This window comes from uncultured Methanobrevibacter sp., from assembly GCF_902764455.1.
Classification (GTDB): Archaea; Methanobacteriota; Methanobacteria; order Methanobacteriales; family Methanobacteriaceae; genus Methanocatella.
This window is the reverse complement of record NZ_CACWVY010000007.1, coordinates 1-57,671: the sequence shown is the minus strand read 5'-3', so window position 1 is coordinate 57,671 and position 57,671 is coordinate 1. Positions and strand designations below refer to the sequence as shown.

52 protein-coding genes and 1 riboswitch are annotated in these 57,671 nt (G+C 32.3%); of the genes, 24 read left to right on the top strand and 28 right to left on the bottom strand.

Features of this window, described 5'->3' with window-relative positions:
* Nucleotides 1-39 precede the first annotated feature (39 nt).
* The 5 genes from mmp11 to hacA all read right to left on the bottom strand — a co-directional run bounded on the left by mmp11 (nt 40) and on the right by hacA (nt 4,265).
* A complete protein-coding gene (gene mmp11 / locus QZU75_RS02885; protein ID WP_296881446.1) occupies nt 40-978 on the bottom strand; it encodes a methanogenesis marker protein 11 in 939 nt (312 codons plus the stop codon).
* A gap of 8 nt (nt 979-986) precedes the next feature.
* Nucleotides 987-1,403 carry a 6,7-dimethyl-8-ribityllumazine synthase gene (ribH, locus tag QZU75_RS02880; protein ID WP_296881445.1) on the bottom strand — a complete coding sequence of 139 codons (417 nt, stop codon included), beginning with the start codon at nt 1,401-1,403 and terminating at the stop codon, nt 987-989.
* 151 nt (nt 1,404-1,554) lie between these two features.
* Nucleotides 1,555-2,562, bottom strand: coding sequence for an isocitrate/isopropylmalate family dehydrogenase (locus tag QZU75_RS02875; protein ID WP_296881444.1), 1,008 nt, complete (start codon nt 2,560-2,562; stop codon nt 1,555-1,557).
* Complete coding sequence (locus tag QZU75_RS02870; RefSeq protein ID WP_296881443.1) at nt 2,537-3,016, bottom strand: 3-isopropylmalate dehydratase small subunit; 480 nt, start codon at nt 3,014-3,016, stop codon at nt 2,537-2,539. The genes QZU75_RS02875 and QZU75_RS02870 overlap by 26 nt, the downstream gene beginning before the upstream one ends.
* A gap of 4 nt (nt 3,017-3,020) precedes the next feature.
* Nucleotides 3,021-4,265 (bottom strand): homoaconitase large subunit, encoded by a 1,245-nt coding sequence (gene hacA / locus QZU75_RS02865; RefSeq protein WP_296881442.1) that lies wholly within the window; start codon nt 4,263-4,265, stop codon nt 3,021-3,023.
* Between the two features lie 125 nt (nt 4,266-4,390).
* Here hacA and QZU75_RS02860 point away from each other — a divergent pair, with 125 nt between their 5' ends.
* The gene (locus QZU75_RS02860; RefSeq protein WP_296881441.1) at nt 4,391-5,596 is read left to right on the top strand and encodes a DUF2264 domain-containing protein; all 1,206 of its coding nucleotides are present in this window, start codon (nt 4,391-4,393) and stop codon (nt 5,594-5,596) included.
* A 573-nt stretch (nt 5,597-6,169) separates the two neighbouring features.
* Here the strand turns inward: QZU75_RS02860 and amrS are convergent.
* From amrS to QZU75_RS02835, 5 genes are all read right to left on the bottom strand, one after another.
* On the bottom strand, nt 6,170-7,042 hold the full coding sequence (gene amrS, locus QZU75_RS02855) for an AmmeMemoRadiSam system radical SAM enzyme (RefSeq protein WP_363139634.1): 873 nt from the start codon (nt 7,040-7,042) through the stop codon (nt 6,170-6,172).
* Entirely contained in the window at nt 7,029-7,952 is a 924-nt protein-coding gene (gene thiL, locus QZU75_RS02850) for a thiamine-phosphate kinase (RefSeq protein ID WP_296881439.1), read from the bottom strand. Before thiL ends, amrS begins: the two co-directional genes overlap by 14 nt.
* A 114-nt stretch (nt 7,953-8,066) precedes the next feature.
* Nucleotides 8,067-8,549, bottom strand: a complete 483-nt coding sequence (gene cfbA / locus QZU75_RS02845; RefSeq protein ID WP_296881438.1) for a sirohydrochlorin nickelochelatase — start codon at nt 8,547-8,549, stop codon at nt 8,067-8,069.
* A gap of 82 nt (nt 8,550-8,631) precedes the next feature.
* On the bottom strand, nt 8,632-9,546 hold the full coding sequence (gene cfbA / locus QZU75_RS02840; RefSeq protein ID WP_296881437.1) for a sirohydrochlorin nickelochelatase: 915 nt from the start codon (nt 9,544-9,546) through the stop codon (nt 8,632-8,634).
* Complete coding sequence (locus QZU75_RS02835; RefSeq protein WP_296881436.1) at nt 9,518-9,916, bottom strand: Zn-ribbon domain-containing OB-fold protein; 399 nt, start codon at nt 9,914-9,916, stop codon at nt 9,518-9,520. The genes cfbA (QZU75_RS02840) and QZU75_RS02835 overlap by 29 nt, the downstream gene beginning before the upstream one ends.
* Before the next feature lie 171 nt (nt 9,917-10,087).
* Between QZU75_RS02835 and QZU75_RS02830 the strand changes: the two genes are divergently transcribed.
* Together QZU75_RS02830 and QZU75_RS02825 are read left to right on the top strand one after the other, a co-directional pair.
* The gene (locus QZU75_RS02830) at nt 10,088-11,035 is read left to right on the top strand and encodes a hypothetical protein (RefSeq protein WP_296881435.1); all 948 of its coding nucleotides are present in this window, start codon (nt 10,088-10,090) and stop codon (nt 11,033-11,035) included.
* Complete coding sequence (locus QZU75_RS02825) at nt 11,028-11,894, top strand: hypothetical protein (RefSeq protein ID WP_296881434.1); 867 nt, start codon at nt 11,028-11,030, stop codon at nt 11,892-11,894. The genes QZU75_RS02830 and QZU75_RS02825 overlap by 8 nt, the downstream gene beginning before the upstream one ends.
* On the opposite strand, the gene QZU75_RS02820 is transcribed toward QZU75_RS02825, so the two are convergent.
* From QZU75_RS02820 to QZU75_RS02805, 4 genes are read right to left on the bottom strand one after another with little or no spacing between them, the layout of a single operon-like run.
* The gene (locus QZU75_RS02820; RefSeq protein WP_296881433.1) at nt 11,891-13,153 is read right to left on the bottom strand and encodes a magnesium transporter; all 1,263 of its coding nucleotides are present in this window, start codon (nt 13,151-13,153) and stop codon (nt 11,891-11,893) included. The genes QZU75_RS02825 and QZU75_RS02820 overlap by 4 nt on opposite strands.
* 33 nt (nt 13,154-13,186) lie before the next feature.
* Nucleotides 13,187-13,786, bottom strand: a complete 600-nt coding sequence (locus QZU75_RS02815; protein ID WP_296881432.1) for a potassium channel family protein — start codon at nt 13,784-13,786, stop codon at nt 13,187-13,189.
* A gap of 10 nt (nt 13,787-13,796) precedes the next feature.
* On the bottom strand, nt 13,797-14,870 hold the full coding sequence (cobJ, locus tag QZU75_RS02810; RefSeq protein ID WP_296881431.1) for a precorrin-3B C(17)-methyltransferase: 1,074 nt from the start codon (nt 14,868-14,870) through the stop codon (nt 13,797-13,799).
* Nucleotides 14,871-14,878: 8 nt separating this feature from the next.
* The gene (locus QZU75_RS02805) at nt 14,879-15,376 is read right to left on the bottom strand and encodes a hypothetical protein (protein ID WP_296881430.1); all 498 of its coding nucleotides are present in this window, start codon (nt 15,374-15,376) and stop codon (nt 14,879-14,881) included.
* A gap of 169 nt (nt 15,377-15,545) precedes the next feature.
* On the opposite strand from QZU75_RS02805, the gene QZU75_RS02800 reads away from it, so the two are divergent.
* Both QZU75_RS02800 and QZU75_RS02795 read left to right on the top strand, forming a co-directional pair.
* Entirely contained in the window at nt 15,546-17,306 is a 1,761-nt protein-coding gene (locus QZU75_RS02800) for a DNA-directed DNA polymerase II small subunit (RefSeq protein WP_296881429.1), read from the top strand.
* 9 nt (nt 17,307-17,315) lie between these two features.
* The gene (locus QZU75_RS02795; RefSeq protein ID WP_296881428.1) at nt 17,316-17,900 is read left to right on the top strand and encodes a class II aldolase/adducin family protein; all 585 of its coding nucleotides are present in this window, start codon (nt 17,316-17,318) and stop codon (nt 17,898-17,900) included.
* Here the strand turns inward: QZU75_RS02795 and QZU75_RS02790 are convergent.
* On the bottom strand, nt 17,897-18,067 hold the full coding sequence (locus tag QZU75_RS02790) for a Met repressor (RefSeq protein WP_296881427.1): 171 nt from the start codon (nt 18,065-18,067) through the stop codon (nt 17,897-17,899). The genes QZU75_RS02795 and QZU75_RS02790 overlap by 4 nt on opposite strands.
* Before the next feature lie 145 nt (nt 18,068-18,212).
* On the opposite strand from QZU75_RS02790, the gene QZU75_RS02785 reads away from it, so the two are divergent.
* Nucleotides 18,213-18,458 carry a UPF0147 family protein gene (locus tag QZU75_RS02785; RefSeq protein ID WP_296881449.1) on the top strand — a complete coding sequence of 82 codons (246 nt, stop codon included), beginning with the start codon at nt 18,213-18,215 and terminating at the stop codon, nt 18,456-18,458.
* A gap of 27 nt (nt 18,459-18,485) precedes the next feature.
* On the opposite strand, the gene QZU75_RS02780 is transcribed toward QZU75_RS02785, so the two are convergent.
* On the bottom strand, nt 18,486-19,499 hold the full coding sequence (locus tag QZU75_RS02780) for a cobalt-precorrin 5A hydrolase (RefSeq protein WP_296881426.1): 1,014 nt from the start codon (nt 19,497-19,499) through the stop codon (nt 18,486-18,488).
* A 25-nt stretch (nt 19,500-19,524) separates the two neighbouring features.
* A complete protein-coding gene (locus tag QZU75_RS02775) occupies nt 19,525-20,559 on the bottom strand; it encodes a cobalamin biosynthesis protein (protein ID WP_296881425.1) in 1,035 nt (344 codons plus the stop codon).
* 64 nt (nt 20,560-20,623) lie between these two features.
* Here QZU75_RS02775 and QZU75_RS02770 point away from each other — a divergent pair, with 64 nt between their 5' ends.
* Together QZU75_RS02770 and QZU75_RS02765 are read left to right on the top strand one after the other, a co-directional pair.
* A complete protein-coding gene (locus tag QZU75_RS02770; protein ID WP_296881424.1) occupies nt 20,624-21,106 on the top strand; it encodes a DUF2299 domain-containing protein in 483 nt (160 codons plus the stop codon).
* A gap of 634 nt (nt 21,107-21,740) precedes the next feature.
* Nucleotides 21,741-22,910 carry a Cdc6/Cdc18 family protein gene (locus QZU75_RS02765; protein ID WP_296881423.1) on the top strand — a complete coding sequence of 390 codons (1,170 nt, stop codon included), beginning with the start codon at nt 21,741-21,743 and terminating at the stop codon, nt 22,908-22,910.
* Here QZU75_RS02765 and pyrB read toward each other — a convergent pair.
* A complete protein-coding gene (gene pyrB, locus QZU75_RS02760) occupies nt 22,903-23,838 on the bottom strand; it encodes an aspartate carbamoyltransferase (RefSeq protein WP_296881422.1) in 936 nt (311 codons plus the stop codon). The two genes, QZU75_RS02765 and pyrB, sit on opposite strands and share 8 nt — an antisense overlap.
* A 12-nt stretch (nt 23,839-23,850) precedes the next feature.
* Entirely contained in the window at nt 23,851-24,711 is an 861-nt protein-coding gene (gene hisG / locus QZU75_RS02755; protein ID WP_296881421.1) for an ATP phosphoribosyltransferase, read from the bottom strand.
* Nucleotides 24,712-24,910: 199 nt separating this feature from the next.
* Between hisG and QZU75_RS02750 the strand changes: the two genes are divergently transcribed.
* Together QZU75_RS02750 and QZU75_RS02745 are read left to right on the top strand one after the other, a co-directional pair.
* The gene (locus QZU75_RS02750; RefSeq protein ID WP_296881420.1) at nt 24,911-25,117 is read left to right on the top strand and encodes a histone family protein; all 207 of its coding nucleotides are present in this window, start codon (nt 24,911-24,913) and stop codon (nt 25,115-25,117) included.
* A 41-nt stretch (nt 25,118-25,158) separates the two neighbouring features.
* Nucleotides 25,159-26,463, top strand: coding sequence for an amidohydrolase family protein (locus tag QZU75_RS02745; protein WP_296881419.1), 1,305 nt, complete (start codon nt 25,159-25,161; stop codon nt 26,461-26,463).
* On the opposite strand, the gene tfrA is transcribed toward QZU75_RS02745, so the two are convergent.
* Nucleotides 26,456-28,099 (bottom strand): fumarate reductase (CoM/CoB) subunit TfrA, encoded by a 1,644-nt coding sequence (gene tfrA, locus QZU75_RS02740; protein ID WP_296881418.1) that lies wholly within the window; start codon nt 28,097-28,099, stop codon nt 26,456-26,458. The two genes, QZU75_RS02745 and tfrA, sit on opposite strands and share 8 nt — an antisense overlap.
* A gap of 225 nt (nt 28,100-28,324) precedes the next feature.
* Between tfrA and QZU75_RS02735 the strand changes: the two genes are divergently transcribed.
* Nucleotides 28,325-28,699 carry a DUF120 domain-containing protein gene (locus QZU75_RS02735; protein ID WP_296881417.1) on the top strand — a complete coding sequence of 125 codons (375 nt, stop codon included), beginning with the start codon at nt 28,325-28,327 and terminating at the stop codon, nt 28,697-28,699.
* Between the two features lie 55 nt (nt 28,700-28,754).
* Nucleotides 28,755-28,886: riboswitch (FMN riboswitch) on the top strand.
* Nucleotides 28,887-28,937: 51 nt separating this feature from the next.
* Entirely contained in the window at nt 28,938-29,621 is a 684-nt protein-coding gene (ribB, locus tag QZU75_RS02730; protein WP_296881416.1) for a 3,4-dihydroxy-2-butanone-4-phosphate synthase, read from the top strand.
* On the opposite strand, the gene QZU75_RS02725 is transcribed toward ribB, so the two are convergent.
* The 4 genes from QZU75_RS02725 to QZU75_RS02710 all read right to left on the bottom strand — a co-directional run bounded on the left by QZU75_RS02725 (nt 29,622) and on the right by QZU75_RS02710 (nt 34,755).
* Complete coding sequence (locus QZU75_RS02725; RefSeq protein WP_296881415.1) at nt 29,622-30,035, bottom strand: hypothetical protein; 414 nt, start codon at nt 30,033-30,035, stop codon at nt 29,622-29,624.
* On the bottom strand, nt 30,035-31,528 hold the full coding sequence (locus tag QZU75_RS02720) for a DJ-1/PfpI family protein (protein WP_296881414.1): 1,494 nt from the start codon (nt 31,526-31,528) through the stop codon (nt 30,035-30,037). Before QZU75_RS02720 ends, QZU75_RS02725 begins: the two co-directional genes overlap by 1 nt.
* Before the next feature lie 91 nt (nt 31,529-31,619).
* A complete protein-coding gene (gene gatA, locus QZU75_RS02715; RefSeq protein ID WP_296881413.1) occupies nt 31,620-32,990 on the bottom strand; it encodes an Asp-tRNA(Asn)/Glu-tRNA(Gln) amidotransferase subunit GatA in 1,371 nt (456 codons plus the stop codon).
* Between the two features lie 91 nt (nt 32,991-33,081).
* Nucleotides 33,082-34,755 carry a hypothetical protein gene (locus tag QZU75_RS02710; RefSeq protein WP_296881412.1) on the bottom strand — a complete coding sequence of 558 codons (1,674 nt, stop codon included), beginning with the start codon at nt 34,753-34,755 and terminating at the stop codon, nt 33,082-33,084.
* A 140-nt stretch (nt 34,756-34,895) separates the two neighbouring features.
* Between QZU75_RS02710 and QZU75_RS02705 the strand changes: the two genes are divergently transcribed.
* Nucleotides 34,896-35,690 carry an HAD family hydrolase gene (locus QZU75_RS02705; RefSeq protein ID WP_296881411.1) on the top strand — a complete coding sequence of 265 codons (795 nt, stop codon included), beginning with the start codon at nt 34,896-34,898 and terminating at the stop codon, nt 35,688-35,690.
* Between the two features lie 74 nt (nt 35,691-35,764).
* Here QZU75_RS02705 and QZU75_RS02700 read toward each other — a convergent pair whose 3' ends face one another.
* Complete coding sequence (locus tag QZU75_RS02700) at nt 35,765-36,445, bottom strand: sugar phosphate isomerase/epimerase family protein (protein ID WP_296881410.1); 681 nt, start codon at nt 36,443-36,445, stop codon at nt 35,765-35,767.
* A gap of 101 nt (nt 36,446-36,546) precedes the next feature.
* On the opposite strand from QZU75_RS02700, the gene QZU75_RS02695 reads away from it, so the two are divergent.
* The 6 genes from QZU75_RS02695 to albA all read left to right on the top strand — a co-directional run bounded on the left by QZU75_RS02695 (nt 36,547) and on the right by albA (nt 42,522).
* Nucleotides 36,547-36,942: a PadR family transcriptional regulator gene (locus tag QZU75_RS02695; protein WP_296881409.1), complete on the top strand. Its 396-nt coding sequence runs from the start codon at nt 36,547-36,549 to the stop codon at nt 36,940-36,942.
* Nucleotides 36,943-36,944: 2 nt separating this feature from the next.
* Entirely contained in the window at nt 36,945-37,994 is a 1,050-nt protein-coding gene (locus QZU75_RS02690) for an ATP-binding cassette domain-containing protein (RefSeq protein ID WP_296881408.1), read from the top strand.
* Nucleotides 37,981-39,135: an ABC transporter permease gene (locus tag QZU75_RS02685; RefSeq protein ID WP_296881407.1), complete on the top strand. Its 1,155-nt coding sequence runs from the start codon at nt 37,981-37,983 to the stop codon at nt 39,133-39,135. The genes QZU75_RS02690 and QZU75_RS02685 overlap by 14 nt, the downstream gene beginning before the upstream one ends.
* Before the next feature lie 10 nt (nt 39,136-39,145).
* Nucleotides 39,146-40,351, top strand: a complete 1,206-nt coding sequence (locus QZU75_RS02680) for a PQQ-binding-like beta-propeller repeat protein (protein WP_296881406.1) — start codon at nt 39,146-39,148, stop codon at nt 40,349-40,351.
* Between the two features lie 59 nt (nt 40,352-40,410).
* On the top strand, nt 40,411-41,943 hold the full coding sequence (locus tag QZU75_RS02675; protein WP_296881405.1) for a 2-isopropylmalate synthase: 1,533 nt from the start codon (nt 40,411-40,413) through the stop codon (nt 41,941-41,943).
* A 303-nt stretch (nt 41,944-42,246) separates the two neighbouring features.
* Nucleotides 42,247-42,522 (top strand): DNA-binding protein Alba, encoded by a 276-nt coding sequence (gene albA, locus QZU75_RS02670; RefSeq protein WP_296881404.1) that lies wholly within the window; start codon nt 42,247-42,249, stop codon nt 42,520-42,522.
* 6 nt (nt 42,523-42,528) lie between these two features.
* Here albA and QZU75_RS02665 read toward each other — a convergent pair whose 3' ends face one another.
* Both QZU75_RS02665 and QZU75_RS02660 read right to left on the bottom strand, forming a co-directional pair.
* Nucleotides 42,529-43,188 (bottom strand): PHP domain-containing protein, encoded by a 660-nt coding sequence (locus tag QZU75_RS02665; protein ID WP_296881403.1) that lies wholly within the window; start codon nt 43,186-43,188, stop codon nt 42,529-42,531.
* Between the two features lie 5 nt (nt 43,189-43,193).
* Complete coding sequence (locus QZU75_RS02660; RefSeq protein ID WP_296881402.1) at nt 43,194-44,222, bottom strand: DUF1786 domain-containing protein; 1,029 nt, start codon at nt 44,220-44,222, stop codon at nt 43,194-43,196.
* Between the two features lie 90 nt (nt 44,223-44,312).
* On the opposite strand from QZU75_RS02660, the gene QZU75_RS02655 reads away from it, so the two are divergent.
* The 3 genes from QZU75_RS02655 to QZU75_RS02645 all read left to right on the top strand — a co-directional run bounded on the left by QZU75_RS02655 (nt 44,313) and on the right by QZU75_RS02645 (nt 47,429).
* A complete protein-coding gene (locus QZU75_RS02655) occupies nt 44,313-45,614 on the top strand; it encodes a TrpB-like pyridoxal phosphate-dependent enzyme (RefSeq protein WP_296881401.1) in 1,302 nt (433 codons plus the stop codon).
* A gap of 418 nt (nt 45,615-46,032) precedes the next feature.
* Nucleotides 46,033-46,812 carry a ParA family protein gene (locus tag QZU75_RS02650; RefSeq protein WP_296881400.1) on the top strand — a complete coding sequence of 260 codons (780 nt, stop codon included), beginning with the start codon at nt 46,033-46,035 and terminating at the stop codon, nt 46,810-46,812.
* Entirely contained in the window at nt 46,812-47,429 is a 618-nt protein-coding gene (locus QZU75_RS02645; protein WP_296881399.1) for an AAA family ATPase, read from the top strand. Before QZU75_RS02650 ends, QZU75_RS02645 begins: the two co-directional genes overlap by 1 nt.
* Nucleotides 47,430-47,589: 160 nt before the next feature.
* Here the strand turns inward: QZU75_RS02645 and QZU75_RS02640 are convergent, their stop codons facing one another.
* Nucleotides 47,590-48,702 carry a radical SAM protein gene (locus QZU75_RS02640; RefSeq protein WP_296881398.1) on the bottom strand — a complete coding sequence of 371 codons (1,113 nt, stop codon included), beginning with the start codon at nt 48,700-48,702 and terminating at the stop codon, nt 47,590-47,592.
* Between the two features lie 394 nt (nt 48,703-49,096).
* On the opposite strand from QZU75_RS02640, the gene QZU75_RS02635 reads away from it, so the two are divergent.
* Nucleotides 49,097-50,185: a hypothetical protein gene (locus tag QZU75_RS02635; protein ID WP_296881397.1), complete on the top strand. Its 1,089-nt coding sequence runs from the start codon at nt 49,097-49,099 to the stop codon at nt 50,183-50,185.
* A gap of 452 nt (nt 50,186-50,637) precedes the next feature.
* Nucleotides 50,638-57,671, top strand: a 7,034-nt coding sequence (locus QZU75_RS02630) for a hypothetical protein (protein ID WP_296881396.1), incomplete at its 3' end; no start/stop codon positions are given.

The window sequence follows — 57,671 nt, the reverse complement described above, 5'->3', positions numbered from 1 at the left end:
TAAAAAAAATAGTAAAAAATCTAAGAATAATATCTTAGATTATTTTTTATCATATGCTTTTACTGCTTCTTCAACATCATCATAAAGACCAAGTGCAGCCAAAGCACCGACTTTACCCTGTTCACCAGTAACAGCAATTAATGGAATATCTAATTCTTTTGCAACTTTTTCTGCAGTTTCAACATCCATCATTCCGGATTTGGTATCAATTGAGTATTCTCTTAATTTTTGAGGAATATCTAAACCTTCTAAAACAGCTATTGCTGTTTTATCAGATAATGTATCTCTTTTAAGAATTTCAATAACTCTATTGATTAAATCTTCCTTTTTGGATTCTTCAACTGCAAATGTCAATGCAATAGAAACACAATTTTGAGTTTTGTGAGGATTATGCGGATAAAGTTGCACAATGATATGATCCAAGTATTCAAAACCTTCACTTGCAAGTTCAACACCTAAATTATGGGCCATTGTCCATGTAGCTCCAGCATCTTTAGTATCAGTATCATCAACACCAATAACAACTTTTTCAAGTTTAGGAGTTACAACAGTAGCTTTACCTTCTTTTGAGCCTCCGCCAACTTCAATAAGCTCAACGTATTTTACTCCTTCACCCATTCCTCTGCACATTCCAGCTCCAACGCCAGCACCTGCAAGACCTGCGTGAGTAACTTTAACTTCATCGCCGTCAATGACAATTTCATCGATTCCCGCAGCATTAAAACTAGCTTTTAAGTCCAATGGTGCACTTCCAACATGACATGAGTAAACATGCTTGTTTCCATCACGATAAGCTGAATCTATTAACTCGGAATTGTTTCTGTATTGATTTAACAACCAATGAGACCCTGAAATGCATGGATGGTACTCTACAAGTTCCACTTTATCCCCATCAACCATAGTCAATACCTTTTCGTATGGTGCAATCCAAGGGTCCTGAAATTTTTCCCTTAATTCATTTGGTTTTAAAATTTCCATATAACCATCTAAATTTCTTTTAATCTGTCGCACATTTTAATAGCTGCTTCAACAGCGCTTTTTGCGTTTTTAACACGTCTGTGAGCATCCATTCTAGTCATTCCCGGACCAGTAATTCCAAGTGCAACTGGAGTATCATATTCAAGTGCTAAATCAGCGATTTTACGGGAAGCATGTTGTGCTACAATTTGATCGTGGTCTGTTGCACCTTCAATAACAGCGCCTAAAGTAATTAATGCATCATATTCGCCTTTTTGTAATAATTTTTTAATTACAAGAGGCATATCAAATACGCCAGGTACAGCTACTACTTTTGTAATTTCACAATCTCTATTTTTAGCTTCAGCTTTAGCTAATTCTAACATCATCTGAGTTATATCATAATTAAATTCTGCAACAACTGCTGCAATTTCATATTTTACCATTTTATCTACCTCTTAATTTTATGCTCCACCACTAAATATAATGAGAAGGAATCCTGCGACCCCACTAACTACCATAATGAATATGATAAAAAGTGCTGCCAATTGCATTCTAGTTAATTTTTTGAAATTCATATTTTTTCTCCTTTAATTTTTATAAATTATTTTTAACCGCTTGAGCTACTTCCATAGTGGAAGCATTACCTCCCAAATCACCGGTTAAAACATTAGCATCATTTAATACTTTTAAAATAGCTGCATCAAATTTGTCTGCAGCTTCAATTTCACCAATGTATCTAAGCATCATTACAGATGACAACATCATTGCAATCGGATTTGCAATGCCTTTTCCTGCAATATCCGGTGCTGAACCGTGTACAGGTTCAAACAATGCTGCATCCTCACCAATATTTGCAGAAGGAATTAAACCAAGCCCTCCTACAAGACCTGCACCTTCATCTGACAATATGTCACCAAAGAGATTTGTGGTTACAATGACTTCAAAGCTTTCAGGTTGTGTAATGAGATACATTGCTGTTGCATCTACATAAAAGTCCTCTGTTGCAATATCCGGATAGTTTTGAGCAACTTCATAGAAAATTTCCTTAAACAAACCGTCACTTTTCTTTAATACATTAGCTTTATGAACAGCTGTAACTTTGGATTTATTGTTTTCAACTGCATAATTAAACGCATAATCAATAATGCGCTCTTCAGCATTTCTTGTAATTATACGTCTTGCAACAGCCCCTTCATCAGTGAATTCCTCTTCATCTGCTATATACATACCCTCAGTATTTTCACGGACAATCATAAAATCAATGTCATCAGACAATGAATCTGTATTTGGATATGCTTTTACAGGCCTTAAATTTGCAAACATTTTCATTTCCTGACGTATTTTTACAATAACATCAGCTGCAGTCTCTCCAGCTGCACCAAATAAACAGGCATCAGCATTGCGAATAATGTCTAAAGTTTCACCTGGAAGAGCTGTTCCAGTTTTTTCAAGACATTCATCGCCTGCATCACCATAAACATAATCAAAATCAATACCTAAACTATCAAGAACAAAGATTGTAGCTTCCATTACTTCCTTTCCTATTCCATCACCTGGAACAATGGCAATCTGATATTTATCTTTTGTTTTTGAGGTATTCAATTAAACCACCTTGCTCTAATATTTCTAACATGAATGGAGGCAATTTTTTAAATGTTATTGATTCTCCATTTGCATTAGTTATTATTCCTTTTTCCATATCAACTTCAATTTCTTCAGCGTTTTCAACAAGTTCTGTAATTCCTGGAGCTTCCAAAAGCGGAACACCAACATTTGTAGCATTTCTATAGAATATTCTGGCAAAAGATTCTGCTATTACTGCTGAAATGCCAACGCCTTTAAGTGCAATAGGTGCATGCTCACGAGATGAACCGCAACCAAAATTCCTTCCGGCTACAATGAAATCCCCTTTTTTGCATTTATTATTGAAATCAGCGTCCAAACCTTCCATACAGTGTTCGGCCAATCTTTCTTCATCTGTATAAATCAAATATCTTCCAGGAACAATAATATCCGTATCAATATCGTTTCCAAATTTCCATGCAGTTCCTTTCACAATATCACTCCGGCGCTACAATTTTTCCTTCAATGGCTGAAGCTGCCGCAACAGCTGCTGAGGATAAGTATACTTTTCCGTCAGGTGAACCTTGTCTTCCTTTAAAGTTTCTATTTGAAGTAGAAAGGCTTACTTCTCCAGGACCTATTATACCAGTATGTCCTCCAAGACACGGACCGCAGCAAGGAGCAGATACAAGTGCTCCTGCATCAACAAATATTCTAATTAAACCTTCATCAAGAGCTTTTGAGTAAACTTCCCTGGATGCAGGAATAACCAGCATTCTAGTGCCTTTAGCTACTTTATTGCCTTTAAGTATTTTTGCAGCATCCCTTAAATCGCTTAGCCTTCCATTTGTACAGGACCCCAAAAATACCTGGTCTAACTCTTGGTCAACTTCACTTACAGGCTTTACATTATCAACATTATGCGGACAAGCCACTTGGGGCTCCAAGTCACTAACATCAACATCAATTATATTAAGAGATGGTGAATCCAAATCTGTTTTATAGATTTTATATGGCTTATCCGAGCGGCTTTCAACATAATCAATGGTTTTTTGATCCACTTCTACCAATCCTGTTTTTCCACCCATTTCAATGGCCATATTACATAAAACCATTCTGTCAGAAATGCTCATGTCACTAACAGTATCTCCAGCGAATTCACATGCCTTGTATGTTGAACCATCGGCTCCCATCCGGCCAATTATATGTAGGATAACATCTTTTGCATAAACATTTTCCTTCAAATTGCCTGTGATTTCAAACCTGTTTGTTTCAGGTACTTTAAACCACAAATTACCTTCAGCAAATACCATGGCCATATCTGTTGAACCAATACCTGTAGAAAATGCACCTAAAGCTCCATGAGTACAAGTATGTGAATCAGCACCCACAATTACTTCTCCAGGCACGACATGACCTAATTCCGGAAGTATCTGATGGCAAACACCAGCATTAACATCATAAAAGTTCTCAATATTATGTTTTTCAACAAAATCTCTCATAATAATATGATTATTCGCCGAATCAATTGAATCTGCTGGAACCTGATGATCAAATGGAATTACTATTTTTGACGAATCCCAAACTTTTTCAGCTCCAATTTTTTCAAAGGATTCTACTGAAAGAGGTCCGGTTAAATCATGTGTCATCGCTACATCAATATTTGCTATAACTATGTCTCCAGCTTCAACTGTATCTTTACCAGATGCTCTAGCTAATATTTTCTCTGACATTGTTGGCATATTATCAACCTCTTAATAATGATAATTATATGTATTTTATAAAATATATAAGTTCGTTTTATTTTAAAAAAAATTCATTTTTCAAATATCTTAAATTTATATATTATGTATTCTAAATTATTATTATGGCATCATTTTTGAATAAACTAAGAAAAAAAGAAGAACCTGTTATTGAAGAACAAGAGTTTTCTTTAAGTGACAGGGTTTTCTGGGTTTCAACTTTACAAAAAATAGCATATCCTGTTTTGAATAACCTTGCAAAAAGTTCATTAAGGAAGAATATGCCTTATGAGTCCCCTAGTCTCGAAGGTCAAAAATTTTCATATCTTGAAGCTTTTGCACGTGTGTTTAATGGAATTGCACCATGGTTAGAGTTAGGAGCCGATAACTCTGAAGAAGGAATCGTCCGTGAAAAATACATTCGCATGACAAAAAGAGCTATCTCCAATGCAGTTAATCCTAACAATAACGACTATATATTTGTAGTTGAACCAAAACAATCTTTAGTTGATGTCGCTTTATTTGCTCAAGGATTATTAAGAGCCAAAAATCAAATTTGGCTTAATTTACAAATGGATGATCAGGCAAGAATTATCCGTGAACTCAAAAATACAAGAGTTATTGCACCATACGAAAATCACTGGTTGTTATTTACATCCATGATTGAAGCTGCTCTTTTGGAATTTACAGGAGAATGTGATAAAGAGCGTTTAAGTTATGGTATTAGCAGATTCAGAGATGATTTCTATAGGGGAGATGGAATTTACTCTGACGGAGAAGTTTTTACTTCTGATTACTTCAACAGTATGGTAATTCATCCTATGTTAAACGATATTTTAAAAGTAATGAGAAAATATGGAATTGCAGAAGGCGAATTTCTTGACGTTCAATTGATGAGATCATCAAGATTATCATCACAGCTGGAAAGAACAATCGCACCTGATGCTACTTATCCTCTGATAGGAAGTTGTCTATCATATCGTTGCGGTGTTTTCCATTTACTATCACAAGCAGCTTTATTAAAAATATTACCAAGAAATATTAATCCTGCACAGGTTAGATGCGCTCTAACAGCCGTTTTGAAAAAACAATTCAGTGAAAACCAAAACTTTTCAAACAACGGATGGTTGCTTCTTGGATTAAATGGTTCACAAACTGATATTTCAGAAAGTGATATCAACACAGGCAGTCTTTATTTCTGCTGTACAGTGTTCCTACCATTAGGTTTAGATGCCAGCGATGCATTTTGGACTTCCGAACCTGCAGAATGGACCAGTGTGCAAGCATGGAATGGACACCAAATAAAAAGAGATCAATCTATTGATTTTTAAATTTTTTTCTTTTTTTATATTCTGTTTTTAAAATTTAAAATACATTAATACAATGAATTTTCTTCTAAAAAAAGCTATTTTAATAAAAGTAGGGTTAAAAAAACCCTAACAATTATTAATATTGGAAAACTAAATTTGAATTCCAATAAATTCCAATAGTTAATTCTTATTTTTCATAATATTTAAATATTAATAATTAAATAAAAAGTAATACTTTATATAAAAAAGTAATAAATAATGAGTACTGGAACTCATAAAAATTTTTAAAAAAATTGGAGAAATTAATTTGAAACCCTTTAAATTCCTATTCAAGTTTCCTCCTATGAGGCGGATGATGGTTGAAATGCTTTTAGACTCCATTATTTTTTAGCAGTCACTTATAACAAGCAATTAATAAGCTTATTATAAGATAATAGCATTTTTGATAATATTGAATATGAATCAAAAATATGTTATAGTTTTCAAGGCGAGGAGTTAATGAAAACGATTTCAGTGAACTGGAATTTTAATTTGTGACATTTTTTGAAAATAGACAATATTTATCTGGGTGAAATTCAATCACCTAACCATCACCTAAATATTGCCCAAATAAACATTCTCAATTCCTTTTTCTAAAGCAATTTCACGTGCTTTAAACAGAATTTCTGGCCGTGTTGGGGATATGTCATCCATTTTATAGTAAGGAAATGCCCTTGAAAAATGAAGTGGAACTTCAGGACCTAATTCACCAACAACAAAATCACACAATTCAGTAATTTCATCAATTGAATCGTTATAATCATTAATAATCAGATTTGTTATCTCCAAGTGTTTTCCTTCAAGATAAATTCTTCTAAGATTATCCAAAACAATGTCCAAATCAGCTCCACAGACCTTTTTGTAAAAATCCTTGGACATGGATTTCAAGTCTATGTTGAATGCATCCACAAAAGTCAAAACCTCTTCAATGGATTTGTCTGAATAGTAACCGTTACTGACATATATTACATTCAAGTTTTCACGCTTTGCAAGAAGCGAAGTTTTTTTGCTGAAAGGCAAGTGTATAGTAGGTTCATTATAGGTCCAAGCAATTGACTTACAATTATATTTAATTGCATTTTCCACAATAGCTTCCGGCGTTATTTTAATACCTCTTGAATTTTTATCATATTCGTGAGATATCATATAGTTCTGGCAGTGCAAACATGTCATGTTACACCCAAAACCGCCAATGGAGTATGTAAATGTGCCTGGTAAAAATTTATTTAAAGGCTTCTTTTCAACCGGATCAGGACTTAATGATGAAACAATACCATATGATTCATCAAATAGCTCACCGTTAATGTTTTTATACTGTTTGCATATTCCGACATTACCATCAGCTATTTTACAATAGTTTGCACAGATTTCACATCTGATTTTTTGTGTCTTGGAACTTTTTTTGTATAATTCTCTACTCACTAACATAATGCTCATAGCCCTTATTTTCAATTCTTTCTACAAATCCATTTTCAAGCGTTAATTCAATGACATCCGAATCTGTAACCTCTCCAATCACCTTATAATCAATAGGCAATTTTTCTAAATCATCTCCGGATATTGTAAACAATAGCTCAAAGTCTTCACCGACATGCAAAACCAAATCCAGATAATTTAAATTAAATTTTTCAGCTAAGGATTTATATTCATCAGAAATTCCCAAAAGCTCCTCATGAATCATGAATCCAAAACCATCTTTTTTAATCTCATACAATTCACTGGCAAGCCCGTCTGTAATGTCTGTGGCTGATGTGGCAAAATCCCTTAAAATCAAACCTTCTTTTATGCGGGCTTCTGGCTTTAAAGCCTGTTTTATATAAATATTATCAAAAGAATCCAATTCAAAACCCAATGCCGCCAGTCCAATATCGCCCGTAACAGCTATTAAATCACCGATATTGTAGGTGTCTTTCATCAATGGCTTATCAGTAATTCCCAAAGCAGTCCCCGAAATAATAATTTCAGATGCTTCATTGGTATCCCCACCTATAAGAGGAATTTGATAGTAATTACAGGCATTCAATACACCTTCAATAATTTCTTTAAATGAATCCAATTTTAAATCTTTAGGAAGTGCAATAGCCAGAAGAAATCCTAAAGGTTCGGCCCCCATTGCTGCAAGATCACTTACATTAACAGTAACAGCTTTAAAACCCATATTAAAATAAGACATGTTTTCGGGAAAATGTCTGGATTGAATTAGCATATCACAGGTTGAAATCAGATTTGTAGAATTTAATTTGGTAATGGCAGTATCATCAGGAGTAATACTCCTAGAATTAGCAATGATATATCTAATTAATTCTTTTTCACCAATATCAGAGACTTTTAAGCTCATGAATATTACTATTGATTTTAAAATAAATATAGTTATTTGAAAATTATTTATTTAGAGTTTGAAAAAGAAAATGCCAATCGTTAATGTTAAAAAAATAGTAAAAAGGTTTCAGAATTATAATGCATCTGAAACTCTGTCTTTAATAATTTCGTATAAACGTGTATCAATTCCTAAAGGATCAGTCAATACGATTTCACCATCAAATTCAAATTCTTCATCATCATGGTCGTGATGATGGTGATGATGATGTCCGTGATCGTGGCCATGGTCGTGATGATGGTGATGATGATGACCTGAAACTGCTTCTTCATCAAAATCACTTTCAATACCAAGTAGTTCAGGTATGTCTCTTTTTGTGTGAAGACCATGAGCTACAAACACCGGTACAACAATAATCTTATCCAAATCATTTTCTGAAGTTAATTTATTGATTGTTTCTGGAATTCCCGGTTTTCTAATTTCCATAAATCCATATTCTACAGGCATTTCCGGAAACTCTTCAGTATACATTTCTTTATAAGCTTTAATTACTTCCTCTCCATCGTCCAATCTTGATCCGTGGCTTAAAAGTAAAATTCCAGTTTTTTTATCAGACATATTTTATCATCCATTATAAGTTTTAAGTTAAAATCGTTTAAGTTATCTTGAAAAAAAAATTTTTCAAAAAAATATACGAAGCTTATTGTGCTTCGTTTATCATTGCAATCAGAATATCTATTAATATATCATCCGCTTTAATAGGTTCCTGATATAATATTTCTCCGTCAAACTCCACAGGAGTCAGGTCATGAGTGTGGTCATGACCGTGGCCATGTCCGTGAGAATGTTCATGTTTATGTTCATGCTCTTCTAAAAGCCCTAGAATATGCGGAATGTCATGAGTTGTATGCATTCCCGGAGCAATAAATACCGGAATGACAACCAGTCTTTCCAAATCATTTTCTTCAACTAATTTATTAATAGATTCAGGTATGCTAGGTCCGCACAGTTCCATGAATCCGAAACTTGATGGCAAATCACAAGTCTTTTCAAATTTATTGTATAATGCGGTAGCAAATTCCTTATTGTAATTTAGTCTTGAACCATGAGTCACAAGTAGAATTCCGGTTTTAGCACTGTCATCCAATTTGGATTGTGCTAAAGCTTCATTAATTCTTTTATCAATAATATCCAATAGCTCATCTCTAGGTCCAATAGAACCTAAAAGCTGAATTTCACCGTCGAAATCAACATCGTCGGCTATTGATAAATAATGTTCCGGAGGGTAATTTCCATCAGGACATCTTGGATCAACTTCCAAAGGCTCTAAACCCAATAACTGAGGAATATCAATGTTAGTGTGAATTCCTGGAGCTAAAAATACTGGAAGTGCAATAATTTTGTCTAAATCTTCAACTTCACCCTTTAATATTTCTACAGCTCCTGCAATTGTTGGCTCTGACACTTTCATATAACCTATTTCAGTTGCAATATCTGTTTTTTTGATAAATTTTTGTTTTATTTCTGTAAATACCTCTTCAGCATATGGTAAAGTACTACCATGGCTTACAAGAATTACAGCAGTATTATTTGATAACTTTGAATTTGTATCCATAAGAGATAACTCCGTCTTTTCCATCCTCTCTAATTCTTCTGAATACCATTTCCACATCGTCACCGATTTCTAAAGATTCTACATCACAATCTACAAGTTGTGTAGTTAATTTAGCACCTTCTTCAAGTTCAATAATTGCCACAGCATAAGGAGCTGATTTTTTAAAGTCATCAGGTGCTGATCTGATTATTGAATAAGTATATATTTTTCCTTTTCCTGAAAATTGGAAAGGTTCGAGTTTTCCTTTTCTTCTACAATTAGGACAAACAACACGGGCTGGGAAGAAAACTTCACCACAAGTGTTACATTTAGAACCTATAAGATTGTATCTTTGTTGTATATGACGCCATGTTCTTACAGTATCTGACATGTAAATCCTCCATATATTTTCTAATATGTATAATTTATCTTAAATAATATAAATAGGTATTTTTTTTATTACTTATTTTCATCAATTTCAAAAAAAGTAATACATAATTGTGCAAAATCATATGGTCGCACTTCAATAATAAATTTATAAATTTAAGCCATATTTTTAATAATGAAAATCGATTCAAATGGAAATTTAATACTGGGTTCAACAGTTATATTGATAACAACATTGCTCCTACTTGCTATTTTTGTTTTTACTACCTTAAATTATATTGATGACCATAATATTGATTCTCAGGAGAACGATAATTTCAAATATATTATTGATGACTACTCCAACAATATAGAAATTTTAGGCAGAGATTCAATAGCTGATGCGTGCAATAAAGTCTATCACACCTACAAACTGTTAAACAGTGAAGACCAGATAAAAAAGAATTTAAACAAAAAACTGGAATCTAAAAACAAGGAATTTGAGCAGAAATATGATATTATAATAAATTCTGAAGTGATATCAGTTGAAAGTACCGACAGTCCCTGGAAAGTACTGTTTAAAGTCAAACTGAATATAAAAAAGAACAGCAATCACTACAATAAAATTGTAGAAAAACACGTTTCTATAGAAGGCTTAAGAGACCCGCTGCCTCCGGCAATTTTATCTGCAGCATCAGGAATATATGTCAGGGGAGATTTTATTCACTACAAGAATGCCCTTGCAAGATATCTGAAAGTCAGAAACCTTGATTCACCATTTTCATATTTATTTGCAAAATCACCTGCAACAATTAAGAAATGCCCATATGACCCCTACACTCATCATGGAGATCCGGGAGTTTTGAAAAACTGTCTTGAAAAAGGCTATTTTCATGAAAGCGCTGACGGAAGCTGTTATCTGTGCAGACTGGAAGGCAAGGGAAAATGTCCTCATTACGGTATGGAAGTCTTTATCCAAACCCGTACACCTCTGACAAACGATTCGATTTCATGTTCTGACCATGTTGTATTTCATGACCACTATACAGGACAGAAATTACATAAAACCGACATTAACAGCCTGATTTTAGACAGCTCCCATAGAAAAAAATATGGATTAAGTGGAGGTGATGATGATGGATAATAGAGGAAACGTTGTTGTTGAAATAGCAATTGTTTTGATTGTAATTTTAATGATAAGCGGAATTGTATTAAATATGTCCGAAAATATTACAAACAAAGCCGTTACCTCATCGGAAATGGAACACACTGAAATTATAATTTCAGAAGTCATCGACAATTTGATAAATAATCCGGGAGTTCCTGAAAACTGGTTTGAATATAAAAAAGGAACGCCAGGACTGGCAATTATTAATGAACATGAGGAAATTATCCCGAACAGCGTATCATATGAAAAATTTACTGTTCTTGGAAAAAACTACAAAAAACTGGTTACAGAAAAGTTATTCAATTCAAAACTGAAAACATCAATTGAACTGATACCAATGAAGAGCAGTATTTCATGTGTAAAAATCGGCGATAAAAACGAAAAGGGAAATGTTTTTTCTGTAAATAGAGCCGTGAAATGTGATTTTTATAAAAAATTTGTGTTAAAAGACTTTAAAATTCAAGGTAAATGCAATCATAACCACAAACAGGATTCACATAGCTGCAATTACTTTAAAGTATTTAAAGGCAACATGCGAAAGTCAAACTATTATCTGCTGATTGATAAGGAAGAAAAAAATAATCTTCAGTATATGGTTGATACTACAAGGGTGGTCAAATCAAGATTCTGGGAAAATCCAAAATCAGATATAATAAATATAAACGATAAATTTGACTTCTATGATGACAGCAGTGCAGTTGTATTTATTCATTTCAACAAGCCACATGCAAAAGCCGTGCTGATTAGTGTGCCGAAAACATTTAAAATCGATGATTTAAACTATGATTATTTTCAAACGAATGATTGTAATTTGATTTTAAAAGCTTGGTATTAAATTAAAGCTCCTAAAAGCAATAATGAAACAGATATCAATATTAAACTTGAAATTGAGTCTGTAACACTGGTTGAAATTGGTATTACAATATTATCCGGGTCCAAATTATGAGTATATGAAATTGTCGAAATATAATAAACTGAAAATGCCATGATTGTAACTAAAATCAGACCTGATAATGTACTGATTCCAACGATTTTATCAAAACCAACACCGACTGTTCCAAGAACCACTGAAGATGATTCAGCCAATAGGCCAATTACTGGGAAAATAATAATAGCTAAAATATAAGAAATACCAAAATTATGTAAAGCTTCTCCTTTAGGCCTATTGAACGGTTCTATTAAACCTGAGTGAAGTCCTGATGATAATCTGGCTCCTAAAATACTTATTAAACTGCCGCTTTCTCCTGAAAATAGAGGAATTAAAGTAAGCAAACTAGGATTTGTAAGCAATGTTTCAAGAGAACTGTTTAATATTCCACCTGCAGAACCTCCTAAAAAGGAACATAATAACAATATAGGAGTGGATTGCTTTAAAATGGTTTTTGTCTCATCAGACAATCTGTAACAATAAATAAAAGCTATTAAAACAGATATTAATATCACTACAAGGACAATGTCTTTTATAATGTAATTAAAGCATGTGTATGTTAAGATATATGTTGATGCAATAATTGCAGGTAAGGTCAATAAGTCTCCGCAGGCTGCAATAATCGGACTTGTAATGTTATCCGGATCCCATCCATGTTCAAAACTTTTAAATGAAACCAACATTGTTATTGGAAGCATTACTAAATTTGAAATCAAACCTGAAAAAGAACAAATCAAAATAAAGTCAATCAGTTCCATTGAAGGATAACGCAACAAAATACAGAATATCTTACCGACGATTCCTAAAAATATGGATAAAACCAATGTTAAAACAAAAGATGAGTATATATTGTAATTCAGCTGTTCTGAAAATTTAAATTTAGGAGAAATCAAACCTATATGCAAGTTAGTTGATAATCTTGAAGCAAATGAACCGAAAATATTTCCTCTCATACCAATTGCACCAGGAACTATAACTAAAAGTCCAGGAAAAGTTTCAAGGAAAAATGTCATTTTGCCTAAGATTACACCGGCAAATAAATCTCCTATAGCACATATCAAAAGAGCAATTAATCCTTCTTTAATAATAGATTTGTGTTCAGCGTAAAAATCACTGACTACTTTTGTAGATAGTGAACTGCGAATCTTCTTCTGTTGGTCTTTCACAATTATCACTACCTATTATCATATTATCACTCTTTAATCTTCGTCTTCTAATTCTTCTGGAATTTCTTCTAAAGTACAGGTTCCTGCAGCCAATTTTTCAAGTAAATCTGCACCTGCTTCTGTACCTTTTAAAATTAATGTATCATTTGGTAAAATGGTTGTATGTTTATCCGGACCGTAAATCCAGGAAGTTCCTCTTCTAATAGCAATTACTCTCATACCTGTACGATTTACTAAAAGTAAATCTCCTAAACTGTTATTTGCTAAATCAGATTCTTCACTAACAGAAACTCTAACAATACTTTTATCAGATTCTTCCATTACCATTTTAAATACAGGATGTGGTTTAAAACCAGTAATTACTAAGTCAGCTAAATCTTTAGCTGCATTTGCAATACTTTCAGCAGCTTCAGCAATTTCCAAAAGTGCTGTTAATTTTTCAGCATCTTCATAGGACCTAGCAGCCACCAGGGATTCTTTTTTTATCTCATAATTCATTGCATTAACTTCATTTTCTAAAGCAATTACTTCTTCTGCCGCTGCTTTGCTGTTAAATAAAACTGCTGAATAAGCTAAATCAACCATAAGTTCCGATAAATTTTTCATTTCAATTAATAACTTTTTAATCGACATTCAATTTCCCCTAAAGATCATTCGGATTACTTTTCAATAAGCATGCTCTTCTAAGTTTTAATAAAGTTTTTTTCTTGCTTTTTAAATCTTCAACATCTTCTAAAATATTTTCCAAAGGCTTTCTTAAGCATTCAACACTTTCTTTTTCATGCAACCAATTGCATTCCTTACAATTCCAAACACCTTTGCCTTTAATCCATTCTCCACCTGTTGAAGAATCACCGCACGGATAAAACGGACAATAACAGAAGTCACAGTACTGTCCTTCATAATGACATGGATAGTAATCGCATTCCCTGTTAGGTCCATGGACTACTTCCCCATTCAAGAATTTTTCATAATGATCTTGTGATAACGGATGAATTTGAGACCTTATAACATAGCCTCTAGGAGTAATAAGCTTACCGTCTTGAACATAAGTTACGTCATTTCCTACAATCAATGTACAAGACATGTTGACAATATCTTCAGTTAGATCCTTTACTTTAACGATTGTTTCCTTTGCCGGTTCATATGTACTATCCACAATACCTATTAAAGCATCTTCACCTTTAATATCAATTACACATTGTTTAAATCTTCTGAAAGGTTCTTTACGAGTTTTACTTAAAGGATTATAAATAGCAACAATTAAATTAGCTTCAAGCGCATATCTCAATTTCTTTTCAATTTCAGAAAGAGGTGTTAAGATGTTGCTTAAGCTGATTGCAGCAAAATCATGTAAGGGAGCTCCAAGTTTACTTGAAGCATAATTTAGGGCTGATACGCCAGGATAAACCTTAACTTCCACATTTTCATATTTGCTTACAATCTGATATAGCACATTTGCCATTCCAAAAACACCAGGATCACCAGAACTGATTAATGATACTGTTTGTCCATTCAAACTTTTTTCAATAGCCATTTCAGCTCTAGCTATCTCATCGCCCATTCCTTTTTTAATAATTTCCTTATCAGCTATCAAATCATCAATCTGATTTACATATTTCTTATAACCTATAATTACATCTGATTCTTCAATAGCTTTTATGGCTCCTAAAGTCATGTTCTCTCTATTCTGACCAATACCAATAACATTAATCATACAATCACTTAATATAATTTTAACACTGAATTTATTTTAATAGTATCTTTCTCCACAAGCAATCCTGTTCCCTTGTAAGAAGCCACACCATTAGCAATTACCTTATATGAAGGAGTTTGACTTATTACAATTTGTCCGGAAGTAGAATTAGGTGAAGCATAACCTAAAGCTTCAATAGTTACATTAAATTCAGAATTCTTTGGGTCTTCTAATGTAGTTACATTAATAGATTCATAATTAACTCCATCAACATTCGACAGTTCTTCAAGCTGTAGAGCAATATCTTTTTTGTTAGAAATTGAAACTGGAGTTGGATCTTTAACTAAAACCTGGTTTACTTTATCTGGACTGAAGAAACCTGAAATTTTAGAAATTTGCATATCTATTAAACCCTGAACATTAGGCGCTTCAGAAGTAACAATAGTATATGAACCTAAAAGGCCTAACTCAAAGAATACTACAAATAATACAACAATTAAAATAATTCTAACTATTTTATTCGCCATTTTATCACAATCATTACTTAAATTATAATAATTATATTATAATAATTTAAATTTTATTTTTAATATATAATAAATATAACTATAAAAGACAATTTTACAGGTTTTTACAAAAAATACAAATATAAATTCTCAAAGTTTATTAACATAGAAAATTAAAAAATTAATTAATATGTCAACTAATAAAATTCTATTAAAATTTGCAAAAAAAGGAATTAACCTATCACCAGAAGCTTATAATAAAGTTATTAATGCTGAAAATCCTCTAGATTTTGCATCTTCATTAATAGTAAAGCTAAAAGGTGATAAGTTTTCATCAAAGGATTTGGTATCTGTCAGTGGTGAAACTATTGATGAACTTTTAGGAAATACTGTAAAAACCGATAATTCAAACCAAAAAACATTAACAAATGATAATTCAGTTGATATGAGTTCTCAAGAGATAAAAGAACCTGTAAAAAAAACACCACAACTTGATAAACCAGAAGAAATTAAGACTGTTGAAAAACCAGCACCGGAAAAAATAAAAAAAGATATCAATAAAGCAGAAGTTAAAACAGTTGAAAAAGCTGAAGTAAAACCAACATCAATTGAAAACCTAAAAAAGGACAGTGACAAACCTGAAAAATATGTTAATAAAGCAATTGTTGAAGCTTCTGAAACTGTTAAAGATGCTAAAATTAAATTTAAGAGAAATGAACAAAAAACCAATGTGGAATATGATTTTGAAATTATCCAAGACATGAGTAAAAAATCATATACCAGCGGAGAGATTGAAAATTTAATCGCCTATTTCAACAGCAGATATGAAAAACTGGAAAAAATACTTTCTCAAAGACCTGAACTTAGAAACTATACCAAAATCGCCGATATTGATGATTCACAGGATAGCTTAAGTTTAATTCTAATGGTCAAAGAGATAAGATCCAGTAAAAATGGTCATAAAATCGTTGAATTTGAAGATGATACCGGAAACATATCCATTCTATTTTCACAAAACAATGATGAGTTATTTGCCGAAGCTGAAAAACTGGTAAGGGATGAAGTAATCGGTGTTATAGCCAATAAAAGTGATGACAGAAACTTTGCATTCGGTCAGCAGATAATTAATCCAGGTGTATTAAGGATTCCTGAAAAAGAGATGGATTTTGGTATTGTATTTTTATCCGATGTTCACATAGGCAGTCTGACATTTCAGGAAGATGCATTCTTGAGATTCATTGACTGGATTAATTGTGACTTTGGAACTGAAGAACAAAGAAGAGTTGCCGAAGACATCAAATACCTGATTATCGGAGGAGATATTGTTGACGGTATTGGTGTATATCCTAATCAGGAACAGGAATTGGCCATTAAAGATATCACAAAACAATATGATGAAGCAGCTAAATTCCTTGGAAACATCAGAAGTGACATTAAAATTATTATTGCTCCTGGAAACCACGATGCATCCAGAGTTGCAGAACCTCAACCTGCAGTTCCTGAAGAATATGCTAAGGCACTTTACGAACTGGATAATGTGGAATTTATTTCAAATCCTGGTGTTGTTTCCCTTGACGGTATTAAAGTTCTAATTTATCACGGCCGTAGTTTTGACGATTTGGTTATGGCTGTTAAAGAGTTTACATATGAGAAAAATGATTTGTTAATGGAAGAACTTATGAAAAAAAGGCATTTAGCTCCAATTTATGGTGAAAGAACTCCATTAGCATCAGAACTTGAAGATTATCTTGTTATTGAAGAGGTACCTGACATATTACACACAGGTCATGTTCACGTTAATTCCTACAGAAGGTTCAATGGAATTCATTTAATCAATTCAGGAACTTTTCAGACACAAACAAGCTTCCAAAAAATTCATAATATTGAACCAACACCTGCAGAAGTTCCTGTTATCCATAAAGGAAAATATAAACATTTCAAATTTTTATAGAGGAATTATATGATAAAAAATATTCAAGAAATTATTGATACTGGAAACAATCTTTACGATAAAAATTTAATTTCAGGAAAATCAGGTAATATAAGTAAAAGAATAAGAGGCGCCAGTGGCGATATTATTGCCATTACTCCAACTTTGAAATCAATATCTGGTTTAGATCCTGAAGATATTGTTTTGGTTGATATAGATGGAAACCTGTTATCAAATGGGAAACCATCTTCTGAAATTAATATGCATTTGGGAATTTATAAAAAAAGGGATGACGTTAATGCAATAGTTCATACACATGCTCCCTATGAAACAGGTTTTGCTTTTTCCAATAAAGAAATTAAAAGGCTTGAAGGTTTTGGAGAAATAAAAAAACCATTTTTACCTTCTATTGATTACGAAAAACCAGGAAGTGAAGAGCTTGCAATCAGCGCCAGCGAAGGCATTGGTAACGATGATGTACTTGTTCTAAAAAATCATGGTGTGATTTGTGTTGGTAAAAATTTAAAAGAAGCAGAATCACTTGCAATATTTGTCGAAGAGTCTGCAAAAACTCAATTTATCTCATTAATGTTAAATTCAGTTGAAGATATCTAAAAATCTTCATCTGAAGTTACATTACTTTTATTTCTATTAGCTAATCCTTCTTCAATCATTTTTAGGATTAATCCAGATAATGAAGTATCTTCATCAATAGCTATTTTTTTTAGTTCTTTTTTCAAGTCCACAGGTAAATTTATTGTTGTTTTGCTTATATCTGACATGTATAATAATTCAATTTAATTAAATATAAATTTTTCTAATATTAATTAGTTAATATAACCAAAAACTATTTAAAGTTATTAATTACATATTATTATATTAATATAAACTATTTCTATTTATATAATTTATTTTGGAGGGAGTATGATGAGTGGTCAAATCGATGAAGTTTGTGAAATACTTGAATATATCGCAGATAATAATACTGTTCCTCGTAATATAAGAGAGGCTGCTAGTGATTCTAGTGCATTATTAAAAGACGAAGAACAAGACCAATCTGTAAGAATAAGTACTGTCTTAGGAAAATTAGATGAAATCAGTAATGATCCTAATATTCCAGTACATGCAAGAACTTTAATTTGGGAAGTTCTATCTAAATTAGAATCTATCTAATTTTACTTTTTTTATTTTATATTATTGTTATTTTGAGATGGCAATTGCTACTGTTACGCCATCATATGAAGTTTTTTTATATATTAATTTTGAATCAAAACCTGCTGTTATTAATGCTGAAGGTTCACAAACACCATATATTCCGAATTTTGATTTTACAAATTCTGATTTTTGAATATCTTTTGATTCAAACAATTTCAATTTTTCCAGATCCACAAAATTTACAGGAATTTCAAGTTTTTCAGATAACTCCAAAATGCCTTTTTCATCTTTTTTAATTTCAGCAGATGATAACATGTTAACACGTGATTTATGAATATTCAAATCATTTAAAGACTTTTCAAAAGCTTCCAATATCTTTTCATATTCCTTTCCACGTCTGCATCCTATTCCAACAACAATTTTTTTCTCTTTTAAAACTATTTTATGTTCATCTAAATTTACATGGATTTCATCGGGATTTACATTAGATGAATAATTTATAGAGAGAACTATTTCAAGTGTATTATTATTCAAATAATCAGTCAGATAATCATAATTTTTATTTGGATTTAGTGTAAATGCAATTTCTCTTCCTTCCAATATTGCCTTGTTGAAAAACAAGATTTCATTTGTATTGTCAATTGATAGATAAAGGTCTTTTGACAGAACATCTATTCCCAATTTCCGGTTTACATCTGTGGATGTTGTAATTACAGGAACAGCATTTATTAAGTTGGCAATTTTATTGGTTAATGAATTTGCACCGCCTAAATGACCAGATAATGTTGAAATTACAAATTTTCCATTATCATCAATATTTAAAATGGCAGGATCTGTCACTTTTGATTCAATGTAGGGTGCAATTGTTCTTATTAATATTCCAGATGCCATTATGGCAATTACTGCATCATATTCAAAAAAAGCAATTTTTAAATATTTTTTAACATTCTTGTGAAAAAGATCACATCTAATAATTGTAGAATCACTGTCCAATTTTTCCTTTAATTTTAATGCCAGCTTTTGGCCTTTATTAGAAACAGAAACTATAGCAATTTTCATATTATCACTAAATATATATTTAAAATTAAGTTAAAAAAATTAATGTTAATAAAATCAATACTGTGAATGTAAATAATATAATTGTTAATTTTGACAGATTAACAGCTTTTGTAATGTCTTCCTTGTCAATTTCCTTGTTGACATCCCCTAAAATATAGGTATCTTTTTTAACTAATTGAATATCCAGTGCTCCTGCTGTTGTTGCCATTGTATAACCTGAATTAGGACTTGGACATTTTCTTGCATCTCTTCTCATTATTTTATAACTGTTTTTACCATTTAATTTAAGTAGATAGGCAGATATTACAACATAAATTCCTGCTATACGTGAAGGAATGTAATTTAAAATATCATCAATTTTTGCAGGTACAAAACCAATATCAGATAATTCATCAGTTTTATATCCCACCATTGCATCAAGTGTATTAAACATCCTGTACAACATTGGAATCAACAGCAAATAAAACAACTGATTGTCAAATGGCCAAATCAATATAATTATTCCAAATATTGTATAATAAAAGATTGGAGCAACATATGAATCTGTGATGTTTTCAGTCAGGCTTTCAATTACAGCTGAAACAATAAAACTTTCTGTAAGCTCACCTGTGTTTCTGCTCACCAGATAAGAAACTGACTTTCTTGCCTTGTCAATACTTTCATCCAAATCATCTTTAACATCCATAGCTGTTTTTAATAACATATTTATTGAATATGTGGATGATAAAAGAATTGCAAAAGCAACAAATAACAATATAATGTTTACTTGACAAATAACATACAATATTAACAATATAACACTAACAGAAATACCACTGCATATAACCAGCAGCAGTCCTGAAAATCTGTTTTTTATATTAATAAAAATATTTTTAAAAAATGTTATGATTGATCCGATTATAACAACAGGATGGACCTTTGTTGGCAGTTCACCGAAGATAACATCAATTGCAAGTGAAAACAACAGTCCTAATACAATAAATAAAAATAAATTCAAAGAAACAATATTAGTTGTATCGATTGATATTATATTATTTATTATATTATTATATTCAATCATACTTTATTATATATAATAAAAAAATAAATAATTTATTATTTATAATTTTAAAAAAGATGATAACATGGAAATCGAAGAACAAATCAAAAAATGGTTACTTGACGAAGATTGCTTAAGAGAAATGAAATATGATGAGAATGCTGATTTTCATTTTATTGTTGAGTTTCCAAAAGAGAATATTATGGATGTTGTTAAACCTAAAGATAAAGACTGTATTATAATTGCATGTGCTACTCAGGTAGCTCCACAACATCTTGATTTGATGAAGTCAACAGATGTTAAAACTCAAAAAGATTTCATTCTGGAATTAAACTTTGGATTAAATAATTTTTTAGTTGATTTTGAACTTCAAATCAACCAGAACATTTTACAGCAATTCGTTGTTACTGAACAAATATTTAATGATGGTTTAACTAAACATGAATTTATGAAAACTATGAAAAGAGTTTTCAAAGCTAAATTACATTGTATTTGGTTAATTGATAAGAAATTTGGCAGTTTGAATGACTTTACTGTTCCTTCAAATGAGAATGATATGTTCTTGTAGAGAGGGAGAGGTACTTTTCAACTGTAACATTTACGAGGGTATATTAAGACAGAAGAGGTATATTTCAACTGTAAACACTTGAAATTTATCTCTCTATTTTTTCATTTTCACTACATTATTTGATTGTGTCTATCATGTTACAATTTCATTACAATTTCTCATTTTTGTTACACTTGAAACACACCCCTTCAATTTTGCTTTGCGCATGAAATTGTTTACACTTGCAATACATGTCTCCCTCTCAATGTAAAATCATTATAATTTTTTCAAAAATCTTGTTTTTCAAGCCATCTGAGGCCTTATTTTCATTGTTTTTCTTTAATATTTACACTTGAAATTATTATTTTATATTTGAAATAGTGATATTTCATTTTTTTATTTTAAATGTCTTAAAATATTTAATTCTTATAAATATTCAATTTTAACTTCAATTTATTAAAAATAGTAAATTTAAATTGTTTAATAATATTATAAATCATTTTAAACAGAGAAAATTTTTTACATTTTCTTAAATTTATCAATTCATGGCACTTTTGCAATGAAAAAGTTTATTTATCAGGTGGTAAATATTAATAACACTGGAAATTATACTTAATTATTTTTCATGATTTTTACTTATTATTGTGGTGGTATAATGTCAAACGTTTTTGAAGATTTAGAAAAAGATATGGGTAATACAGTATCGAAAAGTATATTTAAAGATAAAGCTCCATTGGATCATAGATATTTACCTGATAAATTGGTTCACAGAGAAGATCAAATCAGACAGATTGCAAAATATTGGGTAGATGTTTTAAACAACATTACTCCTTCTAATGTTACTCTTTATGGAAAAACAGGAACAGGAAAGACTGCAGCATCCAAGTTTGCACGTGAACAGCTAATTGAAATTGCTAATAAGAAAAATGTATTTGTTAAAGTTGAATATGTCAGATGTACAGATTACAATACTGAGTATCAGGTTTTAGCCAGATTATGTAATCAGTTAGGCCGTGATGTTCCTAATCGTGGTTGGACTAAAGGTGAAGTTGTCAACACATTCAGGGATATTTTCAGAACCAATGCATTCGGTAAAAAACTGCAATTAATTGTTATTTTGGATGAGATTGACATTTTGCTTGAAAAAGATGGTGATGGAATATTATACACATTAACAAGAACAGACAATGTTTCTGTTTTATCAATCAGTAACTTTTTAGACTTTAAGAATTTAATAAAATCCAGAGTAACCAGCAGCTTAAAAGATAAGGAGATTGTTTTCCCTCCATACGGAGCAGATCAGTTATCTGACATTTTATCTGAAAGGGCAGAGTTGTCTTTTAAAGAAGGAGTTTTGGATGATGATGTAATTCCATTATGTTCTGCAATGGCTGCTAAAGAAGAAGGTGATGCAAGATATGCTCTTGATCTTTTAAAAAATGCAGGTGAATTGGCATTTGATGATAATTCAGAAAAAGTCACAGGTGAACATGTAAGAAAAGCTAAGGATACTATTGAACACAATAAAGTTACTGAAATTATTTCCACATTGCCGCTACAGCAACAAAGGGTTTTGGAAGCTATCCTCAACTTGACAAAGCAGGATGAAGAAATATCTTCAGGTAAATTATATGAGGAATATAAGGAAATTTCCAAAAAAGATGCTGTAACCTATAGAAGAATCTTTGATTTTATAAATGAACTTGAGTTATTGGGTATTATTTCTACAAACACAGTTTCACGTGGTCGTGGAAAAGGAAGAACCAATATTATCAAACTTCAATGTGATGAAACATTACTTGAAACAACCCTTTACACTATTTAGGGTTGTTTTTTATTAATGTTTTTAGAATTGCCATTCTAACTGGAACAGCATTGGCCGCCTGTGTAAAATATTTGTTGTATTTTGTATTATCCACATCAGTATCTATTTCATCAACTCTTGGTAAAGGATGCATAACAATCAGATCTTTACCTTCTAACATTTTTTTGTTAATTATATAAGCTCCTTTTATTTTTAAATAATCATTGATATCCCCAAATCGCTCTTTTTGGATTCTGGTTACATATAAAACATTAACATCATCAATTATTTCTTCAATTGAATCTACTTCAATCCATGTTACATTTGTTTTGTTAATATCGTGAAATACTTCTTGAGGCATTTTTAGCTCAGGCGGTGAAACCAAATAAAGGGTAACATTTTTGTATAATCCTAATGCATTTGATAGGGAATGAACTGTTCGTCCATATTTCAAGTCACCAATCAAGGCTATTTTTAAGTTGTCAATTTCTCCAATTTCTTTTTTGATAGTGTATAAGTCAAGTAATGTTTGTGTTGGGTGCTGACCGGCTCCATCACCTGCATTTATAACAGGAACATCCACTATATCTGATATGAATTTTGATACTCCCTCAAGTTCATGCCTGATAACCAGTGCATCACAATATCCTTCAAACATTTTTGCTGTGTCTGCAATGCTTTCACCTTTGGAAACAGAACTTGATCCGCTGTTTTCAAATCCGATTCCATCTCCACCCAAACGTTTAATTGCAGTTTCAAAAGACATTTTTGTCCTTGTTGATGGTTCAAAAAACATTAAACCAAGAAGTTTTCCTTTAAGTTCATCACATGTTTCTCTTGATTTTGCAATATCCTCTAATTTTTCAGCTTCTTCGAGAATATAATCAACATCTTTTCTTTCAAAATCTTTAATTGAAATTATGTTTTTTAAATCAAAAATTCTAATCAACCCTTCCAGTTTTTAAATAATTCTTTCAATAGGCATTACAAGTATATCTTTTGCACCAGCATTTCTCAAGTCATTGACCAGTTCGAATACCTCTTTTTCATCAATTACTGCCTGAACTGCTACAGTTTTTTCATTGGACAGTACTTCAGATATTGTTAAACCGCCCATGGACGGCATTACTTCTTTAACTTTATCCAAATCCTTTGTTTTAACATTCATTGTTACAAGTTTTTTACGGTCGGCATCCAGCACACCTTTAATACTTGTACTGACTGCTTCAATTAGCTCTTTTTTTGATTTTAAGCTATCTTCATTAGCAATGAGTTTTATGCTGCTTTCAAGTATTGTGTCAATAATTTTAAGGTGATTCATTTTTAAAGTGGTTCCAGTACTGGTTAAATCAGTAATTAAATCGGCTATGCCGATAAATGGAGCTGCTTCTGTAGATCCGCTTAATTTCACGATTTTCAAATTTAAACCATTTTCATTTAAATATTTTTCAGTTAAAGTAGGAAATTCAGTAGCAACTTTCATGTCCTGTGTTATATCATCTATGGAGTTTATATTTGACTCCTCAGGAGATGCAAGGACCAATTTAGTTTGTCCAAACCTCAAGTCGAGTAATTCAATGACTTCTGATTCACTTTCCTTAATTAAATCTACACCAGTTATTCCCATATCTGCTACTCCGTCATTTACAAATTCAGGAATATCAGATGCCCGTGCAAACATTACCTCTATATTTTCGTTAAATGTTTTTGAAATCAGTTTTCTATTATTTTTATCGATTAATCCTAAACCAGCCTTTTCTAAAATGTTTATTGATGGTTCACTTATTCTACCCTTGGAAGGAATGGCAATTTTTATTTTCATCTTATCTTCTCAATATTTTTTTCTTATAATATATTTTAAATCTTTTTATTAAATACTTTCTCAATATACTTGATTATTTTCTAATTTATCCTTTAATTTTGCAAAATATTTAAATATTAAGTCATGTAATATGATATTTAGCTTATTATTAATCGATGTTAATAATAAGTTTTGATTAACTTATAGTGAGGTGAAAATTATGTCTGAAATACCAAAAGCTCCTATTGCAAGAATCATTAAAGAATCTGGTGCTGAAAGAGTTAGCGAAGATGCAAAAGAAGAATTAGCTGCATACTTAGAAGAAGTTGCTCGTAACGTTGCTAAAGAAGCAAACCAAGTAGCTAAAATCGCAAAACGTAAAACTGTTAAAGCAGATGATATCAAATTAGCAATTAAAAACTTATAAATAAGTTTTTAACTACTTTTTTTATTTTTTTAGGTGTTATTATGTCAGATAATACTATTTTAATTAAGAATGCATTTATCTTAAATCCGAATAATTTTGAAGAAAAAAGACAATCTCTTTTAATTAAAAATGATTTAATCGCAGAAATTTCAGATGAAATTGATGAAACTAACGTTGATAAAATAATTGATGCTTCAGGAAAAATTTTACTTCCTGGATTAGTAAATACTCATACTCATTTATCCATGACTTTATTTAGAGGATTAGCTGATGATTTAAGTTTGGACAGCTGGTTAAATGATCATATATGGCCAATGGAAGCTAATCTTAATGGAGATTATTGTTATATTGGGGCTCTTTTAGGAGCTGTTGAACTTATCAAGTCAGGAACCACAACATTTTCCGACATGTACTTTTACATGGAAGATGTGGCACGTGCTATTGATGAGGCAGGAATCAGAGCTGTTTTGTCTTATGGAATGATTGATTTTGGAGATGCTGAAAGAAGAGAAGCTGAAATCAGGGAAAATTTAACATTATTTGAAAACTGCAATGGAATGGCTGACGGAAGAATAAAAGTTTTCTTCGGACCTCACTCTCCTTACACAGCTTCAGAGGAACTGCTGATAAAAGTGCGTCAACTGGCTGACGAATACAATATGGGTATTCATATACACGTTTCAGAAACCCAGAAGGAAATCAATGATGTTTCAGAAGAAAAAGGATTAAGGCCATTTGAATATCTTGAAAAAATAGGCTTTTTAGGTCCTGATGTTGTTGCAGCTCACTGTGTATGGTTAAGTGATGATGAAATTGAAATCATAAAAAAACATGGTGTAAAAGTTTCACACAATCCGTGCAGTAACATGAAATTGGCTTCAGGAATATCTCCAGTTTCCAAATTGATTGAAAATGATATTTGCGTTTCAATTGGTACAGACGGTGCTTCTTCCAACAATAATCTTGATTTAATTGAAGAATTAAAAACTGCAAGTTTACTTCAAAAGGTTTCAACCCTTGATCCTAATGTTTTAAACTCACATGAAGCTATAGCCATGGGTACTATCAAAGGTGCTGAAGCTTTAGGTTTAAGTGATGAGATTGGTTCAATTGAAGTAGGCAAAAAAGCAGATATTATTTTAGTTGATACAAATTCCGCTAATATGGTTCCGGACAGTTCTACATTAACATCCAACATGATTTATTCAGCTAACGGTTCAAATGTAGACACTACAATTTGTAATGGAAAAATATTAATGGAAAATAAAAAATTAACTGTATTGGATGAGCAAGAAATCTATGACAAAGCTCGCGAAGCAATTAAAAATTTAAAAGAAGCTATCTAGCTTCAAATTTTATTTCTTTTTGATTAACAATAATACTTCTTTTCCACTCATCATTTGTTTCAGGGAAATCGGATCTGAAATGAGCTCCTCTACTTTCTCTACGTAATATTGCAGATTTTACAGATAAAATACAGATTTCAACCATATTAATGACTTCAAGAGCATTAACTAAATCAGTATTGTATTGCTTTTTATCACTGACACTTAGGTTGTCCAGTTCTTTTTGCATTTCAAGCAGTTCCTTCAATGCTTCGTTCAGTGTTTTTTCATCACGAACAATTGAAACTTTTTCCCACATTAGCTTTTTGATTCTATTTTTAAATTCTTTTGGTTTAATTGAACCTTCTTTAAATAGATTTTCTATTCTTGAAGCTTCCTCTTTAACCTGTTTTTCATTAGTTTTAAGTTCTGTATTTTTACAGGCTTTGGATGCACTTTCACCGGATATTTTTCCAAATACCTGTGTATCAGCAAGTGCATTACCTCCTAAACGGTTAGCTCCATGAACTCCTCCGCAGACTTCTCCGGCTCCAAAGAGGTTTTTAATTGAAGTTGATCCGTCGGTATCTATTTTCAGACCACCCATAAAGTGGTGAGCTGTAGGTGCTACTTCTATAGGCTCATGTTTAATGTCCACACCGACATTTTCAAATTGCAAAACCATTGTTTCAAGTTTTTCATCAATATAGTCATCATCCAGATGGGAAATGTCCAGGTATACTCCTCCGTTTTCGGTACCTCGCCCTTCAATAATTTCGCTGTATATTGAACGGGCAACAACATCACGGGTAGCCAGTTCCATTTTTTCAGGAGCATATCTGCTCATAAATCTTTCACCGTCTTTATTTATGAGAAGTCCGCCCTCTGCTCTGACCGCTTCTGTTACAAGGATTCCTCTTTTGGATTTTGGTGTTACCATTCCTGTCGGGTGGAACTGTATCTGTTCCATATCTATTAAATCGGCACCTGCTCTGTATGCAATTGCAAAACCATCTCCGTTTTTTTGTGAGGTGTTTGATGTTACAGGGAATAATTGACCAGCACCTCCGCTGGCTAAAATAACAGATTTTGCTTTAAAATAAATTAAACTTGAATCCTTTAAGTTTAAACCGGTTGCACCAATGACTTCATCATCTAAGGTAACCAATGAGGTAATCATGACTTCTTCAATGCATTCAATATCTCTTTTTATGATTTCTTCTTTAAGAGCGTTTAATAATTCTGCGCCTGTTCTATCTCCTTGATAGCATGTTCTTCTGTAGGTTTGACCACCGAATGGTCTTTGATCAATTTCACCGGATTCCTGTCTGTCAAATAGTGCACCGTAGTTTTCCAAATCAATAAGTCTTTTCGGTGATTCGTTTACTAGAATGTCAACTAGTTTTTTGTCATTGAGGTAGCTTCCGCCTTTAAGTGTATCTTGTATGTGTGCCTCAATTGAATCATCCTTATCAACGGTTTTAAATACTGCGTTGTATCCGCCTTCAGCCATTCCAGTACAACCTGATCTAAATGAAAGACCTTTGGACACGATAATAGCTTTTAATCCAGCATTATCAACTTCAATTGCAGCCCTTGAGCCTGCTCCTCCTGAACCAATTATTAACACGTCTGTAGAGATAGTTTTTATTTCCATTTCAATTACCCTGTAAAATTTTATTATAATAATATTTTGTATTTCTATCGTTAAATAAATTTCTTCAAAAATATTTATTAATTAAAATGTATTAATTATAGTTATGAATCTACATTACTTAATTTAAATTTTAGTAAAAGATTCTATACATTAATTAAATTAAAATTATAATTGATATTTTGATGTTAATCTTTGTTACATGTCATTTTAATTAGGGGGTATTTTATGAAAATTGAGGGTGAAATTACAACAGGTTTGGGAAAAGCTGAATATTTCATGTCACAGGAATTTTACACTAAGGAGTTTAAGAAAAACTTGGGATTTGTTCCATATCCTGGAACACTTAACATTGTTGTTAATGAACAGTATCTGGATGAAATTTCTCAAATCAAGAATTCCTGCAAAAATTTGATAAAGCCTGATGATGGTTTTGGTGCTGTAAAATATATTAAAGCTAAATTAAATGATGAAATTGATGGAGCTATTGTTTTTCCGGCAAAAACCACTCATGAAGAAAAGTACCTTGAATTTATTGCAGAAATTAAAGTAAGGGAAAAGTTGAATCTCAATGATGGAGATATAGTTTATCTTGAATTTTAAATCATTTCTATTTTTTTACCAAAAAGTATTTTATACATGATAAATATATTTGATAATACGTTCTCGGGGCGGGGTGCAATTCCCCACCGGTGGTGATTTAAAAAAATAAGTCCACGAGCACAAAATATGTGTTGATTTGGTGAGATTCCAAAACCGACGGTAACAGTCCGGATGGAAGAGAAGATAATAGTATTTAGTTATTTTTAGCCCTGGTTCTAGTAAATAAGGAGATATTACTATGAATCAAGAAACAAACTTAGATGAAGCTTTAGAAGCTATTAGAAATGGTGAATTCGTACTAGTTTTTGATGATGATGATAGGGAAGGAGAAGTTGATATGATTATCGCTTCTGAATTTGTAACCCCTAAATCCATTGCAACAATGAGAAATGACGCAGGCGGATTAATCTGTAATTGTTTACATGCTGATTTTTGTGAAGCTATTCACTTGCCGTTCATGGTTGACATTATGAAAGCTGCAACAGAAACATACCCTGAACTAGCTAAACTTGCACCAACCGATATTCCATACGATGAAAGATCATCATTTTCAATATGGACTAACCACAGAAAATCTTTCACTGGTGTTACAGATCATGACAGAGCTATGACAATTAGTGAAATGGCTATCATGATGAAAGAAGAAAGATTTGATGAGTTTGGAGCAACATTTAGATCTCCTGGTCATGTATGTCTTTTAAGAGGATCAGACGGATTAGTTAAAAATAGACAAGGACACACAGAAATAGGTCTTGCCTTATGTGAAATGGCTGGTGTGACTCCGGTCTGTGTAGTTTGTGAAATGATGGATGGTGAAACTGGACAAGCTACCTCAGTTGCTGATGCTCGTAAATACGCTGAAAAAAACGGATTAGTCTTGCTTAGAGGCGAAGACATCATTAATAAATATTTAGAGGAATAATTAATTCCTCTCATTTGCCTTTTTAGCTATATGATTAGCTATAAATTCTGTATTTTGTTTTATTTTATAGGAATTATAAATGCTGAATGATACATATTTACCGTCACGCATTTGTATTTCCAAACCATCTTTGACTTCTTTTGACATGCTTATTGAAGCTATTTTTTCCCATTTGATTCTAAGGGTTTTGCTTTTAAGCGCTTTTTCAATATGTATTCCATCATCCAGGATTTTAACGATTTTAACTAAACGACGATTTTTATCAGAGTTAATTTGTATATCGCCATTTTCATCAAATACATAATCAGGAATCAGACATGTCGCCTTCCATCCTTGTTTCATTTTTGTCAGGACATGTGCCCTATCTTTTTTTGTGAGTTTTACTCCCTTTTCAGGACTTAAGTTAAGAGCCATTATATCACCTTGCTTTTAATTTCTTCAAATGAATAAATCTTTTTAAAGTTTACTTCCTTTGCCATAGCTATTATTTCATCAATGTTTAGGTTGTTTTCCACAAGGTCCATTGCATAGGAAGTGAACAGTTCATATCTGATTTCTACTTCTGGAATAAATCCTCTCATGTCTGCATTTTTTAATTTAGGAATTTTTAAAACTTTTTTCACGTTGGTGTTATTCTTAATATATGGAACCACGTTGTCGAATATATTGTCATTGTATACTTTATTCAGTAAAATCGCCTCTACATCAACACCAAATTTTTCAAGCATATTTGCATGTGAAACTAAATCTATTGCTGCTGATTCAATTCCGCCTTTGTTTACACCTGAAGCTAAAATCATCGGAATGTCTGATGACATTGCAATTTCTGCAGCTGAAAATGGTACTTTTTCATTTAAAAGACCTGTAAATACACTCATAACGCCTTCAATAAGAACAATATCATAGTCAGATGAGTTTAATTTCGCGACGGTAGATTCAATATCTTTCCAACCAAGGTGTCCAATTTTTATGGAGGCGAAATCTTCCATTTTTCCTTTTGTAAGATAAAGTCCGGGTATAATGTCTCGAACATCAGGACCAACTTTGAGCAGGGCAACTTTATACCCTCTTTTTCTTATTGCACCTGCAAGTCCGGTTAATATGAATGTTTTCCCGGAGTCGGAACCGTTACTTCCAATCATCAAGTATTTCGGTTTCTTGAAAGGTTTTATTTCAGGTATTTTAATGTCAGTGTTGATTCCTACTTCGCTTTGGAGGAATTTTTTGACTTCTATATTTCTATTGTAAATGTCATCAATGTCTGATATATCTATTTGTTCCTTAATATTTTCTACAAGTATAGGATTTTCATCAAGTATGCCATGAATCATTGTACCGATAACATTTCCATCATCGTTGCATGCTCCTGAAAAGATGTTATAATCACCCTTTTTGTTAGTGTCTCCATAGTTCATTCTTTGAACTTTCGAATAGAATAAAGGTTTGGCATCACCTTCCACTTTACCGTATGTATGTGTATGAAAGCCGTCCACATCTTCAGTCTGATTTTTTACTAAAAATGAGTTGTCAAATACTTTTGCCTTAACACGGTCACTTGTAATAAGAGGTGAAAAGTTCACATCAATCAGGCCCAGTCCCTCTTTTACAATAGGTACAGGTGATTTTCTGCCGATGTCTATCTGGTTTGAAAGGAGTTGAAAGCCTGCACAGATTCCAATTATAGGTTTTCCATCATTTGCCATTTTTTTAATTTCCTTATTTAATGGCATGTTAATGTCATTGGATTCTATTAATGTTCCCCCAGGAATAATTAGGGCATCAAGTTCTTTGGAAGCTTTGTTTCCATTTACAAGACCATTTTCTTTAACAATGTCTGTAGGCAGATTTCCAAAATCTTCAAATCCCGGAACTGACCCGTTCAAATAAGCAAGTCCAATTTTTGTCATAAAAATACCTCTCTTGATAATCTATTGTATTTTTTTAATATATATTTTAGAGGTGTATTTCAAGTGTAAAATTTTTCATAAAAAAAAGAAATTATTGAGTGTTTTCGAAAACACTCATAGCTTTAATGATTTTTAAGTCATCTAATGGTTTAGCTTGTATTTGTAAACCTACAGGGATGCCATCCACTTTACCTGCAGGTATGCTTGCTGCCGGAATTCCTGCAAGGTTAGCAATAACTGTTAAGATATCGTAAGCATACATTTCCATAGGTTCCAAATCTTGGCCGATTTCGTGAGGAAGTTTAGGAACTGTAGGTCCTACAATCAAATCAACATTTTCAAGCATTGAAGTTATTTCTCCTCTAATTACAGATCTTGCTTTTAAAGCTTGTTTGTAATATTTACCACTGAATTCTGCTTCAGCAATGTGAGAACCTATTTTGATTCTTCTTAATACTTCATCACCGCAAACCTCTTCGATTCTGGAACCATAGTCTCTTCCGTCATACTTTCTTGTTGCAGAGAAGAATTCCACATAGTTAATTAGGTAATATGTAGGTAAACATAAGTCAATGTAATCAAAGCTTACTTCAACAAGTTCAGCGCCGGCATCAACCAGTTTGTTGATTGCTTTGTTCACGGTTTTGTTGATTTCTTCATCGGTAACGTCAATGAATTCCTTACATACTGCAATTTTCATGCCTTCAAGTGATGTATCTTCAAGTACTTCTGTGAAATCTGGTTTTTCCCAGTCAAGGGTGGTACATTCTGTTTCGTCATATTTTGCAATAGTGTTTAATGCTATTGCAATACCGCTTACATCATTAGCTAACGGACCTATTTGGTCTAAACTCATTGAAAGGTCAAGTAAACCCTGTCTTGAAACTGCACCGTAGGTAGGTTTAAATCCGACTACACCACAATGGGAAGCAGGATTTCTTATGGATCCTCCAGTATCGGAACCGATAGATATATCACACATTTCAGCTGCAATAGCTGCTGCACATCCGCCACTTGAACCTCCTGGGATTCTACCCATTGCAGCCGGGTTTTGGGTAGGTCCATAGTAGGAAGTTTCTGTTGAACTTCCTGCTGCGAATTCATCCATATTTAAAATACCGATGATTATTCCATCTTCAGCTAAAATTTCATTAACGACAGTTGCATTATAGCTTCCGTAGTAGTCTTCTAAGGTTTTGGAAGCTGCTGAAATAATCAAATCTTCAACATTAATGTTTGCTTTTATACCAAATACTAATCCAGCTAAAGCACCAACGTCTTCACCATTTGCTATTTTTTCATCTATAGCTTCAGCTTGTTTTAATGCATTTTCATAGTTTAATTCAATAAATGCATTAATGCTTTCGTTATTTTCATCGATAACTTTAATGAAGCTTTCTACATTTTCTTTAGCTGTCATTTCTCCATTTTTTATGGAGTTTAACTTTTCAATAACGTTCATTAAAACACCTTAATAATCATAAATTATAATATTAATACTTTATTTTTCAAGGTTTATAAACTTGTTTTTTTTGTATAATTTTAACACGATGTTAAACTCCTATGTCAGGAATTCTTTCATTGGTATTTTGTCTAATCCAGTTTGTTCCCATGCTTTTATAGAAATTGTTGGTTTGTGTTTTTACACTGCTTTTAAGATTATACTTATTTTTTATGACTAGTCCAATGTCTGCAAATCTGGTTTTGAAGTAGCTGACTGATACCCAGTTGGTTGGAACTTTGCCTGATCCGACATCATAGCTGCCGTATGAGTTACTGACCAAAATTTTCTTGCCGTCTGGACTAATATCTATTATTGCTATGTAATGACCAGGCAGGAAAGCTATTAATGCAGCGCCTTTTCTCAATTCTTTAATTGCACTGTTTAATGTGCTGCCGTAGTAGTAATAAGATTTGAAATTATGGCTGTCAATTGCAGCTTTTAAAACTGGAATATTAACTCCATTTGTTACATGTGCCTTTACCTGGAAGTATTTTTCAGAATAGTAATTTTTTAATACCTGAGTACAAACACTTGCTGATGTTGGTCCGCAGGTATAGCCTGTATTTTGATAATCACGAACTTCAGGATAGGTATATGATTTTCCTTTTAAATTTGCAGTGATTTTTGAAGGCCAATAGTTATACTGATTCTTTTTGACAACTTTTATATAAAATGCTCTTTCAATAACATTCCATTTTTCACGTTTTAGAATGTGAAATTTACTTGACTCGTTAGTTTTGAAGAATGTGTATTTTGACATTTTGCCGTTTAAATATAAACAGTAGCTGTCTCTTTTCATTACTTCTCTATACTGGTCTTTTGTAAGGGTATATTTTGCATCTTCATCTCCCATTACATAGTTTGCAGGCATTCTGTCAATGTCAGGTACTCCATTTTTTAGCGGAATGTAGTTTTTCATTGGATTTTTAACGTCGCCTGCAATACAGTTGATTTTTTTGGAAACGTTATATTTTCCGTAAGTTACCTCCACTTCATATTGTCCTTTGCTTAAAAGAGGTTTTATTATTACAAAACCTTCGGTGGTAGTTTTCTTTGTGTATACTTTGTTCCCGATTTTTATTTTGATTGTTTTTTCGGAAATGCTGTCTTTAGAGCCTTTTAAATATATTCTAAGAAAACCTTTGGTAAGCAGTTTATTGTTTCCAATATCTATTGAAAATGAGTTGCTAACATAGAAGTTAATTGTTTGTGTAAGTTTGTTATACTTGTCATCACCGCCAAAAGAAATTTCCATTGAATTTGAATATGACTTTGAAGTAACTGGAATAGAAAATTCACCGCTTGTTCCGGTTGTTTTTTTGTAGGTTTTTTCATCATATTTTATGGTCAGTTCTTTATTTGTTATTCCGTTTCCTTTTAAATCAGTTAAATATAAGTTATATGTGTCTCCGGTTTTTAACAGATTTGTATTTGTTGTAATTTTTAAATTTGTTTTGCTTTTAGCAGCATTTAATACATCATTGTTTTCTACACTAACACTTGTATCATTAACGATGGATGATAAACTGTTGTCCTCATCAACAGCTGTTTTTAAAACATTATCATCAGATTTTTCTTCCATTGAATCTTGTAGTGATATTGGTGCATCATCAAAATTTTTTTGGATGATATCGGTTGTGTTATCATCACTTGCCGATACTGCACCAACAACCAAGAATAGTAGTATTGTTGAAATTAAAATTAATTTGGTTTTTCTTATCATGCTATTAAATATATTTTATTAATTATTTAAACATAGATTGTTTTTTTGTAATTTTGCAGTCTCTTTTTTCATTTTAATAATTAATTGATAACTTTATAAAGAATAAATTTTAAAATTTAAATTAATTTTCAGGTGATAGTATGAAAAAAGCGGTTGTATTTGACAATTCAGGAACATTGATTGAAAGATACAGGGTTATTAAAGATGTTTTAAGTGGCAATATTTTCACTGACATAAATTCTCTGGATTTGATTGATGCAGCTGAATCCTTGGCTTTGGTTGTACTTCAGTTCAATACAAATAAACTTTTAAAACTGGACCAGGATACATTAATTTCAGATGTCATTAAGGAATATAATATAGATTTCGATGTCAGCTTTTCAACTCGGCAGGTTTCAAAGGCAGAAGTAAAGGAAATTCTTGACAATGAAATCACATCTACTATTTCAGATATTACAGACGGTTTTGATATTTTAAGTGAAAAAATACCTCACATGGAACTGTGCAACGGGTCTGCTTTGATTGTTGATATGGATTTGGGTCAGGTTGCATATACAATAACTTCTGCAGGTAAATTTTTTCCAAGGGTTTTTGAAACAGTTGAAATTCTTAAATCAAGGGGAATTGAAATATTTATAGCATCAGGTGACAGAAAAGGGGCTATTAACAAATTAGCTAATTTATTGGATGTACCTGAAGACAATGCATTCGGATCAGTTTCTACAAGTGGCAAATGTGAAGTTGTTTCAATTCTTAAGGAGGGTGGTTATAAAGTCATGATGGTTGGAGACGGTTTGAATGATTTATTAGCTTTTAATGAGGCTGATGTTAGTGTTTTAACTATTGAACAGCAGGAAGAAGTCTCTCCAAAGATGATGGATAAGACAGATTATGTTATTGATGATATTTTTGAGGTTACAAATATTGATTTTTAACCCTTATTTTTTTATAACTTTTAACTTATAAGTTATAACTTATAACTAATAACTGATAAAAAAATAATTATAAATTATAAGTTATCAATAACCTCTTTGCTTTTAAGAATATTGTCGAAGTTATTCAGCTCTATAATTGCCGTATCGATTTTTTTAAGTAAATTTAAATCAAGTGTACCTTCGCCTAAGGTGATGTGCTGGTCTTTAACTCCATCATTATCATTCAAGTGACAGTAACTTATATTTTTTAGAGAAAGCATTTCCTCAAGGTTTCCGCAAGTATTTCCATGACCTGTATCAATTGTCAGGCTGCAACCTGTAGCTTCCTGAATCATTTCAAGTTCTTCAACTGTATTTGCCAGGAATTTTCCACGAACAGGCATATTTTCAACTGAAATCTCAACGTTAGTGTTGTCTATTATTTGTCCAATACTTTCAATTGACATTTCCAGTGCCCATTTTCTAAGGTGCGGTTCATTTCTGCCTATTATTCCCGGATGGACAGTTATTGTATTTGCATTGATGCTTTCTGCATAATGCCCGCAATGAATCATTTGCCTTACACTTTCAGCTCTTATTCCCTGGTTTAAACTTGCGATGTTAATGTCCACTGTTGCAGCATGCATTCTAATGTCCAGACCGCAATCTTTAAATTCACCATTGTCTTTTTCAAAAAAAGGACCTTCTGCAAGTATTTCAATTATTTCAAATCCATGTTTTTTAGCTAAATCGATGATGTCATTGTTAGGTTCCATAAATAAAGCCAGTGTAGTAAAACCCAGTTTCATATTTATATATTAGTACTTAATAATATATTAAATGTTTACATATATCAAATTTTGACATATGGTGAAATATGACTGACGAAAAATTCAATGATTCACATAAGAAAATATTCAAAAACTTCTCAAATGGAATTATACATAATTTAATCCTATGGATTATTTCAAAGGAATCTATCCATGGGTATGGAATCATGAAAAGGTTGGATGAATTTTTTAACTTGAAAGATTCCAAATGTGATATTAATGTTAATTCCAGCAGGATATATCCTATTTTATCTGAAATGGAAAAAAGAGGATTTATTGTTGGGGAGTGGAAAGTAAATGAAAACAATAAAAGGGTCAAATATTACTCAATAACAGATGAGGGAAATGACTTTTTAAAAGAAATTCAGATTCACATAAATAATATTTTAAATAATCCTTCATGGCAGGCCTTTTTTAAAGATATGACTGGTTTGGAGATTTAATTATGAAAAACGCAATTGAAACTAAAAACTTAACAAAAGTTTACAACAATAACTTCAAAGCCGTTAATTCTCTGAATTTGGAAATTCCGGATAAAACAATTTTTGGAATGCTGGGTCCTAACGGAGCAGGTAAAACCACAACAATTAAAATGCTAACCTGTTTAATACAGCCTACTTCGGGTCAGGCATTCGTCGGCGGATACGATGTTCAGAAAAATCCTGATGAAGTCAGAAACCTTTTGGGTATGGTTCCGCAACAGGTTAGCCTCTATAAAGATTTAACCGTTATGGAAAATTCACAGTTGTGTGCAGATTACTATGGAGTTGATCCAAACGAAAGAGATTCCCGTATTGAGGATTTGATGGAACTGGTTGACATTAAATATGCCAAGGATAAACGTGTCGGTCAGCTTTCAGGAGGCCAAAAACAAAAGGCATCACTTGTTGCAAGTCTCGTTCACAGACCTGAAATTTTATTTTTGGATGAACCTACTATAGGTCTTGATCCGACAACAAAACGTACACTCTGGGATTTAATCAGGGAATTGAATGACAATGGACATACAATAATTTTATGTTCCCATGATATGCATGAAGTGGACATGCTTTGTGACAATGTGGGAATCATCAATACTGGTAATCTTGTTGCTTATGATACTCCTCAGGGTCTTAAGGATTCTCTTTTGGAAAGCAACAAACATGAACTTGAAGACGCTTTAACTAAAGTTTCCGAAGAGAATGAAGTTTCAACATCTACAACAGAGGATTTGGAAAACCTTAGTATGAAAAAGATGTCTGTACTTCTATCCAATCAGGATGATAATATTATAGAAGCTATAAGGCAGTCAGATGATGTTAAAAGTATTGAAGTAGCACATAATGGCCGTATCAATTTAAGGGTTGATAGCTTTGATGATATGGCTGTTCAAAATGTTTTGAATGTTATAATATCTTCAGGAGGTATTATTAAGTCAATATTTACTGAAGAACCTTCTTTGGAAGATGTATTTATAAAATCAACATCCGAGGTGTTAGAAGATGATAGAGCCTAAAAAATTCTGGTGGATGATCAAAAAGGAATTGATTTCACTTAAAAGGCACCCTGCCAGATTAGTATCTATTTTGGCATTTCCAATAATCATGATTTTACTTTTCGGATATGGAATGGGAGGTGAAATGACAGACCTTCCGATTGTTGTCGTTTCACAGGACCATGGTGATTTAACAGATTTAACTTTAAACACCATCAAATCAACAGAAACATATCATGTAGTTGAGGTGATGGATAGTATAAGTGATGGAAAGGCCCGAGTTGATTCGGGAGAAGTCAAGGCGGCTATAATACTGCCTTCAGATTACGATTCAAATTCTTCGCAGCAGAAAAGTGTAACGCTGTATTTGGATTCCTCAGATCAGATGGCATCTCAAATTCTTGAATCTTCAACTCAGGGAATATTTTACAGATTGTCCAATATGGTTGCTTCACAAACAAGCGTGTCAACTCAGGATGCAAATATAACTCCTTCCCTAGGCCATTCCCTCGATAACTTTAAGGATGATATTTCCCTTCATATCAACAGAATCTATGGAAATATAAAATATATTGACTTTTTGGTTCCTGCTATTTTAGGAATGACAATCATGATGAGTTGTATGATGGGAATGGGAGCTACTATTGCTGGTGAACGTGAAACTGGAGAACTTGCAAGACTCTTTATGACTCCAACATCAGTCGCTACAGTAATTGGTGGAAAGATTGCAGCGAAATTACTAATTGAGCTGGTAAGAGCTTTGATATTAATATTCATGGCTGTAATATTGTTCAGTGTAAGTATTAAGGGAGGATTCCTAAGAACATTTATTGTTCTTGTAATCGGAGCTTTATGTTTTGTCGGATTTGGAATAATGCTTTCCGCAAGAACCTCTACACAGGAGGATTATGCTCAAATTTCACTTCCGTTTTCAATGCCTATGATGTTTGTTTCAGGAGTATTTTATCCGATTGAAACAATGCCGTGGATTTTACAAAAATTGGCTTATATTTTCCCATTGACATATTTGAATGATGCAATGAGAGGTGTCATGCTTAAAGGACAAACATTAGGTGATGTCTGGGTTGATTTAGTAATTTTAATAGGGTTTACTGTTTTATTCTTTATAATAGGTGTAAAACGATTTAACAGGGATGTATAGGAGGTTTATTATGTATAAAAAATTAATTATTGCTTTTGTAATTTGTCTTTTGTGTTTGTCTCCAATAGCTGCTGCAGATTGGGATTCATTTGCAGGGGGAGTTGACCATAACGCTTTTAGAGAGGAAGGTTCAGATTTCGTCACTAATCTTTGGACATTTAGTATGGGATCTCCTGTACATTCATCTCCTGCGATATACAAGGATCATATTTATGTTGTATCTGCAGAAGGAATTTTAAAGTCCATTGATATGCAGACCGGTAAGGAAGAATGGGATTTGGATTTGAAATCTCCAACAAATTCATCTCCTATTGTAAATTCCAACAGACTGTATATCGGTTGTGAAGATGGTCTTAAATCCATTAACATTAACAATCATGAAATTGCATGGAAATATGACTGTAATAATGTCCAGTCAACCCCATTTTTCTATGATGATGTAGTTTACTTTGGATGTGATGACGGTCATTTATACGGTTTGGATAAAAAAGACGGCAGTGTAGAATTAAACAAGAAACTAGACGGCAAACTTAAATCCTCACCTATTGTTGTGAATGATACAATTTATATAGGATCTACAAATTCCAAGCTGTACAGTGTTGAAACAGATAAAGACACTAATTGGGATTTCACAACCGGTGATGAAATTTTATCTTCACCTACCTATGTTAATGATACAGTTATTTTCGGTTCCAGTGACGGAAACATATACTGCTTAAACACTTCTGAAGGTGAATTAAAATGGAAAGTTGACCTTAACAATAAAGTCATCTCCTCACCGACCTTAGATGAACATGACAACAGCGTATATATTGGTTCTGATGAGGGTAATCTGACATGTCTTGATATTCGTGACGGTAAAATTAAATGGAGCTTTTCTACAGGTTCACAAATTCAATCCACTCCTGCTTTAAAAGGCAACTTAATAGCTTTCGGTGCCAACAACGGTAATTTCTATGTGTTAAATAAATACACAGGTCTTCAAGAATTTACATATAATCCTGGAACTATTTTGTTCAATTCGGCTATTACCTCTTCAGCTGTAATTAATGGCAACAGTTTGTTATTTGGAGATGACTCCGGTCAGGTTTATTCTCTCAATATAGAAAAATATGAAACACCTGCTTCAGTTCAACTATATTATTCTATTGCAATTTTAATTATAGTTATTATTGTAGCTGTTGTGTTACTGCGTAAGGTTAAAGGTAGAAAGTAATTTCTATCTTTAACGATAATAATATAAGGTTATATTTTTAAATTAGAGATTGTGATACGATGCAATATAAAGAAATGTTTAACATAGAAAATATGAACTTTGCTGATAAGATTTATATTTTTGATACCACTTTAAGAGATGGTGAGCAGACACCCGGTGTTGCTCTAACTGTTGATGAAAAAATCCAAATAGCCCAAAAACTTAACAATTTAGGTGTTGATAAAATAGAAGTTGGGTTTCCAGCCTCTTCAAATGGCGAAATAGAATCTGCAAGAAAAATAAATGATTTGGATTTACAATCTACCCTAGTAGGTCTTGCACGTTCACTTAAAAATGACATTGATGCTGTTTTAGATTCAGATTTGGGATACATTCATACATTTATAGGTACTTCTCCATTGCATCGTGACTTTAAACTTAAGAAAAGTAAAGAGGAAATTATAGACAGTGCCGTAAGTGCAGTTGAATATGCAAAAGACCATGGTTTGACAGTTGAATTTTCAGCGGAAGATGCCACTAGAACAGAAAGGGATTTTTTATTAGAAATATTTTCTCAAGTTTCTGATGCCAAAGCCGATTTTTTGGATGTACCTGACACTGTCGGCGTGTTAACTCCTCTTGAATCACGTGAATTAATAACAGATTTAAAGAATAAGTTAAAAACTCCTATAAGTGTCCATTTTCACAATGACTTTGGTTTAGCCACAGCAAATTCATTGGCAGCTATTGAATGTGGTGCAGACCAGGCACATGTTACTGTCAACGGATTGGGTGAGAGAACCGGAAACTGTTCTCTTGAAGAGCTGGTGATGACTTTGAAAGTTGCATACGGTATAGATTTGGGTCTAGACACTACCAGATTATACAGTCTGTCAAATCTTGTCGGTCGCCTAACAGGTGTTAAAATGCCAGTCAATAAACCGATTGTAGGAGATAATGCTTTTGCTCATGAATCCGGTATTCATGTTCACGGAATTTTAAACAATTCCTCTACTTATGAACCAATGTCTCCTGAGATGGTTGGTCATTCAAGACGTATTGTTTTAGGTAAACACACCGGTGCCAATTCATTAAAATCCAAACTTAAGGAATATCACATAGATTTAAATGATGATCAATTTGATTCTGTATTTTCTCAGATTAAATCTCTTGGTGACAGCGGTAAATGTGTAACTGATGACGATTTGGTTTCAATTGCTATTACAGAACTTGCATCAGCTCGTGAAACTCCTATAATAATTAAAGGAATGAGTATATCTATGGGTGCAAATGTTTCTCCAACCGCAACGGTAAAGCTTGAAATTGATGGTGTTGAAAAGGAAACTGCTCAAACCGGTGTTGGTCCTGTTGATGCTGCTTTAAGTGCTGTTCGTGAGCTTATTCAAGAGGATATAGATATGGAACTAGAAGAATATAATCTTGAAGCTATTACCGGAGGTACAGATGCTCTTGCGGAAGTTTTTGTTGTTAGTTCAGATTCTCATGGTAACAAATCTACCGGCCGGTCAACAAATCAGGATATAGTTATGGCAAGTATTTTGGCTGTTCTTGATTCCATCAATAAATTATTGTTAATTCAAAGAACACAATAATTTTTTTATAATTTTTTACACATATTTTTTTATAATATAACTACTGTTTAAACATTTTTATAAATTTTATATTTTTTCCATTTTTATTCTAATTTTTTTATACATTATTTATAAAATTTTTTATTAATCTATTTTTTTTATAACTTTTTTATTTTTTTTTATTTTTTTATACAATGATTATTTTAATAATTTTAAATTTTATTAATATTTTAATATATTAAATAATTTTATTTTTTTGTTTAGTTTAAATAATGTAAAATTTTATATACATTAATTACAATATATTTTATATGGTGAAATATAATGGAAACAAATACAATTTTTGTTGGAAGTAAACCTGTTATGAATTATGTTTTAGCAGTTGTAACTCAATTCAATGATGGTTCAGATAGTGTTCTTTTAAGAGCTAGAGGTAAAGCTATCAGTAGAGCTGTCGATGCTGCTGAAATTGTCAGAAATAGGTTTGTTCCAAATTCAGAAGTTACAGATATTCAAATTTCTACAGAAGAAATTGAAAACTATAACCACGAAAAAACAAATGTGTCTATTATAGAAATTTTAATTGAAAAGAGGGAATAACTCTTTTTAATCAAATTTCTTTAATACTCTTCTTTCGAAAAGATACTTTGAAAGTAAAATATTTGAAGTACCTTTTCCTTGTGCTTCTACTTTTCCTTTTAATATTGCTTTTATTACACTGTCTATATCTTTTTCGCAGTCTATTTTACTATAACAGTCTCCCACGAATTTCCAGTAGTGTGCATCACTTGCACCCAGTCCAGGTAAATTTTCTCTTTTTGATAATTTTTTTGCTTTGTTATTGCAATATCCTACAATAAATCTTGCATTTTTTGTCTCAATTGCATCAATTTTTAAATCTTTATAGTCACTTTTACACAGAAGACCATGTCTATAAAAGCAGTATGGATGAGGTATTATTGCAATACCTCCTAAATCATGAATTTTATCTATTGTTTCTTCAGGTGATAGGTCACGAGGTATATTTTCCTCACACCCAAAACCAAGAATATGGCCTAGTGTTGAAGAAATTTCTATAGATGGTATGGCAAGTATATCTGTATTTCTAGTTTTTTTCATAACTTCACTTGTTCCATCAACAGTATTATGATCACTTATGGCAATTATGTCGATTTCTTTTTTTCTTGCAACATCTAAAATATCATCTATCTTAGATGATGAGTCTGGTGAATATTCGCTGTGAATATGTGAATCCATTTTTAACATTTTATTTATCCCATAATTGTTTTTATCAATCCGACGGTTCCTGTCATCATCACGTCTCCTCCAGGAGCTGCATGATGCCAGTCAAGATTTGTTTTTTCTATTAATTCTCTTTTAGGTCCGCTTACAATAACTTTTTCTATTTTTGAAATAGGATTTAATACATGTGCGCCATGACCATGGTCATTATATACTTCTTCATGTGTAATTTCACCTGAAGCAAGTCTTTTTATATATCTTTCAAGTGATTGCCCTGTTAAACTAGAAGTGTGATGTTCAAAAACTCCCTGTATTTTTCCATTTTCAATTGATGCAGCTGTTGTATGGCCATTTCCTATGTCTATTGCAATAAAGCTGTTTAATTTTTCAGCCAATTCATCATAACACATTCCAGCTATTGATGCGAACTTTGTATCCATTACCATTGGTGTATCTTCAATTCCTTCATTTTTAATTTGTCTTTTTACAGCATGCATTCTTGTAAAGTATTCCGGAACGTTTTCTGTAAAGCCAAATTCAAGTGGGGATATAGGTTTTGATACTTTTTCTCGTATCTTTTCAAATCTGAAATCCCTGTCTCCCATATTTTCATTGTATCCGTGGTCTTGAACTGCAATTGCAATTTTATCAAAATCAAACTCAAGGTCATATCCGAGAAGGAACTGTGATAATTTTGTAATGTTTATATCACCCAATGTTATTTTTGAATAATCTTTGAAGTCTTTTTCGTTTTCTGATATTTTGATTCCGAATGACTTTACCTGTTCAAGATTGTCCCTTATTGTTCTGGCACATACTGGATGCATTACCACATCATATCCCTTTTCCATGTGTTCGAGGATTGTATTTTTTATTTTTCCTCCACCCATTATTTCTCCTTTGAAATAAATGTCATTTTCTGTTTCCCTTATTTTTTGGGATACAAATAAATGTGGAGAAGGTAATACTAACTTTATTGCGTTTTCCAGTTCTTTTTCGCTGTCATAAATCATTATATCCTGAGTTCCTGTTCCGACATCAATTGCTAAAATTCTCATGATTTTAAATTGTATCTTATATTATTAATAATTAAACTGTACATATTTGTACAACAAAGTTTTATATAGTACATTAATGTAATTATTATTATGGATTACAAAATTACCTTAAACTCAAATGAAGTGCCAAAAGAATGGTACAATATTAATGCTGATTTACCTGTAGAACTTCCTATGCCAATCAACAGTGAAGGAAAAGATCAGATTGCTTCTCTTCAAAAAGCCTTTACAAAAGCTGGATTGGAACAGGAATTTTCCCAGGAAAGATATATTAAAATACCTAAAGAAGTACGTAAGCTTTATATGCAAATGGGCAGACCTTCTCCATTATTTAGAGCTACTAAATTGGAGGAATACCTTAATACTCCTGCCAAAATTTATTATAAACGGGAAGATACTTCACCAACGGGTTCACATAAGTTAAATTCTGCAATTCCTCAAGCATTTTTTGCAAAAAAAGAAGGTGTAGAAAGATTAACTACAGAAACCGGTGCAGGCCAATGGGGTACTGCTTTGTCTCTTGCATGTAATTTGCTTGATTTAGACTGTACAGTATATATGGTTAAAGTTTCCTTTAATCAAAAACCTGACCGTAAGAATATTATGCAAATCTATAACGGTAATGTATATGCTTCACCAAGTGAAAATACCAATGTAGGACGCCAGATTTTAGCAGAAAATCCGGACCACCCTGGTTCTTTAGGTGTAGCTATTTCAGAAGCTATGGAAGAGGCATTAGAAAATGATGATGTCAAATATACTCTTGGTAGTGTATTAAATCAGGTCATGCTCCATCAAACCGTTATTGGTCAGGAGCTTAAAAAACAATTGGAAATTGCTGAAGAGACTCCTGATGTAATGATTGCCTGTGCCGGCGGTGGAAGTAACTTTGCTGGATCTTTGTTCCCATTTATTAAAGACAAGATTGAAGGAAATAGTGATACACAGTTTATTGCTGTTGAACCTAGTGCTTGTCCTACATTAACAGAAGGTTCTTATGAATATGACTTTGGTGATGTAAACGGATTTACTCCTATGCTTAAAATGTTTACTTTAGGTCATGACTTTGTTGCTCCTTCTGTTCATGCTGGTGGATTAAGATATCATGGAATGTCACCTCAAGTATCTTTATTAACCAAGGAAGGATATATTGAACCTAGATCTGCTCATCAAAGGGATGTATTTGAAGCAGGAATTACTTTTGCTCGTAATGAAGGTGTATTACCTGCTCCTGAAACTACACATGCAATCAAAGTTGCTATTGATGAAGCATTGAAATGCAAACAAACCGGTGAAGAAAAAACTATTGTACTTAACTTCTCAGGTCATGGTATGTTGGACTTAAAAGGATATGCTAGCTATTTTGAAGGAACAATGCAAAATGCTAAATAATCCTTCTTTATTTTTTTTATATTTTTTTACTTATAAGTTATAACTTATAATTTTTTTTCTTTAGTTATAACTTATAACTAATAACTTGCAAGTGTTAAGTGTTAACTTATATGTGAAAACGAATAATTTATAAGATAGAAGTTATAAAATATAACTTATATGTTAAAAGTTAGTTATGATAAGTTATTTCTTAAAACTTATTTTTTATAACTTTGAAGTTTTAACTTAAAACTTAATTCCTATCCCTTAGAAGTTAGAACTTAGAAGTTATTTCCTTTAAGTTATAATTAAGAAGTAATAACTTAGTTCTTTTAACTTATACTGAATAACTTAATTGTTATTCATTAAAATATAGAATTTTTAAGTTATAATTCATAACTGATAACTTAAAACTTATCAGAAATAGGAGAATTCTTTAATGAGTGAAGTAATTGCGGTGATGAATCAGAAAGGGGGTTGCGGTAAGACAACTACTGTTGTAAATACTGCGACATCTCTAGCAGTGATGGGAAAGTCTGTTTTAGTGGTTGATATGGATCCTCAAGCTAATGCTACAACTAGTTTTGGGATTGATAAAACTACAATAGAAAATACAATCTACGATGCCATCATTGGGGATATTAGTATTAAAAAAGCAACAATTCCTACGTTTATTAAAAATTTGTTTATTATCCCAAGTAATATATCCCTTAGTGGTGCTGGTGTGGAGCTTTCTAAACGAGAAAATTATCATATAATTTTAAAGGAAACTCTTAAGGATGTAGTCCCATTATTTGATTATGTTTTCATCGATTTACCTCCTTCTTTAGGTGTCATAACAGTCAATGCATTAGTAGCTTCCGATAGTGTTTTAATACCTATCCAAGCTGAGTATTATGCGCTTGAAGGAGTGGCTGATTTAATTAATACAATTCAATTAGTCGAAAAGAGACTTAGAAGTCCAACCCCAATTAAAGGAATTCTCCTAACTCTATATGATAAGAGAACCAGATTGAGTAAAGATGTTCATAAAGAATTGAAAAACCACTTTAGTGAAAGTAATCTATTGTTTAAAACCATTATTCCAAGAAACATCAGATTGGCTGAAGCACCAAGTTTTGGTAAACCATGTTTAATTTATGATCCAGACAGTACTGGAACTAAAGCTTATTTAAAATTAGCAAAAGAAATCCTTAAACGTGATGAGGAGGATGTATAATGCCTCGTAAAGGTCTCGGAAAAGGATTAGATTCTCTAATTCCTGAATTTTATGATGAAGATTTTGACAGTAATTCTACTCCATCATTAGAGGACATGCTAAATGAAAAGGATGAGGAACCTCAGGTAGAGGAATCTCCAAAAAAAGAAGAAGATAAGGTAGAAGATTCTCCAAAGGATGAGGAACCTAAGGCAGAGGAATCTCCAAAGGAAGAAGAAAAACCAAAAAATATATTTGAAGAATTAGAGGATGAGAAAAATGTGGAAGAGACTGATACTAATTCCGATAGTGATGAAGAAATCAGACAAGAAAATCAGCAAGAGGGAACTGTTGAGCGCGATGAGCAGTCCGAGGACATATCTGGCGAAGACAGCAGTGAAGGAAATGTACAAGAATCACAAGAAAAACAAATAGATACTGCTCATGTTGATGAAGTTAAAGAAATTGTTAATAAGAATCCTAGAATTACACTCTGGTCTGCAAGATCATCAGCAGTATTCAGGTACCTGCGTAAAACCGAGCCTGAATTCAGTATTTCTAAAGAGGCCTCAACCTTAATTGATGAGGCTGTCTCCAAAAAATATCCTGAAATATGGAAATTATTTGAGGAGTTTTAATATACTTTTTTTTTATTGTAAATTTTACACTTGAAATGATAGATTGTATATTTTTTCTATAATATATTGTAACCTTATTTTTTTCTATAATATCCTGAATATATTGACAATTTATCATATATGGTGATTCTTTTATTTGGTAAATAATCGAAGGATAATGTTAAAAATCAAAGGTAGTCTGATATTGTCCGCTTATTTTTATATATGGCTCAGCTCTATCCACTACAACACCTAATTTTCTAAGCTGCTCTTTATTTTTAAATGGTGATTTTTTTCTAATAGAAATTATTTGACGGGCTGATTTTACACCGATACCAGGGACTCTGACAAGTTCTATTAGTGGTGCGGAGTTGATTTCTACTGGGAATATATCCATATTTTTTGCAGCTAAAATTTTAGGATCCTGTGTAAGGGACAACTTGTCATTTTCATCAAATACAAGTTCTTTAACGTTATAATGATAATCATTAAGTAGACTGTCTGCATTATATAATTTGGAGGTTCTATCAGTAGAACAGGCTTGTTTATTTGAAAATTCTGTTTCTTCGATTGGGGTAAATGCTGAAAAATATGTTCGTTTTAGTTCTGATTTTTTGTAGATTTTTTCCATTCTAGTGAGAATTTCCTTGTCACTTTCATCATTCGCACCGACAATCAGTTGGGTGGTATGGGTAGAATTTGGATATGTTGTACTTTTGTGCTGTAGAGAATTTATCCATGAAAGCCTTCTTAAAATATCCTTATTGTAGTCTTTAGTTGATGAAAGTTCTGCAAGACCGGATGGAGTTGCCGCTTCAATGTTTATGCTGACCCTATTGGCAAGTGCCATTGCCCTTCTGATAGAATCTTTACTTGCACCAGGTACAACTTTGAGATGAATATAGTCATCATAACCATATTTTTTACGAAGAAGTTGAACAGTTTCAATCTGTTTTTCCATTGTGGAGTCAACATCACCAGTTATTCCTGAACTTAAAAAAAGTCCGTTTACAAGACCTCTGTTATAGTATCCTAAAAATGCTCTGGCAAGTTCTTCCGGTGACAGTTCAAGCCTTGTAAAGTTTCTTTTTGACTGATTAATACAGTATTTGCAGTCATTTTTACATTTATTTGTTAATAGAGTTTTAAAAAGAGGGATTTTACATCCGTTATGGCCGATGGCTTCATAAATCCCAGGCAGATTTATTTGAGAGCTTTTATTGTGGCTGACATAGTCACAAAGATCATATTGTGCTGAATCTGTTAGGATTTTCATCTTTTCTAAAGTACTCATAATATATTATAATAGCTTATATTAAATAATGATTAGTTTTACAATATATTTTTTTGTAGGGTTCCGATATTTTATACTATAATAAATGATTTTCAGTATCAGTAATATTTTTTTAACATAACATTGAAGATTTTCAATTAACATTGTTATATTTTGATAACATCCATCATATAGCTAAATTGAATACTCCGTCTAAAAAATATCAAATAGACTCAAACTGTATATTTTTTAAAATTTTTTTTGCCAAACTGTATAAGTTTATATACTAAAAGATTTCAAAATAAATTTGTTATTATGAAAGTGGTATCTCCACTTGAGTAACATGCAAGAAAAATATTGTTATACAATATTAATTATTAAATATATAGAATGAATGAAATGAAAGGTGTCGACAATGAACTTGAAATCTGATATATTAAAATTATCCATAATATTTATGCTAATTTTAGTAATGATTCCTGTAGCTACTGCTATGGATTCAGAAGATGCTTTTTATATAGAGTATGATTATCCAGATGAAGAGATAATTGTCGAAGAGTATGACAACTTTGAAGAAGTTGATACTCAAGTTGACGTGTCTGAACAATATCATGATGAAGATTTTGTAGAAGATCAAACTCAGGAATATGAGGATGAAATACAAAATTCACATTATGAGGTCGAAGATGCTGTCGAAGTTCCAGAATCAATTGAAGATTCTGATGTTGTAACTCATTATGATGATATTCCCGAAGAAGATGCTGAATTCAATGAAGTGATTTCAAATGACTTGGGTAATATTGTAAAATACAATAATAATAGTAATGAGATTAGCCATGATGACTTAACATTGGATGATGTTAGTGTTGATGTACAAGGTTCATTCTTTATTTCAAATGATTTAACAGAAAATTATTACAATATAATAAGAGAATTATTCAATTATGAAACGACTACTTTAGAAGAGACGACGACGTCTTTAAATAATATAAATAAAGTTTTAGAATTGAAAGATATTCTTTTAACGAATGAGAAGATACAAACTTATTTGAACAATCAAAAAATTGCTGATTTAGATTGCAGTTTGAATGATTGTATTAATAAAATAACTAATGATTTTGCATACAGTATAGACAACTCTGTAGTTGGTGATGTAAATGGAATAATCATAGTTATTACTAACCCTTCTTTTTCTAATTTTGATCCTTGTTTTGATGCTGCTTTTTCTAGAAATTTTTTAAATGTCGAGTATTTTTTTGCTGGTGGTTTTCCTTTGATTGCTGCTGGGGATTTTTGTGAAATATGTTTTGGTGATGTTTTTTCTGGAAATTTATATGTTGAATATTTTGCTGGTGATTTTTTGAATGTCGAGTATTTTTTTGCTGGTGGTTATCCTTTTATTGCCGGTGATGATTTGTGTAAAATAGGTTTTGTAGAATATAATAAAGCATGTAATAATTATAATGTAAAATTTTGCCCTGCTATCGGGGGTAATGATAGCTAATTAATACGTTGGATTAAATAACTAATCTGTCCAATTCAATTGTTTAAAATTATTTCAAATGATTTTATGTGGTTGGGGTTGGAATTTATTGGTATGGTGATTATCAGGTCAGTTATTCTAGATCGCTTAAATGGTTTTTATATGGCTGATTTACAATAGTTATTTTAATTTAATATATTATATTTGAAAATTTATTATTTACAATATATTTTATATTGGTTCTTTTTTATCATATGTAGCGAGAGCTATGTTCAATTTTTCAGTAATTTTTTTATCCAGTTTGATAATTAATTTTTCTAAAATTGCAAACATTTATATACTATAAGTTTTATAATATTAATTAGTGCAGAAATGCATGACTTTCAATTCAATTCTATTTTTAATATATTATATGTATGCAAGTTTTTCTTCGAGACAATGAAAAATTTAATATTCATTTGAGAGGTAAAAACATGAAAATTTATGCGAAACTTTTAGTAATCGCTTTAGTATTTGCGATGGTTTTTGCTGTTGGATCTGTTTCAGCAGTTGAAAATGGTACTGCAGATTCAAGCGATTTAACTCTAGTTCCACATGAACAAGTTGTTTCAGTTCCTGATTCAACAGTTCAGGAGGCTGGAACAAGTGATTTAGAGACGTCTGAAGATGATACGAATGTTGAGAAAATATCATCCAATTCAGATGAAATTATTAATGTAACTGATTCTAACGTAAAAGAATCTTTAAAAATGACTAAAAAAGGAGGGCCTGTATTAGGGGCTTCCAACAATGTAGATGTTTTAGGTGCTAATCCTCCTATTATTCCCAAAGGAACTACTTTCCATAATATTTCTCAGGCGATCAGTTCAGCAAGTACTGGAGATATTATTGATTTAAATGGTTTAACTTACACTGGAAAAAGTCCTAGCAATCTTCCTACAACTAAAGCAATTACAATACAAAATGGTACTATTGATGGGAGAGATATTCAATCTAAAGAAATGGTAAGATATGATAATGTTATCCTTAAAAATATTCAGTTTATTAATTTTAACTATAATAATCCTGGATATGGAAGGGTATTTACATTTGTAAATTGTACTTTGGAAAATGTAAAGTTTTTAAATTCAAGTAATAATGTATTCAAAGGAATATTTTCAGTTTTATCCAGTTCTAAGGCTATTAATGTAGAATATGATAACATAATTTCCGGAACATGTGTTGCGGATTTGAAAAATTCCAATTTAACAAATGTGAACTTTACTAATTCTAAAGTCACTGATGATACAAATGAAACAGATACCGGTCAGTTTACTGTAATGATTAATAGTAGAATGGATAACTGTAACTTTATTAACACTTCATCCAATCAGCACTCTGGTGCAATATGTATGGCAGAAGGGGAAAATACAGTAATCAATTCTAATTTTATTAACTGTAGTGCATGGATTGGTGGAGCAATTTATGCGCATGGTGACTTTAATGAAAATAAAAAATATATAATTGAAAATTGTCAATTCATTAACTGTCATGCTAAAGCAGAAGGTGGGGCATTAGGTCTTTCTCACAATAATATGGATGTTAAAAACTGTGTGTTCATAAACAACACCGCTACAAAAGGTGCAGGTATTATGGTTGGAGGAATTAACTATCCTAAGGCTATTCATGGAAATAATACCCATGGACATAATATCACTATCGACAATTGTACTTTTAGAAATAATAACGCAACTGAAGAAGGTGGAGCTGTACACATTAGTGGTGATAACAATACATTTTTAAATTCAAAATTCTATTTCAATGAAGCTCCTGAAGGTGGTGCAGTTCACATTACTGGTGATAATGCTGCTGCAATAGATTCAATTTTTGACGATAACTTTGCACATGGAGGAAAAGGTGCTGCAATTTATGTTAAAGGAGATAATGCTTCTGTTGATCATTCAAAATTTACTAATCATGATTCAGATACTGGTACTGTTTATATTGAAGGAGACCATTTCACCTGTGATTACTCTGAATTTTATAATAACAACGCAACACATGGCGGTGCAGGAATTTATGTGGAAGGTGATTATTCACATGTGAACAATTCCAAATTTGAAAATAACAATGCATCAAGACATGGTGGAGCTATTCACTCCATAGGCAGTCATGCCAAAATCTTAAATTCAGAATTCAGAAACAATCATGCTATACCAAGTTCAACAGATCAGAACTATGGATTAGGTGGTGCTATATTTATTAATGGTAGGGACAATGAAATTTCATACTCTAAATTCAAACATAATACAGCACGTAACGGTTCTGCAATCTACAACAACGGTGATGATTTAATTTTAAATGATGATACTTTTGAAAATAACCAAGCATGGAGTTATTTCTTATTTACTGAAGCGAAACCTCCTGAATCTTATTGGGATGAAGATTTGGAAGTTTTAGTAAATGTTACTCTTGTAGCTGGTGACAACCTCATTAACGCTATTTATAATAATAGGACTGTTGATGAAGTCTATTTCCACAATGTAACATATACATTAAACCCTAATGAGCATTATCCGACAGGTATTAGAACAACCACTGACGCTGAAATTCACCCTGTGAATGGTGTTGAAAATAGTCATGACGGTAAGTATCTTTATCAGGATGCACGTGAGGACGACCAAGTTATTAAAGTTAATGTAACCTATAATAATGGTTTGGTCTATGAGTATCAAGGTAAAACCAATAGATTTGGTAATGTTTTGCTTTCACTTAAAAAGGAAAACATGACTGATCGTCAATTCCATCCGGGAGTTTATAACGTTACCGCAGAACACCCTGATGATGACATTTATACACATATTAAAAATTCCACCACTTTCACAATTAATCCTCATGTAGATGTAAGTGTTACAAAAACAAGTGACAAGGATGTTTACTTTGTTGGGGAAAATGCAATATTCACTATCAGAGTATATGGTGTTGGAACAAATGCAACAAACGTTAGAGTAAAAGATATCCTTCCAAAATCCTTGAAATTTGTTTCAGCTTCAGCTACAAGAGGTAGTTATGATTCAGTAAACAATGAATGGTATATTGGATTCTTACAACATGAAGGATCAGAAACATTAAAATTGACAGTTAAAACCACTGAACTCGGTACCTTTGACAATGTCGTTAATGTCACCTGTTATGAAAGGGACTGGAACATGTCCAACAATGTGGACAACAAGACCATTCATGTAGATTTATACTACACCAAAGAGGCTAATGTTACCAATACTTCCGCTGGCGAATATCTTGAATATTATATTAGAATATATAATGTCGGTTCAACTCTCTATAATGAGACTGTTAGAGTATATGATGTATTGCCTGAAGGAATCAGATATGTTAATTCCACAGTAGAGGGTGCAGTTTTGACTTATCATATTGGTTATCCTGATCAACAGGTTTGGGAAATTACCAACATTTCTGCTAAAACTCATGCTAAAATTACTATTAAGGCACTTGCATTGAAAGACGGTATCTGGAACAATACAGCTAGAGTTTGGGATTACCCTCCTGTAAACGCTACAGTTAATGTTACTTCCAGTGCTGATTTACGTATATTTAAGGAAGCTTCATCTGAATATGTAAATAAAGGTGATCTGGTTAATTGGACTATTATCGTTAAAAATGACGGTCCAAGTAAAGCAATGGACGTTTATGTTAGAGATGTCTTGCCGAATGGCCTTGATATATATGGAACTACTATTGCATCTAAAGGAAATTATAATAGGCTTAGAGGTGTTTGGACAATTGGTAATATGGATGTTGGTGAAATTGTAACTTTAACCATTCCAACCAGAGTAACTATTTCCGCTCATAACATTACCAATGTGGCTGTTGTTAACTCTTCAACTCCGGACCCTAATCCAACTAACAATGAAGACAATGATACAGTTTATTTCAATCCTGATGTGACTATTGAAAAAACCGTATCAACCAGGAAAACCTATCACGGCGATACAATCTCCTGGAATATTACTGTAACAAATAACGGTCCTAATGATGCAAGAAATGTATACGTAATTGATCAATTGCCTGTCGGATTAAGATTCGAGAATTCAACAAGACCAAATGACTATAATCCGGTTACTGGTAGATGGAATATTGGCATGTTAAAAGACGGCGAATCCATTACATTAATTATTAATACTAGGGTAACAATTTACGATGGATATATTTCAAATAACGCTACAGTAAACTCTTCCAATGACCGTGATTTAGACAACAATTATGATGATGATTATACTGAAGTTATAACCGAAGCTGATGTCGGCGTAGTTAAAATAGTATCTAATCAGACTTCCCACTATGGTGATGAAATAACTTGGTATATTTATGTTACCAATTATGGTCCTAATGTTGCTGAAAATGTAGTTTTAATTGATTATTTACCTATTTCTCAATTAATTCAAACAAGACAGCCATATGTATCTAAAGGACAAATTTCTCATGCAGGAATTACTGGAAGATGGGATATCGGAGATATGGCCGTAAATGAAACCCAATACATGGAAGTTTACACTAAAGTCATTGTAACTGATGCAACCATTATTAATACTGTAACAGTAAATTCAACAACACAGGACCCTAAATTATATAATAACAAGGCTGAAAATGGTACTGTTGTGCCTCCTGAAGCTGATGTTGCTGTAGTTAAAAAAGTAAATAATCTAACTCCAAACAAATATGATAATGTTGTCTGGACTATTACTATTGTAAATAACGGTCCTAATATGGCTGAACATGTTGTAGTTAGAGACATATTGCCGTCTGGTTTGGAATTTGTTTCAAACAGTGCTCCTGATATTGGTACATTCACTCATACTACCAATACCTGGAATGTCGGTAATTTGGATGTTGGTAAAAGACATTCCTTGAATATTACAACTAAAGTTGTTGATACTGGTAAAATCACTAATGAAGTAAACATTACCACTACAACCTATGATACTGATTTAACAAACAACTATGACAACGAAACAATTGATGTGCCGGCTATTGCTGATTTGGAAATTACAAAACTCGTATCCAACAAGACTCCTAAATACGGTGATGAAATTGACTGGACTGTAACTGTTCACAATAAAGGTCCAAACAATGCAAGAAATGTTGTTGTAAACGATAAATTGCCTGCTGGATTAGTTTATATAACTCACAAAGGTCCTGGATTATATGATCCAACTCAAGGAATCTGGCAAATTGGTGATTTGGGAATCGATGCAAGTGTAACTTTGACAATCAAAACCAGAGTAAATATTACTAACGCAACTATTACTAACGTTGCTGTAGTAACTTCCGATACTCCGGACAATGACACTTCAAACAACGAAGCTAACAACACTACTGATGTTGACCCAATGGCTGATTTGGCTGTTGTTAAAATTGTAAATAATCACAGTCCTCAAAAAGGAGATAATATTACTTGGACTATTGTAGTAGTAAATATTGGTCCTGATACTGCTATAAATGCTGTCGCTACTGATATATTGCCTGCTAATTTAACTTATGTAAGCCATAAGGGTAATGGTACATACAATCATAATACTGGCGAATGGACTATCGGTAACGTTGAAAAAGGCGGAGTCAGAGTATTGTACATTAATACCACTGTTGATGCATCAAAAGCTGTTATTACCAACATTGTAAATGTAACTTCACAGACTCCTGACCCAGACTTAACAAACAATGAAGATAATGCAACTATCGATGTAGGTCACCAAACCGATTTGGAAGTAATCAAAACAGTATCCAATGCAACTCCTAAAAAAGGAGATAAAGTTGTATGGAATATCACGGTCTTAAATCATGGTCCTGATGATGCAATTGATACACGTGTATATGATGTATTGCCTAAAGGATTAGTCTGGATTAGTGATGACAGTAACGGTGATTATAATCCTTCTACTGGTATTTGGACTATTGGAACATTACCTGTTAATAATAATGTAACATTATTAATTACCACTTTAGTTAATGTGTCCGGTCAAAACATTACAAATGTTGCAGAAGTTACCACAGATACCAATGATACTAACAAATCTAACAATAAGGATAATGACACTATCGATGTTGAAAACATTGCTGATTTAAAAGTTGAGAAATATGTAAACCCGGATGTAGTTGTTTCAGGTGAAACAGTTTATTGGACAATCTATGTGGAAAATCTTGGTCCTGATGTTGCAGTTGATGCATACGCTATAGATAAATTACCTAAAGAGTTAATTTTCGTTAAAGCTTATACTTTCTATGGTAATAGTAATAAAGGTGGTGGCAGATCTGGAACTGGTAATGAATATAATGCTACTACTGGTATTTGGACTATTGGAAACATGTCAACTGGTGATTATGGTCGTTTAACTCTTGAAACAATTGCAAACAGTACAATTGAAACTACTATCGTTAATAATGTATTTACAAATTCATCCACACCTGATTCAGATTATACTAATAATAAAGCTTGGAACAGTGTTGATGTAATTGTAGTTGCTGATTTGGAAATTGTTAAAACTGTATCAAACAAAAACCCTAAATTCGGTGAAGAAATCACCTGGACTATTACTGTATTCAACAACGGTCCTAGTGATGCAAAAGATGTAACTGTAACTGATAAATTGCCTGATGGTTTGATCTTTAAAAATTCTAATGGTACTTATGATAAAACAACTGGTATTTGGACTGTTGGAGATTTAGCAAATGGTAAATCTGTAAGTTTAGTAATTACTACTACTGTAAACATTACCAATGCAACTATTACAAATGTTGCTGTAGTAAACTCCACTACTCCTGATAACAATACTGAAAACAACAAAGCTAACAACACTACTGATGTAGACCCTGAAGCGGACTTGGAAATTATCAAATTGGTATCCAATAAGAATCCTAAATTCGGTGATGAAATTACTTGGACTATCGTTGTTACCAACAAGGGTCCTGACACTGCATTGGAAGTGTATGTAAGAGACAAATTGCCTGCTGGTTTAATATTAACAGAGTATTCAAAAACTAAAGGAATATTCGATGAAAATGACATGACATGGTACATTAAATCCTTGGCTAAAGGCGAATCACAAACTTTGAACTTGACCACTTTTGTTGATGTGACCAACAAAACTTTAGTCAACATTGTAAATGTTACCAATGACGTATATGATCCGAATAAAACAAACAACGAAGCTAACAATTCTACAGATGTAGGCCCTAGAGCTGATTTGGTTGTTGTTAAACTGGTTTCAAAACAAATTGTAAAAACTGGTGAAGTCATTACTTGGACTGTTACTGTAACCAACAAAGGTCCAGACACAGCTGTAAACACCAGAGTAACTGATATATTACCTGCCGGATTAATCTTTAAAGGATCTGATGGTAATTATAACTCTACTACTGGTATTTGGACTGTTGGAGACTTAGCTAATGGTGCTTCTGCAAGTTTAGTAATTACTACTCAGGTTAACATTACCAATGCAACTATCAGAAACGT

Coding starts and splice junctions, on each gene's coding strand:
- mmp11 (WP_296881446.1), bottom strand. CDS start 978: ATGGAAATTTTAAAACCAAATGAATTAAGGGAAAAATTTCAGGACCCT.
- ribH (WP_296881445.1), bottom strand. CDS start 1,403: ATGGTAAAATATGAAATTGCAGCAGTTGTTGCAGAATTTAATTATGAT.
- hacA (WP_296881442.1), bottom strand. CDS start 4,265: ATGCCAACAATGTCAGAGAAAATATTAGCTAGAGCATCTGGTAAAGAT.
- QZU75_RS02860 (WP_296881441.1), top strand. CDS start 4,391: ATGGCATCATTTTTGAATAAACTAAGAAAAAAAGAAGAACCTGTTATT.
- amrS (WP_363139634.1), bottom strand. CDS start 7,042: ATGTTAGTGAGTAGAGAATTATACAAAAAAAGTTCCAAGACACAAAAA.
- thiL (WP_296881439.1), bottom strand. CDS start 7,952: ATGAGCTTAAAAGTCTCTGATATTGGTGAAAAAGAATTAATTAGATAT.
- cfbA (WP_296881438.1), bottom strand. CDS start 8,549: ATGTCTGATAAAAAAACTGGAATTTTACTTTTAAGCCACGGATCAAGA.
- cfbA (WP_296881437.1), bottom strand. CDS start 9,546: ATGGATACAAATTCAAAGTTATCAAATAATACTGCTGTAATTCTTGTA.
- QZU75_RS02835 (WP_296881436.1), bottom strand. CDS start 9,916: ATGTCAGATACTGTAAGAACATGGCGTCATATACAACAAAGATACAAT.
- QZU75_RS02830 (WP_296881435.1), top strand. CDS start 10,088: ATGAAAATCGATTCAAATGGAAATTTAATACTGGGTTCAACAGTTATA.
- QZU75_RS02825 (WP_296881434.1), top strand. CDS start 11,028: ATGGATAATAGAGGAAACGTTGTTGTTGAAATAGCAATTGTTTTGATT.
- QZU75_RS02815 (WP_296881432.1), bottom strand. CDS start 13,786: ATGTCGATTAAAAAGTTATTAATTGAAATGAAAAATTTATCGGAACTT.
- cobJ (WP_296881431.1), bottom strand. CDS start 14,870: ATGATTAATGTTATTGGTATTGGTCAGAATAGAGAGAACATGACTTTA.
- QZU75_RS02805 (WP_296881430.1), bottom strand. CDS start 15,376: ATGGCGAATAAAATAGTTAGAATTATTTTAATTGTTGTATTATTTGTA.
- QZU75_RS02800 (WP_296881429.1), top strand. CDS start 15,546: ATGTCAACTAATAAAATTCTATTAAAATTTGCAAAAAAAGGAATTAAC.
- QZU75_RS02795 (WP_296881428.1), top strand. CDS start 17,316: ATGATAAAAAATATTCAAGAAATTATTGATACTGGAAACAATCTTTAC.
- QZU75_RS02790 (WP_296881427.1), bottom strand. CDS start 18,067: ATGTCAGATATAAGCAAAACAACAATAAATTTACCTGTGGACTTGAAA.
- QZU75_RS02785 (WP_296881449.1), top strand. CDS start 18,213: ATGAGTGGTCAAATCGATGAAGTTTGTGAAATACTTGAATATATCGCA.
- QZU75_RS02780 (WP_296881426.1), bottom strand. CDS start 19,499: ATGAAAATTGCTATAGTTTCTGTTTCTAATAAAGGCCAAAAGCTGGCA.
- QZU75_RS02775 (WP_296881425.1), bottom strand. CDS start 20,559: ATGATTGAATATAATAATATAATAAATAATATAATATCAATCGATACA.
- QZU75_RS02770 (WP_296881424.1), top strand. CDS start 20,624: ATGGAAATCGAAGAACAAATCAAAAAATGGTTACTTGACGAAGATTGC.
- QZU75_RS02765 (WP_296881423.1), top strand. CDS start 21,741: ATGTCAAACGTTTTTGAAGATTTAGAAAAAGATATGGGTAATACAGTA.
- hisG (WP_296881421.1), bottom strand. CDS start 24,711: ATGAAAATAAAAATTGCCATTCCTTCCAAGGGTAGAATAAGTGAACCA.
- QZU75_RS02750 (WP_296881420.1), top strand. CDS start 24,911: ATGTCTGAAATACCAAAAGCTCCTATTGCAAGAATCATTAAAGAATCT.
- QZU75_RS02745 (WP_296881419.1), top strand. CDS start 25,159: ATGTCAGATAATACTATTTTAATTAAGAATGCATTTATCTTAAATCCG.
- tfrA (WP_296881418.1), bottom strand. CDS start 28,099: ATGGAAATAAAAACTATCTCTACAGACGTGTTAATAATTGGTTCAGGA.
- QZU75_RS02735 (WP_296881417.1), top strand. CDS start 28,325: ATGAAAATTGAGGGTGAAATTACAACAGGTTTGGGAAAAGCTGAATAT.
- ribB (WP_296881416.1), top strand. CDS start 28,938: ATGAATCAAGAAACAAACTTAGATGAAGCTTTAGAAGCTATTAGAAAT.
- QZU75_RS02725 (WP_296881415.1), bottom strand. CDS start 30,035: ATGGCTCTTAACTTAAGTCCTGAAAAGGGAGTAAAACTCACAAAAAAA.
- QZU75_RS02720 (WP_296881414.1), bottom strand. CDS start 31,528: ATGACAAAAATTGGACTTGCTTATTTGAACGGGTCAGTTCCGGGATTT.
- gatA (WP_296881413.1), bottom strand. CDS start 32,990: ATGAACGTTATTGAAAAGTTAAACTCCATAAAAAATGGAGAAATGACA.
- QZU75_RS02710 (WP_296881412.1), bottom strand. CDS start 34,755: ATGATAAGAAAAACCAAATTAATTTTAATTTCAACAATACTACTATTC.
- QZU75_RS02705 (WP_296881411.1), top strand. CDS start 34,896: ATGAAAAAAGCGGTTGTATTTGACAATTCAGGAACATTGATTGAAAGA.
- QZU75_RS02700 (WP_296881410.1), bottom strand. CDS start 36,445: ATGGAACCTAACAATGACATCATCGATTTAGCTAAAAAACATGGATTT.
- QZU75_RS02695 (WP_296881409.1), top strand. CDS start 36,547: ATGACTGACGAAAAATTCAATGATTCACATAAGAAAATATTCAAAAAC.
- QZU75_RS02690 (WP_296881408.1), top strand. CDS start 36,945: ATGAAAAACGCAATTGAAACTAAAAACTTAACAAAAGTTTACAACAAT.
- QZU75_RS02685 (WP_296881407.1), top strand. CDS start 37,981: ATGATAGAGCCTAAAAAATTCTGGTGGATGATCAAAAAGGAATTGATT.
- QZU75_RS02680 (WP_296881406.1), top strand. CDS start 39,146: ATGTATAAAAAATTAATTATTGCTTTTGTAATTTGTCTTTTGTGTTTG.
- QZU75_RS02675 (WP_296881405.1), top strand. CDS start 40,411: ATGCAATATAAAGAAATGTTTAACATAGAAAATATGAACTTTGCTGAT.
- albA (WP_296881404.1), top strand. CDS start 42,247: ATGGAAACAAATACAATTTTTGTTGGAAGTAAACCTGTTATGAATTAT.
- QZU75_RS02665 (WP_296881403.1), bottom strand. CDS start 43,188: ATGTTAAAAATGGATTCACATATTCACAGCGAATATTCACCAGACTCA.
- QZU75_RS02660 (WP_296881402.1), bottom strand. CDS start 44,222: ATGAGAATTTTAGCAATTGATGTCGGAACAGGAACTCAGGATATAATG.
- QZU75_RS02655 (WP_296881401.1), top strand. CDS start 44,313: ATGGATTACAAAATTACCTTAAACTCAAATGAAGTGCCAAAAGAATGG.
- QZU75_RS02650 (WP_296881400.1), top strand. CDS start 46,033: ATGAGTGAAGTAATTGCGGTGATGAATCAGAAAGGGGGTTGCGGTAAG.
- QZU75_RS02645 (WP_296881399.1), top strand. CDS start 46,812: ATGCCTCGTAAAGGTCTCGGAAAAGGATTAGATTCTCTAATTCCTGAA.
- QZU75_RS02640 (WP_296881398.1), bottom strand. CDS start 48,702: ATGAGTACTTTAGAAAAGATGAAAATCCTAACAGATTCAGCACAATAT.
- QZU75_RS02635 (WP_296881397.1), top strand. CDS start 49,097: ATGAACTTGAAATCTGATATATTAAAATTATCCATAATATTTATGCTA.